The organism is Mycobacterium sp. ITM-2016-00317 (assembly GCF_002968295.1).
Taxonomy (GTDB): Bacteria; Actinomycetota; Actinomycetes; order Mycobacteriales; family Mycobacteriaceae; genus Mycobacterium.
The window spans coordinates 1478332-1536002 of sequence record NZ_CP134399.1; the positions used below are offsets into that span (position 1 = coordinate 1478332).

Annotated in this window: 48 protein-coding genes and 6 pseudogenes (2 of these 54 only partly in view); 27 read left to right on the plus strand and 27 right to left on the minus strand. The window is 65.4% G+C overall.

Features of this window, described 5'->3' with window-relative positions; all coding sequences use genetic code 11:
* The 3 genes from C6A87_RS07075 to C6A87_RS07090 form a co-directional block, all read right to left on the minus strand.
* Positions 1–1106, minus strand: the 5' portion of a protein-coding gene (locus C6A87_RS07075; protein WP_311116598.1) for a polysaccharide pyruvyl transferase family protein. Its footprint begins 31 nt before the window's first position; the window shows 1106 of its 1137 coding nt (coding positions 1–1106); the start codon lies at positions 1104–1106; the stop codon falls past the left edge of the window.
* A gap of 14 nt (positions 1107–1120) precedes the next feature.
* Positions 1121–2149 carry a nitroreductase family protein gene (locus tag C6A87_RS07080; RefSeq protein WP_311116599.1) on the minus strand — a complete coding sequence of 343 codons (1029 nt, stop codon included), beginning with the start codon at positions 2147–2149 and terminating at the stop codon, positions 1121–1123.
* A gap of 1538 nt (positions 2150–3687) precedes the next feature.
* Positions 3688–5013: a UDP-glucose/GDP-mannose dehydrogenase family protein gene (locus tag C6A87_RS07090; RefSeq protein ID WP_311117839.1), complete on the minus strand. Its 1326-nt coding sequence runs from the start codon at positions 5011–5013 to the stop codon at positions 3688–3690.
* Between the two features lie 280 nt (positions 5014–5293).
* On the opposite strand from C6A87_RS07090, the gene C6A87_RS07095 reads away from it, so the two are divergent.
* Positions 5294–6985, plus strand: coding sequence for a right-handed parallel beta-helix repeat-containing protein (locus C6A87_RS07095; protein WP_311116600.1), 1692 nt, complete (start codon positions 5294–5296; stop codon positions 6983–6985).
* Between the two features lie 587 nt (positions 6986–7572).
* Positions 7573–8109 (plus strand): class I SAM-dependent methyltransferase, encoded by a 537-nt coding sequence (locus C6A87_RS07100; protein ID WP_311116601.1) that lies wholly within the window; start codon positions 7573–7575, stop codon positions 8107–8109.
* A 248-nt stretch (positions 8110–8357) separates the two neighbouring features.
* Here the strand turns inward: C6A87_RS07100 and C6A87_RS07105 are convergent.
* The 4 genes and pseudogenes from C6A87_RS07105 to C6A87_RS07120 all read right to left on the minus strand — a co-directional run.
* A pseudogene (locus C6A87_RS07105) lies at positions 8358–8851 on the minus strand (transposase); the annotation flags it as partial.
* A gap of 207 nt (positions 8852–9058) precedes the next feature.
* The gene (locus tag C6A87_RS07110) at positions 9059–10291 is read right to left on the minus strand and encodes an IS256 family transposase (protein ID WP_311117840.1); all 1233 of its coding nucleotides are present in this window, start codon (positions 10289–10291) and stop codon (positions 9059–9061) included.
* A gap of 123 nt (positions 10292–10414) precedes the next feature.
* Positions 10415–11452 (minus strand): annotated as a pseudogene (locus C6A87_RS07115) (IS3 family transposase); the annotation flags it as partial.
* Positions 11453–11531: 79 nt separating this feature from the next.
* Positions 11532–12183 (minus strand): annotated as a pseudogene (locus C6A87_RS07120) (transposase); the annotation flags it as partial.
* 103 nt (positions 12184–12286) lie between these two features.
* On the opposite strand from C6A87_RS07120, the gene C6A87_RS07125 reads away from it, so the two are divergent.
* Positions 12287–12958, plus strand: a complete 672-nt coding sequence (locus C6A87_RS07125) for a class I SAM-dependent methyltransferase (RefSeq protein WP_311116602.1) — start codon at positions 12287–12289, stop codon at positions 12956–12958.
* Between the two features lie 79 nt (positions 12959–13037).
* On the opposite strand, the gene C6A87_RS07130 is transcribed toward C6A87_RS07125, so the two are convergent.
* Genes C6A87_RS07130 through rfbA form a run of 3 tightly spaced genes read right to left on the minus strand, consistent with a single transcriptional unit; the run spans position 13038 to position 16372 of the window.
* Complete coding sequence (locus C6A87_RS07130) at positions 13038–14486, minus strand: bifunctional dTDP-4-dehydrorhamnose 3,5-epimerase family protein/NAD(P)-dependent oxidoreductase (protein WP_311116603.1); 1449 nt, start codon at positions 14484–14486, stop codon at positions 13038–13040.
* Between the two features lie 18 nt (positions 14487–14504).
* The gene (rfbB, locus tag C6A87_RS07135; RefSeq protein ID WP_311116604.1) at positions 14505–15500 is read right to left on the minus strand and encodes a dTDP-glucose 4,6-dehydratase; all 996 of its coding nucleotides are present in this window, start codon (positions 15498–15500) and stop codon (positions 14505–14507) included.
* Between the two features lie 2 nt (positions 15501–15502).
* The gene (gene rfbA / locus C6A87_RS07140; protein WP_311116605.1) at positions 15503–16372 is read right to left on the minus strand and encodes a glucose-1-phosphate thymidylyltransferase RfbA; all 870 of its coding nucleotides are present in this window, start codon (positions 16370–16372) and stop codon (positions 15503–15505) included.
* A 214-nt stretch (positions 16373–16586) separates the two neighbouring features.
* Here rfbA and C6A87_RS07145 point away from each other — a divergent pair, with 214 nt between their 5' ends.
* The 8 genes from C6A87_RS07145 (at position 16587) to C6A87_RS07180 (ending at position 24969) form a co-directional block, all read left to right on the plus strand.
* Positions 16587–17123, plus strand: coding sequence for a low molecular weight phosphatase family protein (locus C6A87_RS07145; protein WP_311116606.1), 537 nt, complete (start codon positions 16587–16589; stop codon positions 17121–17123).
* A 282-nt stretch (positions 17124–17405) separates the two neighbouring features.
* The gene (locus tag C6A87_RS07150; RefSeq protein ID WP_311116607.1) at positions 17406–18896 is read left to right on the plus strand and encodes a sugar transferase; all 1491 of its coding nucleotides are present in this window, start codon (positions 17406–17408) and stop codon (positions 18894–18896) included.
* 110 nt (positions 18897–19006) lie between these two features.
* Positions 19007–19705 (plus strand): GAF domain-containing protein, encoded by a 699-nt coding sequence (locus tag C6A87_RS07155; RefSeq protein WP_311116608.1) that lies wholly within the window; start codon positions 19007–19009, stop codon positions 19703–19705.
* A 185-nt stretch (positions 19706–19890) separates the two neighbouring features.
* Positions 19891–21378, plus strand: a complete 1488-nt coding sequence (locus tag C6A87_RS07160) for a sugar transferase (RefSeq protein WP_396837075.1) — start codon at positions 19891–19893, stop codon at positions 21376–21378.
* Positions 21379–21549: 171 nt separating this feature from the next.
* Positions 21550–22197, plus strand: a complete 648-nt coding sequence (locus C6A87_RS07165) for an undecaprenyl diphosphate synthase family protein (protein WP_311116610.1) — start codon at positions 21550–21552, stop codon at positions 22195–22197.
* Positions 22198–22203: 6 nt separating this feature from the next.
* Positions 22204–23601, plus strand: coding sequence for an NAD(P)/FAD-dependent oxidoreductase (locus C6A87_RS07170; protein WP_311116611.1), 1398 nt, complete (start codon positions 22204–22206; stop codon positions 23599–23601).
* Between the two features lie 224 nt (positions 23602–23825).
* Entirely contained in the window at positions 23826–24344 is a 519-nt protein-coding gene (locus C6A87_RS07175; RefSeq protein WP_311116612.1) for a PH domain-containing protein, read from the plus strand.
* 61 nt (positions 24345–24405) lie between these two features.
* Positions 24406–24969: a YdcF family protein gene (locus tag C6A87_RS07180; RefSeq protein ID WP_311116613.1), complete on the plus strand. Its 564-nt coding sequence runs from the start codon at positions 24406–24408 to the stop codon at positions 24967–24969.
* Here the strand turns inward: C6A87_RS07180 and C6A87_RS07185 are convergent.
* From C6A87_RS07185 to C6A87_RS07195, 3 genes are read right to left on the minus strand one after another with little or no spacing between them, the layout of a single operon-like run.
* Positions 24966–25322: a hypothetical protein gene (locus tag C6A87_RS07185; protein ID WP_311116614.1), complete on the minus strand. Its 357-nt coding sequence runs from the start codon at positions 25320–25322 to the stop codon at positions 24966–24968. The two genes, C6A87_RS07180 and C6A87_RS07185, sit on opposite strands and share 4 nt — an antisense overlap.
* Complete coding sequence (locus C6A87_RS07190; protein ID WP_311116615.1) at positions 25319–25687, minus strand: chromosome condensation protein CrcB; 369 nt, start codon at positions 25685–25687, stop codon at positions 25319–25321. Before C6A87_RS07190 ends, C6A87_RS07185 begins: the two co-directional genes overlap by 4 nt.
* 37 nt (positions 25688–25724) lie before the next feature.
* A complete protein-coding gene (locus C6A87_RS07195; RefSeq protein ID WP_311116616.1) occupies positions 25725–26411 on the minus strand; it encodes a GtrA family protein in 687 nt (228 codons plus the stop codon).
* 130 nt (positions 26412–26541) lie between these two features.
* Here C6A87_RS07195 and C6A87_RS07200 point away from each other — a divergent pair, with 130 nt between their 5' ends.
* The 3 genes and pseudogenes from C6A87_RS07200 to C6A87_RS07210 all read left to right on the plus strand — a co-directional run bounded on the left by C6A87_RS07200 (position 26542) and on the right by C6A87_RS07210 (position 29559).
* On the plus strand, positions 26542–27702 hold the full coding sequence (locus C6A87_RS07200) for a 5-(carboxyamino)imidazole ribonucleotide synthase (RefSeq protein ID WP_396837016.1): 1161 nt from the start codon (positions 26542–26544) through the stop codon (positions 27700–27702).
* Positions 27699–28205, plus strand: a complete 507-nt coding sequence (gene purE, locus C6A87_RS07205; RefSeq protein WP_311116618.1) for a 5-(carboxyamino)imidazole ribonucleotide mutase — start codon at positions 27699–27701, stop codon at positions 28203–28205. Before C6A87_RS07200 ends, purE begins: the two co-directional genes overlap by 4 nt.
* Before the next feature lie 132 nt (positions 28206–28337).
* A pseudogene (locus C6A87_RS07210) lies at positions 28338–29559 on the plus strand (hypothetical protein).
* Between the two features lie 5 nt (positions 29560–29564).
* Here the strand turns inward: C6A87_RS07210 and C6A87_RS07215 are convergent.
* A complete protein-coding gene (locus tag C6A87_RS07215) occupies positions 29565–30068 on the minus strand; it encodes an isoprenylcysteine carboxyl methyltransferase family protein (protein WP_311116619.1) in 504 nt (167 codons plus the stop codon).
* An 8-nt stretch (positions 30069–30076) separates the two neighbouring features.
* Complete coding sequence (locus tag C6A87_RS07220) at positions 30077–31174, minus strand: 3-oxoacyl-[acyl-carrier-protein] synthase III C-terminal domain-containing protein (RefSeq protein ID WP_311116620.1); 1098 nt, start codon at positions 31172–31174, stop codon at positions 30077–30079.
* Between the two features lie 637 nt (positions 31175–31811).
* Here C6A87_RS07220 and C6A87_RS07225 point away from each other — a divergent pair.
* Positions 31812–32981 carry an acyl-CoA dehydrogenase gene (locus C6A87_RS07225; RefSeq protein WP_311116621.1) on the plus strand — a complete coding sequence of 390 codons (1170 nt, stop codon included), beginning with the start codon at positions 31812–31814 and terminating at the stop codon, positions 32979–32981.
* Positions 32982–33039: 58 nt separating this feature from the next.
* On the opposite strand, the pseudogene C6A87_RS07230 reads toward C6A87_RS07225, so the two are convergent.
* The 6 genes and pseudogenes from C6A87_RS07230 to C6A87_RS07255 all read right to left on the minus strand — a co-directional run bounded on the left by C6A87_RS07230 (position 33040) and on the right by C6A87_RS07255 (position 39188).
* A pseudogene (locus tag C6A87_RS07230) lies at positions 33040–33839 on the minus strand (biotin--[acetyl-CoA-carboxylase] ligase).
* A 34-nt stretch (positions 33840–33873) separates the two neighbouring features.
* The gene (locus C6A87_RS07235; RefSeq protein WP_311116622.1) at positions 33874–35649 is read right to left on the minus strand and encodes a PecA family PE domain-processing aspartic protease; all 1776 of its coding nucleotides are present in this window, start codon (positions 35647–35649) and stop codon (positions 33874–33876) included.
* A gap of 273 nt (positions 35650–35922) precedes the next feature.
* Positions 35923–36255, minus strand: a complete 333-nt coding sequence (locus tag C6A87_RS07240; RefSeq protein ID WP_311116623.1) for a hypothetical protein — start codon at positions 36253–36255, stop codon at positions 35923–35925.
* Between the two features lie 270 nt (positions 36256–36525).
* A complete protein-coding gene (locus C6A87_RS07245; RefSeq protein ID WP_311116624.1) occupies positions 36526–36855 on the minus strand; it encodes a hypothetical protein in 330 nt (109 codons plus the stop codon).
* A 130-nt stretch (positions 36856–36985) separates the two neighbouring features.
* Positions 36986–37708, minus strand: coding sequence for a TIGR03089 family protein (locus C6A87_RS07250; RefSeq protein ID WP_311116625.1), 723 nt, complete (start codon positions 37706–37708; stop codon positions 36986–36988).
* 1 nt (position 37709) lies between these two features.
* On the minus strand, positions 37710–39188 hold the full coding sequence (locus C6A87_RS07255; protein WP_311116626.1) for an LCP family protein: 1479 nt from the start codon (positions 39186–39188) through the stop codon (positions 37710–37712).
* A gap of 66 nt (positions 39189–39254) precedes the next feature.
* On the opposite strand from C6A87_RS07255, the gene rfbD reads away from it, so the two are divergent.
* The 4 genes from rfbD (at position 39255) to C6A87_RS07275 (ending at position 43172) form a co-directional block, all read left to right on the plus strand.
* Positions 39255–40121, plus strand: coding sequence for a dTDP-4-dehydrorhamnose reductase (rfbD, locus tag C6A87_RS07260; protein ID WP_311116627.1), 867 nt, complete (start codon positions 39255–39257; stop codon positions 40119–40121).
* Positions 40122–40155: 34 nt separating this feature from the next.
* Positions 40156–41031 carry a glycosyltransferase family 2 protein gene (locus C6A87_RS07265; RefSeq protein ID WP_311116628.1) on the plus strand — a complete coding sequence of 292 codons (876 nt, stop codon included), beginning with the start codon at positions 40156–40158 and terminating at the stop codon, positions 41029–41031.
* A 39-nt stretch (positions 41032–41070) separates the two neighbouring features.
* The gene (locus C6A87_RS07270; protein WP_311116629.1) at positions 41071–42150 is read left to right on the plus strand and encodes an NDP-sugar synthase; all 1080 of its coding nucleotides are present in this window, start codon (positions 41071–41073) and stop codon (positions 42148–42150) included.
* Positions 42151–42305: 155 nt separating this feature from the next.
* Positions 42306–43172 (plus strand): hypothetical protein, encoded by an 867-nt coding sequence (locus C6A87_RS07275; protein ID WP_311116630.1) that lies wholly within the window; start codon positions 42306–42308, stop codon positions 43170–43172.
* Here C6A87_RS07275 and C6A87_RS07280 read toward each other — a convergent pair whose 3' ends face one another.
* From C6A87_RS07280 to cofD, 3 genes are read right to left on the minus strand one after another with little or no spacing between them, the layout of a single operon-like run.
* Complete coding sequence (locus C6A87_RS07280) at positions 43173–43751, minus strand: NUDIX hydrolase (RefSeq protein ID WP_311116631.1); 579 nt, start codon at positions 43749–43751, stop codon at positions 43173–43175. It lies immediately after the preceding gene.
* Positions 43748–45088 (minus strand): coenzyme F420-0:L-glutamate ligase, encoded by a 1341-nt coding sequence (locus C6A87_RS07285; RefSeq protein WP_311116632.1) that lies wholly within the window; start codon positions 45086–45088, stop codon positions 43748–43750. Before C6A87_RS07285 ends, C6A87_RS07280 begins: the two co-directional genes overlap by 4 nt.
* Positions 45085–46083 carry a 2-phospho-L-lactate transferase gene (gene cofD, locus C6A87_RS07290; protein WP_311116633.1) on the minus strand — a complete coding sequence of 333 codons (999 nt, stop codon included), beginning with the start codon at positions 46081–46083 and terminating at the stop codon, positions 45085–45087. Before cofD ends, C6A87_RS07285 begins: the two co-directional genes overlap by 4 nt.
* A gap of 420 nt (positions 46084–46503) precedes the next feature.
* Here cofD and C6A87_RS07295 point away from each other — a divergent pair, with 420 nt between their 5' ends.
* Positions 46504–46770, plus strand: coding sequence for a WhiB family transcriptional regulator (locus tag C6A87_RS07295; RefSeq protein WP_311117841.1), 267 nt, complete (start codon positions 46504–46506; stop codon positions 46768–46770).
* A 27-nt stretch (positions 46771–46797) separates the two neighbouring features.
* Here the strand turns inward: C6A87_RS07295 and C6A87_RS07300 are convergent, their stop codons facing one another.
* Positions 46798–47220 (minus strand): metallopeptidase family protein, encoded by a 423-nt coding sequence (locus tag C6A87_RS07300; RefSeq protein ID WP_311117842.1) that lies wholly within the window; start codon positions 47218–47220, stop codon positions 46798–46800.
* Between the two features lie 124 nt (positions 47221–47344).
* On the opposite strand from C6A87_RS07300, the gene C6A87_RS07305 reads away from it, so the two are divergent.
* From C6A87_RS07305 to manA, 4 genes and pseudogenes are all read left to right on the plus strand, one after another.
* Complete coding sequence (locus C6A87_RS07305; protein ID WP_311116634.1) at positions 47345–47764, plus strand: DUF3499 domain-containing protein; 420 nt, start codon at positions 47345–47347, stop codon at positions 47762–47764.
* Between the two features lie 123 nt (positions 47765–47887).
* Positions 47888–49279, plus strand: a complete 1392-nt coding sequence (locus C6A87_RS07310; protein WP_311116635.1) for a phosphomannomutase/phosphoglucomutase — start codon at positions 47888–47890, stop codon at positions 49277–49279.
* Positions 49276–50381 (plus strand): annotated as a pseudogene (locus C6A87_RS07315) (TobH protein). The gene C6A87_RS07310 and the pseudogene C6A87_RS07315 overlap by 4 nt, the downstream one beginning before the upstream one ends.
* 5 nt (positions 50382–50386) lie before the next feature.
* Positions 50387–51613, plus strand: coding sequence for a mannose-6-phosphate isomerase, class I (manA, locus tag C6A87_RS07320; protein ID WP_311116636.1), 1227 nt, complete (start codon positions 50387–50389; stop codon positions 51611–51613).
* Here the strand turns inward: manA and C6A87_RS07325 are convergent.
* The gene (locus C6A87_RS07325; protein ID WP_311116637.1) at positions 51558–52919 is read right to left on the minus strand and encodes an oxidoreductase; all 1362 of its coding nucleotides are present in this window, start codon (positions 52917–52919) and stop codon (positions 51558–51560) included. The two genes, manA and C6A87_RS07325, sit on opposite strands and share 56 nt — an antisense overlap.
* 57 nt (positions 52920–52976) lie before the next feature.
* Here C6A87_RS07325 and C6A87_RS07330 point away from each other — a divergent pair, with 57 nt between their 5' ends.
* On the plus strand, positions 52977–54455 hold the full coding sequence (locus C6A87_RS07330; protein ID WP_311116638.1) for an amino acid permease: 1479 nt from the start codon (positions 52977–52979) through the stop codon (positions 54453–54455).
* Positions 54456–54532: 77 nt separating this feature from the next.
* Positions 54533–55393, plus strand: coding sequence for a type IV toxin-antitoxin system AbiEi family antitoxin domain-containing protein (locus tag C6A87_RS07335; RefSeq protein ID WP_311117843.1), 861 nt, complete (start codon positions 54533–54535; stop codon positions 55391–55393).
* A gap of 68 nt (positions 55394–55461) precedes the next feature.
* Here C6A87_RS07335 and C6A87_RS07340 read toward each other — a convergent pair whose 3' ends face one another.
* Positions 55462–56655 carry an IS481 family transposase gene (locus tag C6A87_RS07340; RefSeq protein ID WP_311116639.1) on the minus strand — a complete coding sequence of 398 codons (1194 nt, stop codon included), beginning with the start codon at positions 56653–56655 and terminating at the stop codon, positions 55462–55464.
* 299 nt (positions 56656–56954) lie between these two features.
* Here C6A87_RS07340 and C6A87_RS07345 point away from each other — a divergent pair, with 299 nt between their 5' ends.
* Positions 56955–57671 carry the 5' portion of an alkane 1-monooxygenase gene (locus C6A87_RS07345; RefSeq protein ID WP_311117844.1) on the plus strand. Its footprint extends 441 nt past the window's final position, so the window shows 717 of its 1158 coding nt (coding positions 1–717); it begins with the start codon at positions 56955–56957; its stop codon lies off the right edge, out of view.

Genomic DNA, 57671 nt, shown 5'->3' on the forward strand with positions numbered 1-57671 from the left:
CACATATTCACCGATCCACTGCGGTAAGAGTCAACGCAGCGTTTAAGATCGTCGACTTCAGCGCCGGCAAAGCCCTCCAGCTCCTCGATGTGGGCGGCAACCTCGTCCCTAGACAAACGAAGGAATGGATCGAGCAACCGCTTCTCATGGTGGAAATCTTCCATCAAATGCTGGTACTTGTGGCTCCACCCGTGCGCGATCAATGGTGTCGCCTGAGTGAGGCAACTGACTGCGGCGTGGAACCTGCCGACTACGGCATAGGGGGAACTCCCTAGAAGGGATTTAAGCTGCACACCGTTATAGCCGTCAACGACCTGGAAATTGCCGACTTGTTGAGCAACTTCCTTCAGAATTCGGGTATCCTTCCTGCCCTCGTGCGACAGACCATATACCTGCCGCCCGGCAGCTCGTGCAGCTAAGGCAAATTCGACGAGGTTCCGGATGTAATTTTTCGCATCTTCGGCTGTCCGCGCGCGCGCCACTATGTTGTAGTTCGGGATTACGGGTACCGCCCCTGAAAGCTGATGCCAATCACTGTCGTGACCCTTGACAAGACATGTGAAGTCGGGTGCGGACTCCACGGAAGCGGAGATATCGAACCTCTCAACCAGAGCGTTAACATGGGTAAGCGAGGTGGGGTCACGTGCAAAGACAATCTTGCCAGTCGAAAGGGCGGCTGCGGATGTCTCAGCTGTAGATTCGAACGGTCCGAAGGCTTGGGGTAGGAAAAAGATTGGAGTACCGAGTTCGCCAAATGTTTGAAGTATTTTGGATCTGCCGTCGACGAACTGCTTCCACGAATCTGAGTAAAAGAAACCAGAGGCGTCTAAGACGATATCGATGTCGCGGTAGTCGACTATATCGCCTTTCGCCCATAGACCTTTTGAGAATTCGGTGTGTGGGACACGCGCCGACATGGGCAGCATTGTGAGCGCACCAACGCGCCGCCGTTGGAGCATATTTCCGACTTTTGCGCTCAATACCGGCGTGCCCCGGAATCGCCGCGTAATTTCCTGGATGGCGGCGATCATCATCAGATATGCGCCCTGATTGCGAAAATCAGTGCCGATTATGAGAATCTTGCGGCTATCTTCGGTTATTTTCAACTGTTATGCCTGTTCTATACTTCGCTGAACGACCTGATGGCGTCAATGTTACCTTTGGCTGACAATGCAACCAATCTCTCCGGATCTGCGTACCCGAAGGCGATCAACATAATGACTCGTTCGGTATTGGCTAGATTAAGATGTTTACGGATGCGGGCGTCGCGCTCGGGAATGTCGGGCCAATTGATCATGCACGATGCGACACCTTGGACCTCCAGGCCGTAGACGAATGCCATCGCGGCCAGGGATGAGTCGATGTATATGAGGTGCCGGTCTCGTTCATGAAAGAACGCCGATAGATCCCCGATAACCACGGCTATGCCGGGGATTTGGTGAGCGTAGCCACCGGTGCCCATTGCGCACTCGGCGATTCGTTGGACGCCCGGGTGCGTGTCGATGAACTCGAACCTGTAGGGAGCGCGGTTGCAGGCGGTGGGGGATTCTGAAGCGATTTCAACTGCGCGATCGATGACCGCACGATCGACTTGGCGGTCTTCGAACCACCGCACGGACCGTCTGCCGACCGCAAGCCGACGTAAGGCTTCGATGTCAATACCGGATTTCTCAACGTCAATGGAGTGGTGATGCGGGCCTGAGTCAGATAGGTCTTGTCGGCTGACCTCTGGACCGAAGGTCTTCAAGAAGTCGGATTCTGCTGAACGGATCGCGGGGGACTCTGCCTCGCGGGTTGCCTCAAAGTAGGACGCCAAAACCGCGAGGACCCATTGGGCCTCGGCATCGCGGTGAGCGTCGCCTTCGGCGCCGTAAACACGAACCGCCGCGGCCACCGTGACTCCGATGTAGTCGGAAGCAAACTCGGAACGCCGAGGCCACGAGATCAAGCCCTTCTCGAGTCGGTGGACGTTGCGGCGTAACAGAAATCGATGATAGCCCTTCGTTTGATCTGCCTGGTATTGCTTTATTCCACTCCTGACTGCTTTCTGCTCCCTGTGTATGCCACTGCTGGCGAGCACCAGTCTCGGCCTGCGCAACATGATCTTGCGATAGGTGGCCGGGAAATCAGTTGCCAACGAACGCAGCACCCGGAACGTCCTGACCTTGCCAGACGACTCGTATGCGCCCGCGCTAAAGGTCTTTCGAACGTCGGCGGGTGGGATGTTCTCAGTCGCACTCGAAGGTCGCGGGTCCAAGCCGCTGTCCGAGCACTCCCCAATCTGTGGCTGTAAAGCCATGAAACCCCCTCCGCATGTTGTAAAGCCGTCTCGCCCCCTCGACATTCAATGCAGCGACACCGTTTCCGAGTGGGACCCGTTTCGTGCAGTGGACGTACAACGTGAGTGGCTCGTATACCGCCGCAATAGTAGCCGCAACAGGTTTGCCAGGTGCGATGGGCGGCTGCGGCCTTAGTCTGCGTATAGCAACGTTGATTAACACGGCAACCGAGGCACTTTCGCTGATTGCGCACCCCGGATACTCCAGCACAGGCTACGCGTGCTTAGTCGATCTACGGGGCGTTGCTGTGCATGCCTAATCACGTCGTATGCCCTGGGCTAGCCATTACGCGCGCACCCCGCACCGAGCCGGATGTCGGGCGTCTAGGAGCAGTAGTTGCCCGCAGTTGTAGGAGACGGCCGACCGCTGCGAACAGCGATGCCGCCCTATTGTCAATCCGCCAGTCGCTCGCAGGAATCTACGGATCAAGGGTTGGCTGTATCTGGGCATCAGGCTGGTAGCAGTCGGCTGACTAGCGGTAGTCCTTCGAGTGCGCTGTGGCGGCGTTGAGTGTTGTAGAACTCGGCCTAGGGTGCGGGCTGCGTTGGATGCGAACACCCGCCGGTGGGTAGGTTCGCTTTGCAAGCTGCGGTTATAGCGCTCGACCTTGCTGTTTTGCCATGGGCGGTGCGGTTTGATGACAGGCGCTTGGCACCCAGACGGTCGATGGCTGTCGCGACGGCCGCTGAGCGCCGTCAGCGCAGTTGGTTGTCGTGGTCTACCTTCGATGCGCGAAATGCCATGCTATTTAAGGTATGCGTGGCCTGGGCGATGAACTGGGCACGGGCGATCCCTTCTCATCAGCGTGGAATTCTGAGTGCGCCAGCCGGCTGTGGTCATAGACCATCGAGTGCACGTCGTCATACCCGATAGCGCGACCACAGACCTGTTCGCCGCACCCATGAGCACCCCACCCACCCCGTCGGCGTTACGACCGAGCTCCACCATCGACGTGAACCAGTTCGCCAGCACGATCCCGCTCGTAGCGCCGTGCGTGGCTTTGAGGCCTTGATCGCCCTCCGGTCAGCGGATCGCAGTCATGCCGGTAGGGCTCCCCGCGGTGACCCAGGATCCGACCGACGGTCCGCGCGCAATGGCGGGCTCAGGCGCCTAGCCAAACCTAGCCCTCGTCGATGCATGCGACGAGCCGCGATCCCTGGCTCTGGGCCCGCTTCCAGCCTGCTCATGGCGTTGCATAATCGGCAAACGACCATGCACATTGGAACGGGCATTGCGGTGAGATCGAGAACCTCCGGTTTGGTGATGGCTTCGACAAGCCACACGTCACTGGGAGGTTCTTCCTACATCAAGCCTAAATGCCCGCTAGCAATGTCATGTCTCAGTACACCTAGCGCCTACCCATTCCCCGATACAGCCAGCCCGCGCCTCGCCAGGAATCGGCGTCAAGACAGTTTCGGCCGTCGATAATGCGTTTGTGGCGCACTATCCCGTTTAGGTCGTGAGGGGTCAACTTTCTGAATTCCTCCCACTCCGTCAGCACCAGAGTGACGTCAGCGCCATGGCACGCTTCACGGACGTCGTTCGCATAGTCGAGGGTGGGGAACATCCGCCGAGAATTCTCGATAGCTTTAGGATCGTACACAGTCACGGCTGCGCCCTGTAACTGTATTTGACCCGCAATATTTAGCGCCGGTGAATCACGTATGTCGTCGGAGTCCGGTTTGAATGCGGCACCAAGCACAGCCACGGTCGTCCCAATGAGTGAGCCGCCTACGACCTCACGAGTAAGCTCCATCATTCTGGTGCGGCGCCTCATATTGATGCTGTCGACCTCTCGGAGGAAGGTCAGCGCTTGATTTGCTCCAAGTTCGCCCGACCGGGCCATGAACGCGCGGATGTCTTTCGGTAGACATCCTCCGCCGAATCCGATACCTGCATTGAGGAACCGACGCCCTATTCGGGCGTCGTGACCGATCGCGTCGGCCAGCATGGATACGTCGGCTCCGGCGGCTTCGCATACCTCGGCCATGGCATTGATGAACGATATTTTCGTCGCCAGAAATGCGTTCGCAGCGGTCTTGACGAGTTCGGCAGTTTCCCGATCGGTAACAAGAAAAGGGATACCTTCGTCGACTATCGCGGAGTAGACTTCTCGGGCGACTGCTTCGGCTCTCCCCGGATTGTTCACATCAATGCCCAGTACGATCCGGTCCGGATGTAATGTATCCTGAACCGCAAAACCTTCTCGCAAGAACTCTGGGTTCCATGCTAATTCGACGAGTCCCTTCGGCGCGATTTCGCTGATCAACGCGCTAAGTCGAGCGGCGGTGCCCACGGGGACGGTCGACTTCCCGAAGATTGTTGATGGCTTTGCGATCAGAGGGGCAAGGGATCGAATTACCGACTCCACGAATGACACGTCAGCAGCGAATTCGCCGCGCTTCTGCGGCGTCGCGACTCCAATAAAGTGGACGTCTGCGAAGTCGGCGGCTTCTTTGTATGACGAGGTAAAGCGCAGGCGACCAGCTTTGATGTTGGACTGGATTATCTCGTCCAAGCCGGGTTCATAAAAGGGTGCATGTCCGCTGGATAGCATTTCGAGCTTCGCGGTATCAATGTCCACGCCCACCACTTCGTGGCCTAATTCCGCCATACACGCGGCATGCGTGGCGCCCAGGTACCCGGTGCCGAACACGGCTATGCGGCAAGTCATTTCGTATCCCCCCCCGGCGCCGCAGTTCATTAGCGGTAGCCTTAGTTGTCATTGGATCGCAGTCGCCGGCCGAGGATCGGTATGATCGTCACGGCACCCAGCACGCAGCATAGGCATGCGCACGTCGTTACGACGTATCAGGGAGCCTAGCGCACAAGCGTTTTGGCGTTCGGTTTAACGCCCGTCGGGTGGCGACATAGGGCCGCCGGGTTGCCGCGCAGCTGGTTTGACACAGTTGGCGCTCCTGCTACCGACGCGCGTAGGCCACGAATGATCTAGAGTGACCGTATTGATACCGTTCCAGAGCAATCGATTCGGCGAGAAACGCAAGGGGAAGCGGTACGTGGCAGCTGTCAGCCGCCGGCTACTCCTCAGTTCAGCAGCAGTAACTGCAGCTAGTGCTGCGTGTGCGGCACCTGAACGTGAGACGTCGGGAAATCGCCAAGCATTGGGAAGTCCGATCAGAGAATCTCAGAACCCACGCGATTTTGGAGCGCTTGGTGATGGCAGGCACGACGACACAGCAGCTTTCCAGCGAGCATACGATGCGCTTGTTGCCGAAGGCGGCGGCGTCCTTGAGTTGTCGCAGGGAAATTTTTATATTCCGGGCGGTCTTGAGATTGCTGAGCCCGGCACCAGCGTCGTGGGACTCCAAGGTGCTCGTGTCGGTGGCGGCGAACTGACTATCGGCCCACGGGAATACGAAAAGGACACTGGCGGTGTCGATTTCACCGGCACCCAGATCAGCGGCATAGTTTTCGATGGTGGCAAGGAATTTGGCGCCCAGCGCTGCTTGGTATTGCGGAACGTCCGGGGTTTGGATATCCAGGGGAATGTCTTCACATCGGCGGAGAAGGGTATCGCGGTTGAAGGCAAAGATGGCAATGAGAAGTTCCATACCTCGGCAATGCTGAGAATCTCGGGTAACCGATTTGCGAAACTTGTCTTCGGTGTCTACGCGGACACCAAGGACTGGGATGTCCTATCCGACTGGTCCATCTCCGACAACTACTTCAATTACTGCTCCGACACCTCCGTGTGGATAGCTTCGTCGTCGGATGCTGGGCCAGGGGGGGTGGATGGCCTCAACTTTTCTGGCAACACCATATTCTCTTTGAGTCACAATGCGCGGCAGGCTGACTTATTTCAGCAAAAGCGATACAACTTGCGGCTGGGTCAGACTAACTGGCTTCGAATTATAAATAACAATTTCTTCGAGGCGGGCTTAGCGGCCGTGCTTCTTGATAGCCCGATCAATTTCTCGTTCGTTGGTAATCACGTCGCGTGGCCTGGCCAGAGAACACTGTCTGATGCATTGGAGATTCGCAATGGAAGACCTGTTGGAGTCATAGAGGGGAATACTTTTGCTGACTGGACTCACTCCGCGGTCGGCCTTTACGACCTAGACAGATTCGACGGAATTGAGATCGGCCAGAACTCATGGACGTGGCGAGAGTCGCCGAACTCTTGGACGGGAGACGAGGCCCTTCCCGGGTACCGTGTCTTTGCATCCGAAGGCGGCGGTACCGGCCGCCCTGTCGTTCGCGATTTCCACCCGTCAGGCTCTTACGACAGCATTCGGGGTGGGGTAGGCAGCCAATCTCGGGACATCAAAACTCCCTCTGGCGGTGTGTCCGGGGTGCTCCGGCGTGGTCTTGAAGTGAGCGACCCAGCAACAGTCTTCGTCCTCGGAGATATAGTTGATTCGCCCAATTTCGGGGGGGTTGTCTGCATAACGGCCACTGATGCTCAAGAGTCCGGCAGTATTGCGACATATCTACTGTTCCTCTCGGCCAAAGGTGAGTTCTGCAAGGTGATCGAATCTGCCGGCGATATCCAAGGGGAACAGGCTAACCATCCGAGCTTTTCTTGGGACTTGGCCGGCCCTGAGCTTCGGGCGACGCCAATAGGGTCGACCGGCGGTTCATTTAACTTCGATGCCGTGGCATTCGGCGCGGTATCCCCGAAATGAGAAATCAACATTACAGGTCTCGCTTCCAACCGGGCCGAGGCGCTTACCTCGCTCGATGCGTTTGCGCCTCGCCGACATATATGTGTTCTCGGGCGAGCATTGGGAGCTAGCCGGGGGAGGTCTTGATGCTGCTAACAGCTGGCAAGCCCTATCGAAATGAAGTTAGCAGCAACAATTAGTTGGGGACGTGGATTCGCAGTCGTAGTTACGTTACTGTGGTCTTGGCTGCAGGGGTCGATGTGGCGAGTTATGCGATGCAATATTTGGGCGGTACGGGATGTGAATGCCGCGTTCGTAGCATGCTCCAATGTCCAGAACCTTTAGCCGCGATCGTCGGTTCATTCGGTCATAAGTTAATGTGAGGGGTGCGGATACAATTGTCATCGTTGAAAGCGCGCGTGCGGAAGCAGCTGCCAACACCTATTAAGAATCGCTGGTTTATTGTTAGCGGCGTACGCAAGCTGGTTCGCAAAGAGCGGCGGGAATGCAATCTTTGCGGGTACACTGGGCGGTTCTGGCCATATGGGGATCCGCCTCGGCCGTCGGCTGTCTGCGGAAACTGTGGGTCGGTTGAACGTCACCGATTGATGCGTTTGTGGGTCGAACGGAATCCAAGTGCAATCGATAACGCGGCAGTTTTGCACTTCGCGCCCGAACCTGCTTTGACCCAGTTGTTCAGGGGGCGGTCAAGTCGATATCAATCGGCGGACCTAAATCCCGAAGTCGCCGACACGGTGCTCAATATCGAAGAGATCGCGCTTCCTGATGAGTCGGTCGACGTGATTGTTTGCTCTCACGTTCTCGAGCATGTTAATGATGCAAAGGCGCTGAGGGAGTTTCATCGTATTCTAAAGCCAGGCGGTCGCGCACTATTGATGTTTCCGATCGTCGAGGGTTGGGATACGACCTACGAAAACGAAGCCCATACGTCGAAGGCAGACCGCTTCCGGTATTTCGGGCAGGACGACCATGTGCGGTACTTCGGCAAGGACGTTCGAGATCGGATTCTGAGCGCCGGACTCAAGCTGACTGAGTTCACCGCGACTGAACCAGATGTTTCTCGCTACGGGTTGGTGCGAGGCGAGAAGGTCTTCGTCGCCCTGAAACCCGAACAGGATTCGTGACGATCTCGGTGGCCATGCGAGCGCTGTACCAATCGGGCATCAGTCCCGTACCCAACCCCTTTGACGATTGAAGTGCGCGCTGGCCCGCTGGTCCCGAGGACTCTCATGCCGATAACGAGCGGCATATCAGGCGGTGCTGTTCGTTATGGGGATGCAGCAGCGGTGACTTGTCGGATAGTGCCACTTGGGGTGGTGGACTTAGGATCGGCGTAGGTTCACGCGCAGTGATCAACGAGTCGTGGCGAATGCTAGGCGGTTTGACGGCGCTCCGCGAGGGGTTCGGCTGCTTGCTGTTTGGCGGTGATCACTTTGTGTAGTTCGGCCATGGAGATATCGGATAGGTAGCGGCGGGTGACCTGCCATTCGTCGTGGGCTTCGATGACCAGCGCGGTGGCCAGTCGTAGAACGCGGCGCGGTTGGGGAAGATCTCCACGACATCGGCGCGACGTTTGATCTCCTTATGAGCCGCACGATCGGGTTGTTCGACCAGATCTTCTGCCAGTGCGCCTGCGGGAACGCGGAGAAGGCCAGGACGTCGGTTTTGGGCTTGTCCATCATCGCGGCCACTTTTGGAGAACTTGATGAGAGCGTGGCAGCGACCTGATCCCATTGCGTGGCGACCTCATGAGGGTCGGTGTGGGCGAATCGTGCTGACCGCCGCGGTCACCGCGGGCGCGTGTTTGGCGGCCATGACTCTGTGCAGGTTGCGCATGAAATGGACTCTGCAACGCTGCCAGGATGTTTCGGCGCACTTGAGGGGGATCCATTCGGTGGTCCAGTCGCTATGAGGCTTGGGGTTGGTGGGTCGTGGTCCACTGTCGGGCGAACTCCGCTGGGTGAGTTCACCGTGGGCGGAGTGGGGCCGGTTGGCGTTGTTATCGCCGCGCCCGTGGGCTTGTCAAGATAACTGTGTAAGTAGTTGTGGCCGTTTTGGTTTGGTGGGTGCTCTTTAGAGTGGAAGTCGGTCGGGGAATTGGATGGCGAAGGCGTTGAGCGCTTCAGTCCAGCGGTAGGTTCCTGATCCTGGGTTTGATCCTCGTTTCTGGTTGATGTTGCGGATGGCTAGATACAGCAGCTTGAGCGCGGCAGCGTCGGAGGGGAACGAGCCGCGGGCTTTGGTCACTTTGCGCAGCTGGTAGTTCAGCGACTCGATGGCGTTGGTGGTGTAGATGATCTTGCGGATCTCGACCGGGAACGCCAGGAAGGGCACGAACTCGGCCCAGGCCCGGTCCCAGACCGCGACCGCTCCCGGCGATTTGGTCTTCCACTCGGCGCGGAAGTCCTCCAGGGCCAGTTTGGCGGCCTCTTCGGTGGCCGCGGTGTAGATCGGGCGCAGCGACTTAGCCATTTTTTTGCGGTCGGTGTAGGAGGCGTAGCGCATGCTGGCCCGCAGCAGATGCACCACGCAGGTCTGGATGATGGCCGCCGGCCAGACTGCGGTGATCGACTCCGGCAGCCCTGTCAGCCCGTCACAGCAGACGAACAACGCATCCCGGCAGCCCCGGTTGCGCAGCTCGGTGAGCACTCCGTGCCAGAACTTGGCGCCCTCGGTCTGCTGGATCCAGACTCCCAGGACCTGCTTGATCCCGTCGATATCGACCCCGATCACCACGTGAGCGGCCTTATTGGCCACCACGCCGCCGTCGCGGATTTTCAGGCGAATCGCGTCGATGTAGAGGATCGGATACACCGGATCGACCGGGCGCGACTGCCACGCGGCGATCTCGTCGGCCACCACGTCGGTGACCCGCGAAATCGTCGCCGGCGACACGCTCGCGCCGTAGACCTCGGCCAGGTGCTCGGTGATATCGCGGGTGCTCATGCCGCGGGCATACAGCGACAAGATCATGTCCTCGACCTGCCCCAAGCGGCGTTTGCGTTTGGGCACGATCTGCGGGTCGAAGGTGCCGTTGCGGTCGCGCGGGACCTCCAGATCGACCGGGCCGGCGGTGGTCAGCACGGTCTTGCGGCCGTGGCCGTTACGGGAGTTGCCCGAGCCGTTACCGGCCGGATCCCCGTGCTCGTAGCCGAGGTGATCAGCGATCTCGACATCAAGGGCACGTTCGAGGACGGACTTGGTGATCTGGGCCAACAGCCCATCAGGACCGTCGATGGGGGTGCCCGAGGCCTCGGCATCAGCCAACAGCGCATCCACAGCAGCCGCCGGCAGGACCTGGGCCAACTTCGCCGCCGCCTCATCGGCAGAGGATTCAGAACGAGACAAAGCGATTCACTCCTGTCCGGTGGCCAGCATGCCTGACCACCATTCAGGCCCAACCACTTACACAGTCAATGAGACACGCCCGCGCCCGTCTTCGATGATCACCCAGCTTCCAACAGTGAGCCGAAGCGCCACGAGCTGAGCAGTTCAGCACGCAGGCGGCCGTTGAACGGCGCGACCCATGCGTTCTGACACGGTGACCCAGCATCAATGAAAAGTCAACCGGCACTATTGAATCAGCACCAATCGCTCACCGCGTGCGCGACGAACTCAGGCCGGTTGTCGAAGCGCACATAATGCGGCGCCCCGTGCGCAAGGGCCAGCAGATCCAAGACATCGACGACGCCATCGGCGTCGATAGAACGATCAACCTCGATCACATGTGCTTCGCGGATGAAGTCATCGATCACGGTGAGCATCTTGAGGGTGCGACCGTTAGCGGTCGTGTCGAACTGAGAGGCCATCGCCCAGATCACGTTCGGACGAATCGGTGACATCGCCCCCACGGCCCCCCTGATACCGGTCAGCCGCTTCTTCCTGCGCCGCTGTGGTACGCGCAGCCCCTCCTCACGCCACAACCGGCGAATGCGCTTGTTGTTGGCCTTCCACCCAGCCCGACGGCCATCTTGGCCGCCCGCCGCCGGCCCCAGCGAGGACGATCGACCTAGAACCGGAAGATCAGGCCCCGCAACTCGACCTCCTCGGCGGTCACCGCCGCCCGTGTCAGGCGCATCGTCGAGCGGTGCAGACCGATGACCGCACACGCGCGGCGCTCAAACACCCCTAACCGCTCACGCAGCACCGCAACGGCACTGCGCCTACGGTTCGGGGTGAGAAGTTTCGAGCCGAAATCTCCTTTTTGAGCATGTCGATGTCGAGGGCCTGGTTGGCGACCAGCTTCTTGAGTCGCGCGTTCTCACCCTCAAGCTCCTTGAGCAATTTGGCCTCGTTGGCCTTCATGCCGACATACTGCGCCACCCAGCGGTGCCACGTCGACTCGGCGATCTCCAGATGTCGGCAGACCTCGGCCAGTTGCTGTCCGGTCCCGAGCAGCTTGTTGCCCCAATCAGCTTGCGGATGATCTGGTCCGGGGGCATGCCGCCGGTGCTTATTCGATGCCATGTCGTCGTCGGTCCTTCCTTGCCCGCAGACCGAGGCAACGAGTCGCACAACAACTGGACCACCACAACGGCCTCACCTCAAACTGTTGGGCGACAGCCGATTTCAAGCCCGCGGGCTTCGGAGGTGACCAGGTGCACTCCGGTCAGGCGGCGGGCTCTGAGTGAGGCCAAAACTCCCGCCAAAACAAGAAGGATTCGTTGTTACCGACGGCGGTGCCCAACACTTCGCGGGTGCCCTCGATGGACACCCCGGTGGCCACCACCAGCGCTCGGGAGACGACGTGAGCGTCGATGCGGACCTTGCAGAAAGTGGCATCGCAGAACACGTACGGAAACTGCGTGTGGATCTGGCTGCGGGTGCGAAACGCCTCGATCTCCTTGTCGAGGCCCGCGCATTTACGCGAGATCTCTGATTTGGAGGCTCCTCACACCCAGAGCCCCGGCGAGGTCCCGACGCTGCGGGTCGACACGCCGTCCACGTCGGCCCCATGATCACCGCACGCAACGCTTTATCGACGCGGCGGCGCCGCTCCAGCAGCCAGGGGAAGAACGGCTCGGCCCGCAGCTTGGGGGTCTGGACCTCGATATCGCCGGCAGTGGTGACACCGTTTTCGGTCGATGGCCGTTGCGGTGGGTGGCTCGCTCAACCGGCGCCGATCGCCTTGTTAGCTTCGCCTCGATCAACGCCCGCAGCCCGGCGCGGATCAATTCGGCGAACACCGCCCCGGCATCGTCAGTGAGCGGCGGCTACGGGACCCGCTGGTAAGCGACGTACACCGTTACTGCTGAGGTCCTAGGCAGTACACTCTGCCAATCACAAGGGGTGGGAGATAGTGTGTCACGGCGGAGTTCACTGGTCCGACGCGCGATTAGGCGTGCCAAGTTCGCGCTGAAGCCGTCGGCTAAGTTCGAGAATTCGGCCGACTATTGGGAGCAGCGTTACCGCAGGGGTGGCAATTCGGGCGCTGGCTCGTACAAGCGCCTAGCGCGTTTCAAAGCGGAAGTCATCAACGAGTTTGTTGGTGCACACGACATCGAGTCAGTCATCGAGTTTGGCTCTGGGGATGGCGCACAATTGGAACTCGCGCAATACCCCAAATACATCGGGGTCGATGTCTCGCTCACAGCGCTCGAGTCGACGCGCCGCAAGTTCGCCGGCGACGCGAGTAAGATCTTCCTGCACACCAGCGAGGTCAACGGCCACCGAGCCGACATCGCATTGTCTCTCGATGTGATCTATCACCTCGTCGAAGACGATGTGTTCGACAGCTACATGCGACAGCTATTCGATGCGGCCACGAAGTACGTAATTGTATACTCCAGCAACGAGGACCGGTCTGCGCCGAGCCCGCACGTTCGGCACCGCATGTTCACTCGGTGGATCCAAGAAAACGCGCCGGAATTTTGCCTAATCGATACGATCCCGAATAGGTACCCCCATTCGGACGAGAATCCCAATGGCACTAGTTTCTGTGACTTCTTTGTATTTGCTCGCAGCGACGGGTAATCCTGAGACCTACTTGGGCAAGACCGTCCCAGCAGTTACCGACACAGGTCACTCCACCGCCAGTCCGGCCATGTCCTCTTTACCCCCGAAATCCCGCCTGCCCGGGGGGCTTATCCACTTGTCGTTGGACATAGGTTGCCAGCGCTTCATTCATTGATACCGGAATAAACCCTGTGGCTCGGATCTTCCCAAGTGCTAGGGCGCCGTTCAGCGGCCTCGGCGCAACAGGTCCCCGATTTGCAGAGTAATACTGTTCAGTGGTCACGGCCGTTACGCGCGCTGGGTCATGGCCGGCGAGTAAAAAGACTTGCCGGGCAATCTCGGCCCACGTGGTTACGTCCCCACAACTCGTGACGTTATAGATCCCGTACGGAGCACGTACTTCGATAAGGTGTTGAATCGCACGGGCCAAGTCGTCGGCGAAGGTGAGCCTTCCGCGTTGATCATCGACGACCTTGGGGTTGATACCGCGTTTTGCGAGTGACAGCATTGTGCGGACGAAGTTGTTGCCCTCGCCGATGACCCATGAAGTGCGGATGACATAGCAGCGCGGTACGGCTTCCACGAGTTTCTCGCCGGCTGCCTTTGTTTGGCCGTAGACCCCTAGTGGCGATACGGGATCGTCCTCGCTGTAGTTATCCGTGCGGCGCCCGTCGAACACATAATCGCTGGATATATGTACCAAAGTGATGCCGTAGCTGGCTGCGATGCGCGCGAGACCAGCGGTGGCCGTGACGTTTGTCGACCAAGCTATACCTCGTCCTTCTGGGGTTTCAGCTTCATCGACCGCGGTATACGCCGCCGCATTGATAATTAGCCCGTAGTCCCTCCAGCTTCGTGAGGCAGTGAAGTCGGACGACGTGAGGTCGAGCTCCGCCCGGCTTACGAATTCGATATGCGGTGTGCCCGCATATCTTTGACGAAGGGCAGTTCCCAGTTGGCCGCTACCTCCAAGAACCAGTGTCTTGAGTGGAGGGATCGGGTGAACGTCCGCAAGCGGAGGATGGGCCCTGTCCTTACTTGATAACTCAGCCTCGGCGAGAGGAACTGGCCAATCTATGCCGAGGTTTTCATCGCCGAGGTTCACCGACGTATACGACGCCTCAGCTGAGTAATGGTCGTTGACAAGGTATGTGTAGGACGTATTCGGCTCCAAAGTCTGGAACGCGTTACCGACGCCTCGCGGTATGAACACGGCGCGCGACGGGTCCAGCTCGGCGGCAAATGACGCTCCAAAGGTTGGGCCCTCGCGTAAATCCACCCACGCTCCAAAGATGCGTCCGGAGCCAACCGAGACGTACTTATCCCATGGCTCGGCGTGGATACCCCGCGTGGTTCCGATGGCGTGATTGAACGATACGTTGTTTTGCACCGGTCCAAAATCGGGCAGCCCCGCCGCGATCATCTTTTCGCGCTGCCAGTTCTCCTTGAACCAGCCGCGGTTGTCGCCGTGGACCGGCAAGTCCCAGAGGGTCAGGCCAGGTATCGGGGTTGCCTCAAGGCGTAACGCTTTGCCGTAGTCAATCACAAGAGCTCGTCCTACCGCCTATTGGCCAGTTCGCGCATACAGGGCCTCGGTTGCGTCCTTTGTGGAACACCACCAAGCCTCATTCTCGCGATACCACTGGATTGTCGCTGCCAGTCCTCGTTCGAAGTCGCTGTATCTCGGCTCCCATCCGAGCTCAGTCCGTATCTTGCTGAAGTCGATGGCATATCGGAGATCATGGCCGGGGCGGTCGACGACATGGTCGTAGGCATCCGTCTGCTTCCCCATAAGTTGGAGGATGAGTTCGACTACGGATTTGTTGTCTTTTTCGCCATCTGCACCGATCAGATATGTCTCACCGATGCGTCCATCCTCCAGGATTCTGAGGACTGCGGACGAATGGTCGTCAGCATGGATCCAGTCGCGAACGTTGCGTCCCTCGCCGTACAACCTGGGACGAGTTCCGCGCAATACATTGGTTATTTGGCGAGGGATGAACTTTTCAACATGCTGGAAGGGTCCATAGTTATTCGAGCAGTTCGATATGGTGGCGAATACTCCGAAGGATCGGACCCAGGCACGCACTAGGAGGTCGCTTCCAGCCTTCGTGGCGGAGTAGGGGGACGAGGGGTTGTATGGGGTTGTCTCCGTGAACTTGTGCGGGTCGTCGAGATCCAAGTCCCCGTAAACCTCGTCCGTCGAGATGTGGTGGAACCTGACACCGTGCTTGCGCACAGCCTCTAACAGCGTGTAGGTGCCGACCACATTGGTATAGACGAATGGGTTCGGATCCTCTATCGAATTATCGTTGTGCGACTCTGCGGCGAAGTGCACTACGGCGTCGGCTGACCCGACGAGGCTGTCAACGAGCGCAACGTCTCTGATGTCGCCGCGGACGACCTTGACCCTGTCGCTCGGCAGGTCGGATATCGATGAAAGGTTGCCTGCGTAAGTGAGCTTGTCCAGGACTATCGAGTGATGGTCAGTGTTGCGGACGATGTGGTGGACGAAGTTTGACCCGATGAAACCAGCCCCACCGGTGATGAGTAGGCGCACCGTCAGAACCCTCTGTCGATGAGATCCAACAGGTACTGCCCATATCCAGATTTGACCAGTGATTCCCCCCTGGTCCGAAGTTCATCATCGGTGAGATAACCCTGGCGCCAGGCGATTTCCTCCGGGACCCCTATCTTTAGCCCGGTGCGCCGTTCCATTGTCCGCACATACTCGGCGGCGTCTGTCATCTGATCGAACGTGCCTGTATCTAGCCACGCCGTTCCCCTTGGCAGCACACGCACTTGGAGGCGTCCTTGCTCCAGGTATGCACGGTTTACGTCCGTGATCTCATACTCGCCCCGATCGCTGGGGCGAAGCCCGCGTGCGATGTCGACGACCTCGTTGTCGTAGAAGTAAAGGCCAGGGACCGCATAGTTGCTCTTAGGTACCTTGGGCTTTTCCTCTAGCGAGACGGCCAATCCGTCGGCGTCGAACTCAATGACCCCATAGGCCGATGGCTCAGCGACCCAGTAGGCGAAGATCGCCCCGCCTTCGACGCGGGCGAATGATCCCAGCTGAGTTCCGAGGCCTGGGCCGTAAAGGAGGTTATCGCCTAGTACGAGCGCAACTTTCTCATTCCCGATGAACCGTTCGCCGATTGTAAAGGCTTGTGCGAGTCCGTCCGGCGACGGCTGCTGCGCGTAGGTGATCGCTACTCCGAACTGAGAGCCGTCGCCGAGAAGGCGGTGGAAATGCGCCGCATCATGTGGGGTAGTGATGACGAGAATATCGCGTATGCCAGCCAACATCAGAGTTGACAACGGGTAGTACACCATCGGTTTGTCATAGACCGGGATCAACTGCTTCGAGACGCCAAGCGTGATCGGATGCAAACGAGTGCCGGAACCGCCGGCAAGGATTATCCCCCTCACGAGGCCATCGTTGCACACGGTCGGCAATGCGGCCTTGTCTACAACTGCCCGAGCGGTGTTTCACCCCATGGCAATTGGCCGAATATCGGCGTGTTGCTGCACTGACCGCTCAACCGTCAAGTGTCAACGGAGTAGCGTCGTAGACGTTTTCCCCTTGCGATCACCGTTGTGCGCCACTCGTATCTCGGGGATCAATCCGTCTGAAAGGCGTCAGTTGCACGTTCTGTTCGTATGCACCGGCAACATCTGCCGATCCCCTACCGCCGAACGCTTAGCGCGTGCAGGTGCAGTGCAAATGCAGATTCCAGATTTCACCGCAAGCAGCGCGGGGACGCGGGCGGTTATTGGGCATCCAATCCATCAAGAGGCCGCATCTGTCGTCGAACAGTTGGGCGGTGTGGCGGTCGACTTCGCTGCGCGACAGCTGTCGGGACGCCTTGCGTCAAGCGCTGATCTGATCCTGACCATGACAAGGGCGCACCGCGACAGCGTGCTCGAACTAGCTCCTCAGAAGCTGAACAGAACCTTCACTCTGCCCGAGGTCGCGGCGCTTTCGAGTGGTTCCGGCGCGACCTCGATCGCCGATCTCGCTGCACTCCGGTCCGGCCTGGAAATCGACGCGGACCTCGATATCGAGGATCCGATAGGCCAGAGCGCAGAGGTATTTGCGGCAGTGGGTGCCAGGATTGCAAGGCTGCTGCCGCCTGTGCTGGAGCTTTGCCGACGGTCTATCGATCCGGACGCGATGTGATGTGAATCACTACAACGTGAGGCTCCGAGTTCGGGCCCCACGGTCCGCCTCGCCGCAAAGTCCGAGCGTAGCCGCGGGCGCCTTCTAGCAGCGGTAGTCAGTCAAACCGCACGCACTATCAAACTGCGCGCGCAAACATATGGCTACGCCACCCTCGTGTGAACGAGACGCCCACTTTGTGACCTCCCTGTAAATTGCGTAGCGAACACGTTGTTCGCTTGAGATGTTCACGGGGCGTGGGATAAAGTGCCAGCACAAGGGGGACAAAGTGCGGGGGGATGCATGACGGCGGTTAATGATCGGCTGGTAACTCCAGCAAACATCGTTCCGATACCGGGCAAGATTCCGACCTGGCAACAGGGCTATGCATTGCGGCTCGTGGCGATAGATCTGGTCGGCGTCGTTCTCGCCGTCGGACTTGCGCAGTGGCTTCGTTTCGGTGGGCTGAGCGGGGAGGTGTCGGCTTACCGGTACATCGACTATCCGGCGGTGTCGGTCGCGATCGCTCTTCTTTGGATGGCCGCACTCTCCATCAACCGTTCCCGTTCACCGCGGGTGATCGGATCCGGCGCAGAAGAATACCGCCGCGTCTGGCTGGCCACGTTGTCCGTGTTCGGCGGGGTCGCGATCGTCTCGATGCTGTTCAAGCTGGAGATCGCCCGCGGCTACCTGATCATCGCCCTGCCCGCAGGCCTTCTATTCCTGGCCTTCGGCAGATGGATCGCCCGCCAGTTCGTCATCCGTGCTCGCAAGAAGAACGGCGCCTGCATCACGCGCGTTCTGGTGGTCGGCAGTCCGTCGGCCGTCCGTGACCTCACCAAATCCCTTGCCCGGGAGCCCGGTTCCGAGTACCAGGTTGTCGGGGCTTGCATTCCCGGGCCCATGCACCGCACCAAGGTGGACGTGCCCGGTGTCGGGGCAGTGCCCTCGTACGGCGACGAATCCGATGTCGTCGACGCGGTACGCATCACCGGCAGCCATGCTGTCGCGGTCACCGCGACCGAGCGCCTCGACGGCCGCGGCATCCGCGACCTGTCCTGGGAACTGGAGAAGCTCGACATCGACCTTCTTGTCTCACCCGGCGTCGTCGACATCGCCGGCCCGCGACTGCAGATGCGCCCGGTCGCCGGCCTGCCTCTGATCCACGTCGAGAAGCCGCAGTACAACGGCGCCAAGCGCTTTCAGAAGCGCCTCTTCGACCTCGTGTTCTCCAGCACCGTCCTGCTCATGGGCCTGCCGATCCTGCTGGCCGTCGCGGTCGCAGTGAAGCTGACCAGCCGCGGACCGGTGTTCTACCGCCAGGAGCGCATCGGCCTCGACGGCAAGCCCTTCGAGATGATCAAGTTCCGCACCATGGTCGAGGGCGCGGACAAGATGGTCGACAAACTTGCCGCGCTCAACGAGAGCGAAGGCGGGGTGCTGTTCAAGATTCGCGAGGACCCGCGCATCACCCGGGTCGGGCGCATCTTGCGCAAGTACAGCATCGACGAGCTGCCGCAGTTCATCAACGTGTTGAAGCGCGACATGAGCGTGGTGGGCCCGCGTCCGCCGCTGGCCCGTGAGGTTCAGGCCTACGACGAGCACGCGATGAAGCGCCTCCTCGTTCGTCCGGGCATCACCGGTCTGTGGCAGGTCAGCGGACGCTCCGACCTGTCCTGGGAGGACTCGGTCCGGCTCGACCTCTTCTATGTGGAGAACTGGTCGATGGTCTCCGACCTGCTGATCGCAATCAAGACGGTGAAAGCGATGCTCAGCCCGTCCGGCGCGTACTGACCGCTCCAGGGCAACCGGCGGCACATGCGTAAACCCCACCCGCAGTGCGGATTACCTGGCATTTACGTAGGCCACGTGTAGATCGAGCGAAATGCGGTTACCGCTAAAGAATGACCGCTCCGCTCTCACGCTTCGACGACTGGCTCAACCGCCGGCTCGATGAATGCGCGCGCGAGGCGGGCCAGGACGTCGACGCGTACGTCGCCCGTGCGGTCGCCGCCCAGATGGTCCGCGATCTCACCCGTCGGGAGAACCCTGTCGCCACTGAGATCGCAGCCCACCTACCCGGCACCGTCACCGCGGTAGATAGGGCCGCCGCGGTGCTCACCGATCCGCGCCGGCTGCGCGCCGTACACGCCACCGGCCTGCTCGATTCGCGGCCCGAACCTGCCTACGACCGGATCACCTCCTCCGCCGCCCACGCCCTCGGCGCACCGTTCGCCGCGCTCACCGTGATCGACGCCGACCGGCAGTTCTTCAAGAGCTTCACCGGCCCACCCAGTGACCTCTCTGAGAGAAGGCAGACGGCGCTGGAGTGGTCGTTGTCCAAGTGCGTAGTGGCCACCGGCGCACCGCTGGCCGTCGAAGACGCGCACAACCATCCGGTGTTCCGCGGCCACCCAGCCGTCCGCGACGGTTCCGTCGGCGCCTACCTTGGTTACCCGCTCATCGATCCCGACGGCACTGCCGTTGGCGCACTGTGTGTTTTCGACACCCAGCGCCGTAGCTGGGGCGCCGGGCACCGGCAGGTCCTCGGCGACCTCACCTCGGTGGCTATCGAACTCATCTTCGCCGCTGACACCCACTGAGCCAGACCCCGCCGCCACCCGTCCGTCCAGTGGCCCGATATTGCAGAGCAAACTTGGACGCCACGTTCTGATTCCCCTGCGTAAGCGCCCCAGCACACCTACAGTGGGGTGGAGACCGTTGGGGGAGCTCAGGGATGCAGGCCAACTTCCACGCGACGACTCATGCACCGAGTCGCCGCCCGACGATGCCGCGCATGACCGCGGCGGCGGTGCCGACCTTCGTCGACGTCCCGGCCGCGCCGCGGATCCTCGACAGCCTGCGCAACGAATCCGGCTACCGCACGCTCACCGTCGTGCTGGACATCTGGGCGGCGATCTGGGCCGTCGCATTGGCGCTGTGGTGGACCAACGGCCCGGTCGCCGAACGCGGAGTCGCGCTCTGGACCTGGGTTTTCGTCCCGATCCTGATCATCGTGCTGACCACCCGGTCGATGTACAAACGTAAACTCAGCCACCGCTTCATCGACGATTTCGAACCCGTCGAGACCTCGGTCGCGGTCTCGGCACTGGCCACTTTGGCGGTGCTGATCGCGGTGGTGCCCAAGCTCGCCGAGGATGTCGCGCCCGGTCAGTACGTGCGGCCGAGCGAGGTCGGCGTGAAGCTCTGGATCTGCGCCGCGGTGCTGGTGCCCGGGGTCCGGCTGCTGCGCTCACTGGCGCAGCGCTACCTGCGCCGCAAATTCAGGTTCGGCTCCACTGCCATCGTCGTCGGCAACGGCCCCGTCGCCCAGCAGCTGATCACCCGCATGCGGGAAACACCCGACTACGGCCTGCGGCCCGTCGGCGTCATCGACGACACTCGCCCTTCCGACACCGACCTGCTCGACGTGCCCTACCTGGGCACCACCGACAACCTGGAAACCGCCGTCCGCGCAACCAAATCGGAAGACCTGATCATCGCCCCGTCGGCGCTGCCCGACGAACAACTGGCCGTGCTGGCCCAGCGCGCCCAGAACCTCGGCATGCGGGTGCGGGTGGTCCCCCGCCTGATGGACGCGGTCGGAGTGAACGCGCGCGTCGAACACCTGGGCGGCGTCCCGCTGATGGTGCTCTACCGGGTGGACCCCAAGGGCTGGCAGTTCACCGTCAAGCACGCCTTCGACCGCAGCGTCGCCGCGCTGGGACTGCTGCTGATCTCGCCACTGTTCCTCGCGCTCACCCTCGCCGTGCGGCTGAGCTCACCGGGACCGGTGTTCTTCGGGCAAGAACGCATCGGCCGCGACGGCAATGTATTCAGCTGCTTGAAGTTCCGCAGCATGCGCCTCGCCGACCCCACCGACACCGGCTTCGCACCCCAGCACGGTGCGGCGCCCGGCGGTGTCGAGGGCGACGATCGGCGCACCCGCATCGGAAAGTTCATGCGTAAGACCTCTCTCGACGAACTGCCGCAGCTGATCAACGTGCTGCGTGGCGACATGAGCCTGGTCGGGCCCCGACCCGAGCGCCCCGAGTTCGTCGACCTGTTCGCGATGCAGATCCGGCGCTACGGGCAACGCCACCGCGTCAAGGCCGGCATGACCGGCTGGTCGCAGGTGCACGGCCTGCGCGGCCAAACCTCCATCGCCGACCGCGCCGAGTTCGACAACTACTACATTGAGAACTGGTCGCTGATCCTCGACTTCAAGATCCTGATCCTGACCGTGCTGGCCGTGCTCCGCACGAGCGAGGACTGAAGCCCTGCCACTGGCAGCATTGGTATCCGGCGTAGCCGTACGACTGCATATGGCTGACCTTCTGGCGGTCGAACTGAACGGCAGCACGGGTTTCCGCGTTTATCGCGCTCGTATTCCTAAGTTGGGTTACCTTTGCTGAGGGGATGGTCGGCAGTTGGGGGTTCAGACGCGATGAAGCCGGCTCACGTGGGCCTGATACCCGACGGCCTGCGCCGCTGGGCGCACGCCAACGGCACCTCGCTGACCGACGCCTACCGGCGCGGCGCGGACAAGGTCGTCGAGATCCTGCTCGCGCTGCAACGCAACGACGTGCAGACCGTCACGGTGTACAACCTCAGTCGCGCCAACCTGGCCCGACCCGGCCACGAACTCGACGCCGTCTACGCCGCGTCCGCACACTTCCTCTCCACGCTGATCCCCGAGCACTTCGACCCCGCCGACTGCGGCCTGCGCATCCACGGCGACCTGAGCCTGCTGCCCGACGAGATCGCCGCGACCGCCCGCGCGGCCCAGACCGCGATGGCGGGCGACGGCTTCCGGATCAACGTCCTACTGGCCTACGACGCCGCCGACGAACTGCGCGCGGCCCATCAACGGGCCCTGCGCGAGGGCTGCGACATCACCGCGGCATTCGAGATCAGCGACATCGACCTGGTCCTGCGCACCACCGCCGAACCGCTGCTGAGCGGATTCCCGCCGCTGCAGAGCCAGTACGCCCAGCTGATGTTCCTCGACACCCCGCTCAACGAGCTCACCGCCGCGCACATCGACGACCTCGTCGAGCAGTACCGGGCTTTCCCGCAGCGGCGGGGCAAGTAGCCCGCTGTGACGACACGCAAACCATTGATCATCGGCGCCGGCCCCGCCGGACTCACCGCCGCGCTGGAACTCGTGAGCAGGGGAGTGACCCCCCGACTCTACGAAGCATCGGCCCACGTCGGCGGTCTGGCCCGCACTCCCACCGACGGCGACTGGCGCATCGACCCCGGCGGGCACCGGTTCTTCACCAGAAGCGAAGAAGTTCTCGACATCTGGAAATCGCTGCTGGCCCACGACGAGTGGCACGCGGTCAGCCGCCGCTCGGCGATGCTGGTCGGCGGACACTACGTGCGATACCCGCTACTGGGCAGAGACCTGTTGAGCCAGATGGGGGTTCGGCGCGGGATGCGCGGTCTGGGCAGCCTGATGTGGGCGCGCGCCCGCCGCGGCGTGCGGCTCGTCGAGCCGGTGTCGGAGAACTTCCGGCAGTGGGGCGTGGGGGAGTTCGGGCGGCACTGGTACGAGACGTTCTTCGACGGCTACGTCCGCAAGACCTGGCTGACCGAACCCGAAGAGCTGACCAGCGACTGGGCCAACCAGCGCATCAAGCCGATCGGCTGGCGCCGCCAGCACGACTCGGATACGGCCGCGCAGGACGTGTTTCGCTACCCGCGCCGCGGTCCCGGCCAGCTCTGGGAAGCCGCCGCGACCGCGCTGACCGACCACGGCGTCGTCGCCGCGCTGAACACCCCGGTGACCGCGCTGCGCCGCATCGGCGACACCTGGGCCGTCGAGTTGGCCGGCGGCGGCACCGTCACCGGCGACGCCGTGTTCTCCAGCATGCCGCTGCGTCAGCTGGTCGACGCGCTGGAACCCGCACCGCCCAAGCACATCCGCGCTTTCGCCGATGCGCTGCGGCACCGCTCGCTGATCACCGTCGCCGTCGCGCTGGGCCGGCCCCATGACATCCCGTTCAACTGGGTTTACACGCCGGGCAAGCACTTTCACGCCGGCCGCATCCAGAACTACCGCCGATGGTCAGAGGACCTCGCCCCGGCCGACTTCGACGGCACCTTCCTGGGCTTCGAGTACTTCATCGCGCCCGACGGCGAACTGTGGCACGCCACCGACGAACACCTCACCGACCTGGTCACCCAGGATCTGCGCGCGCTCGGACTCGGCGACACCGCGATCGAGCGGGTGATGATTGTGCGCTCCCAGTACGCCTACCCGATCTACGACCCGGCCCGGGACCGCAGCGTCATCCGGATCCGGGACTACCTACGGCAGCAGCACCCGTCGCTGTATCCCATGGGCCGCAACGGGATGCACCACTACGACAACCAGGACCACGCCATGCTCAGCGCGCTGCGCAGCGTCGGCAGGTACTTCGGGGAGAACGTCGACCCCTGGCTGGTCAACACCGACCTCGGCTACCACGAGCGAGGGTTGCTGCAGAAGTAGCGCCTCAGCGCCGGAACAGTGCCGCCAGCCAGCGGCCGATCGCAGGCCGGAAACGCGGGCAGTCACACATTCCGCAGTCCGATCCGGCCCGGAAGTGCTCGTGAGCGGCACGCTCATGACCGCACCTGCAATCCACGAAGAAGAATTTACGCTGCGGTCGGCCGAACGTGGCGACGCCTCGCGAACGTGCAGCCGACTTTGCCGAACCCCAGTACAGTGCTGCCGTGGGTTACCCCGAGAACGTGCTGGCCAGAGACGAACACGTCGTGCTGCACCGCCACCCGCACTGGGGGCGGCTGATCCTCCCGGCCCTGGTCCTGATCCTCGCGTCGGCCGCCGCGGCGTTCCTGGCCGGCTACGTCAACACACTGAACTGGGAACAGACCGCCAAGAACATCGTGTTCGGCGTCATCGCCGCGATCTGGCTGATCCTGGTCGGCTGGCTGACCATCTGGCCGTTCCTGAACTGGTGGACCACCCACTTCGTCATCACCGACCGCCGCGTGATGTACCGCCACGGCCTGATCACCCGCTCGGGCATCGACATCCCGCTGGCGCGGATCAACAGCGTCGAGTTCCGGCACGGACTCGTCGACCGCATCCTGCGCACCGGCACGCTGATCATCGAATCCGCCGCGCAGGACCCGCTGGAATTCCAGGACATCCCGCGCGTCGAGCGCGTCCACTCGCTGCTCTACCACGAGGTGTTCGACACCCTCGGCACCGAAGAGGCGCCCAGCTGAATCTGCGCCCGTCCGCGGGCTCACCTAGCCTGGACGAGGTGTTCTCGGGTCGGGGGAGTGGATGATCCGGCGCCGCCACCTCCTGATTCCGGTGTGGGTGGCAGCGCTGGTGGGGGTGCTGGCCTTCAACGGCGCCAGCGGCACGTTCCTGTTCGCCCACTCCAAGGTCGACCCGCTGGACCGCGCCGACGCGATCGTCGTGCTCGGCGGCGAGCACGACGGCCGGGAGAACTACGGCCTGGAACTCGCCGAGCAGGGCTACGCCCCGACGGTGCTGCTGTCCAACCCGTACCGCTCCACCGACAAGGTGATGAAGAAGGCCTGCCGGCCACGCACCGACATCGAGGTGATGTGCCGGGCGCCGCTGCCGTCGACCACCCGCGGGGAGGCGATGATGACCCGCGAACTGGCCGAGCTGCACGGCTGGCAGAAGATCATCGTGATCAGCTGGCGCTACCACCTGCCGCGCGCCCGCCGCATCTTCGACCAGTGTCTCGCGGCGTCGCCGCGCGAGGTGATCATGCGCGACGTGCCGCGCGACTACCCGTTCTCGGTGGCGCAGTGGCAGTACACCTACCTCTACCAGTACGGGGGATGGGTGAAAGCCGAGCTGATCAGCTGCTAGCGCAGTTTCAGGTACAGCGTGGTGCCCGCCCGCAGCGCCAGATAGCCGGCCAGCGCGAACGTCGCCCCGACCGCGCAGTGCACCGCCAACCGGCGGGTGACCCGCCACACCGAGGGCAGCACCGCATCCCCGCCCAGCCACATCGGCCGGGCCATGCTCACCGCGATCATGCTCGCCGCCGTGCCGAGCACCCCGAACCCGACCAGCGCGGTCAGCGTCTCGGGGCGCGGCTGTGCGCCGAACGCCCCCAGCAACGCACACACCACCGCGGTCCCGGCCAGCGGCTTACGCGCGAACAGCAGACCCAGCGCGGTACCCGCGGCGCCGCCCAGCGTCACCAGAACCCACGTCACCGCGTCACCGCCCGGGCGGTCAGCAGACCCAGCGCGAGGCCGCCGATCGCCGCGGCCGGCGTCAGCGTCAGGAACGCGATCGACAACACCGGCGGCTGACTGACCGTCAGCACCGCCCAGGCGCTCAGACTGGCCGCGCCGGCGCACACCCCCAGCACGAAACCCGGAAGCGCCGACGTCGCGGCCCTGGTCATCAGAAAGCCGGCGATGGCGAACGCCAGCGCGACCGTCACCGTCGTCGAGATCAGCATCTGCGGAGGCTCGGGCCACGCCTGGGCAGCGGCGTACCTGATCAGCGCGCCCACCGCACCGCCGGCGACAACGGCCCACAGGTGCGGTTGCGAGCTACGGTGTCGACCCGGCACGCGTCAACGCTATGTCTGGACCGTCGCCACAGCTCGGCTACGAGGTCCGCGACACCTTCGAGTCGTCGGAATCGTCCTCACGCTGCATCCAGCGCCGGCGGCTGGGCCGCATCGGCGTGACATTGCCCGAGCTGTCGGAGTCGGTGCCGTCGGGATGGCGCAGCTCGTACTCGTCCTCCAGCGCCTCGGCGATACCGCCGCCGGTGAGCGTGGATTCCAGCGCCTTCTCCGGGTTGCGCGCGAACTCGTCGGGAAACACGAAGCGGCGGAACGCCCAGAACCGGAACGCCATCTGCAACAGGTTGCCGATGATGTAGGCCGAGACGAAGTCGGCGATGTTCTCGGTCATCAGCGACACCATCGGCGCACGCAGCATGAACACGTAACTGGACACCCACAGCGGCGCCATGCTCAACAGCACGCCCACCCCGCTGACCCCGAAGAACAACAGCGCCTCGTGATGGCGCTCACGTCCGCCCCGGTCGCGGAAGCTCCATTCGCGGTTGAGGATGTAGGACGCGATCACCGCGACGATGCCGGCGATGATCTTCGCCGTGACCGGCTTCGGCTCCAGAATCGTCAGCTTGAGCGTGAAGAAAATCGCGGAGTCGATCACGAAGGTGGTCGCACCGACGATGGCAAATTTGATCAGCTCGTGGTGCCGTTCGGCGTAAGGACGGATCGGCCGCGGCAGGCGGCGGATTGTCGCATCGGCAAAGGACACAAAGAGTCAGTTTACGTAAGCCGCTGCCGAGATGCCGCATCGCCACGTAACCGCAGGTCAATCCTGTGGCGTCGGCCATGACAACATATAGGCCGTGTCACGAACTCATGCTTCACCGCCCGTCGTAGCAATGATCGGAGGCGGTCAGCTCGCCCGGATGACCGCTCAGGCCGCAATCGCCCTCGGTCAGACTCTGCGCGTGCTGGCCGTTCGCAGCGACGAATCCGCAGCCCAGGTCACCCCCGACGTCGTTCTCGGGTCCCACACCGACCTGGCTGCGCTGCAGCGCGTGGCCGCCGGCGCGACGGCGTTCACCTTCGATCATGAGCACGTGCCGACCGAGTTGCTGGATCAGCTGGTGGCCGAAGGCGTCAACGTCCTGCCGCCGCCGTCGGCACTGGTGCACGCACAGGACAAGCTGCTGATGCGGCATCGGCTGTCGGAGCTCGGGGCCCCGGTGCCCCGCTTCTCCGCGGTGTCCACCGTTGATGACGCCGTGGCGTTCTGCGCCGAGATCGGCGGGCCCGTCGTCATCAAGACCGTGCGCGGCGGCTACGACGGCCGCGGCGTGGTGATGGCCTCCTCGGTGGACGAGGTCCGCGCGGTCGTCTCGCGGTATCTGGACGACGGGGTGCCGGTGATGATCGAGGAACGGGTGAACATGCGCCGCGAGCTCGCCGCGCTGGTCGCCCGCTCACCGTTCGGGCAGGGCGCGGCCTGGCCGGTGGTCGAGACCGTGCAGCGCGACGGCATCTGCGTCACCGTGCTGGCCCCGGCGCCCGGCCTGTCCGAGGAGCTGGGCACCGCCGCTTCGGAAATGGCGCTGTCGATCGCCTCGTCGCTGGGCGTGGTCGGGGTGCTGGCCGTCGAACTGTTCGAGACCGCCGACGGCGGCCTGATGGTCAACGAACTCGCGATGCGCCCGCACAACTCCGGGCACTGGACCATGGACGGCGCGCGCACCTCGCAGTTCGAACAGCATCTGCGTGCGGTGCTCGACTATCCGCTCGGCGACACCGCCGCGCTGGCCCCGACCGTGATGGGCAACGTGCTCGGAGCGCCCGAGACGCCGGCGATGTCGATGGACGAGCGGGTGCATCACCTGTTTGCCCGGATGCCCGACGCCAAAGTGCACCTGTACGGCAAGGAGGAGCGGCCCGGCCGCAAGATCGGGCACGTCAACATCGTCGGCGGGACCGAGCCGGTGGAGTCCCTGCGGGAGCGCGCCGAGCGGGCGGCACACTGGTTGTCGCACGCAGTCTGGACCGACGGATGGGATCCGCACGCATGAGTTCTCCACGGGTGGGCCTGATCATGGGTAGCGACAGCGACTGGCCGGTGATGTCGGAGGCCGCCACCGCGCTGGCCGAGTTCGAGGTCCCGTTCGAGGTCGGGGTGATCTCGGCGCACCGGACGCCGGCCCGCATGCTGTCGTATGCCGCTGACGCCGCGGGCCGGGGGCTCCAGGTGATCATCGCCGGGGCCGGCGGCGCGGCACACCTGCCGGGGATGGTCGCGTCGGCGACCCCGCTGCCGGTGATCGGGGTGCCGGTGCCGTTGGCGCGGCTGGACGGGATGGACTCGCTGCTGTCGATCGTGCAGATGCCGGCCGGGGTGCCGGTGGCGACCGTGTCGATCGGCGGTGCGCGCAATGCCGGGCTGCTGGCAGTGCGGATCCTCGGGGCGTCCGATGTTGCTCTGCGGGAACGGATGTCGGCGTTCCAGGCCTCGTTGGAGGAGATGGTGTTGCAGAAGGATGCTGCGCTGCGGGAGAAGCTGCTGGGTTCGGACTAGCGTTTACGCGCTGGCGGCGAGATTGCGCTGAGGGTCGTGGCTTTTCGCGCCTGGTGTTGAATGCCGGTCCCTCGGGGTGCCTGCTCTGTTACGTTGCGCTGGAGCGCTCAGCTCGCAACGGGTGGGGGCACCATGTTGAAGCATCATCTGGCACTGCTGGCAGGCGGCGCGGCCGTCCTCGGCGGAGCTGCTCTGTTGCCGTCGATGACACCGGCGCCGGACGTGCGCCTGGTCTCCACCGAGTCGTCGTTCGACGCACCCGCCGGTGAGGTGTGGTGGTGGCTCAACGGTATTGCCCCACAAGGTAAATCGGCTTACCAACGCGCCGGTGAGGTCGTCGCGGCGGCGGCCCGGCCGTCGTACTGCGGGCTGATCTGCAACGGCGTCGACGGCAGCGTGCAGAACCCGGACGGCCAACACGGCGGCCTGCTGTTCGGCAACGGCGGCAACGGCTATTTCGGCGGATCCGGCGGCAACGGCGGCTGGATCAGCGGAAACGGCGGCAATGCCGGCGAGGGTCTGCCCGGCCAGGCCGCCGGTGCCGGCGGCAACGCCGGGCTGTTCGGCAACGGTGGCGCCGGAGGCAACGGGATCTACGGCGGCGCCGGCGGAAAGGGCGGCGACGGCGGCCTGCTGACGGGCAACGGCGGGCGAGGCGGCAACGGCGGAACCGGAATCGAGGGCAACCCCGGCCTGAATCCCGCCCCGACGGGCCCTGCGCGCCGGCGGCGCTGCGGGAGTCGACGGCGGTAACGGCGGCACCGGAGGTAACGGCGGGCCCGGTCACAGCGGCGGCACCGGCGGTCGCGGTGGTGACGCGGCCGGCGACGGAACCGTCACGGCCGGATCGGGCGGCAGCGGCGGAACCGGTGGCACCGGCGCCTCAGGAGGGCAGGGCGGAGCGGGAGGCAACGCGACGTCCACCGACGGCGACGCGTACGGCGGCAATGGCGGTAACGGAGGAGATGGCGGAGCCGGGGAAGGCGGCGGCGACGGCACGAACGGTGGAGCCGGCGGCGACGGCGGTCGCGGTGGACTCCTGTACGGCACTGGCGGATCCGGCGGCCGTGGAGGTGACGGCGGTGTCGGTGGACCCGGCGCCGGCGGCGGCAACGGTGGCGCCGGCGGCACCCCGGGTGACGGAATCCCGGGGTCCGAGGGAAGCGGATCCAGCGGCGAATACGGCGCCGGCGGCAGCGGCGGCGCCGGTGGTGCGGGCGGAGACGGTGGACTCGGCGGCGCCGGTGGAACCGGCGGCAGTGGCGGCCTTCTCGGTGGCGGCAGCGGTCAGAGCGGCGACCCCGGCAATGACGGCGAATCCGGCCAGGACGGTTCGCCCGGCGCCGACGGGTGACACCGTCACGCGTAGCCGAGCGCGCGGTTCTCCGAGGTGATCCTGATACGCAGGATCGCGGCGTTGGCGAGGCTGAACACCACGGCCGTCCACCATGCCGAATGCACCAGCGGTAACGCCGCCACCTCCACGGCGACCGCCGTGTAGTTCGGATGGTGCAGAAGCCGGTACGGGCCTTTCTGCACCAGCTCGGCGTTCGGGATCACGATGAGCCGCGGATTCCAGTGCTTGCCCAGGGTCGCGACACACCACCAGCGCATGGCCGTGCTCGCCGCGACCAGCGCCACCATCGGCCAGCCCAGCCAGGGCAGGAGCGGACGATGCTGGGTGGCTACCTCGACGACGCACGAAACCAGAAGCAGCGCATGCATACTCACCATCGCCGGATAGTGACTGCGACCGAATTCCTTGCCGCCGTGGGCAAACGACCACCGGGCGTTGCGCCGGGACACCACGAGCTCGACGAGCCGTTCGACGGCGATCAGCAGGATGAACAAGTTGTAGGCCATCGTCGGTCCTACCAGCTCAGCAGCAGCAGTTCGAAGCTGAAACCCGGGCCCATGGCCACCATCACGCCGAACGAGCCGGGCGGCGGCGGTGCCTGCGTGGTCCGGTCGAGCACGTCGAGCACCGACGCCGACGAGATGTTTCCGTGCTCGCGCATCGACTCCCAGCTGTGGCGCAGCGCACCTGGCGGCAGGTCGACGACGGACTGGACCGCGTCGAGTACCTTCGGACCACCGGGATGGCACACCCACGTCGCGATGTCGTCGGTGGTCAGGCCGTGATCGTCGAGGAACCGGTGCACCTCGTCGCCGAGATAGTCCCTTGCGATTTCCGGAACCTCGCGGCCCAGCACCAGCTGGAAGCCACTCGAGCCGACGTTCCAGCCCATCACCTCGACGGTGTCGGGGAACAGCCGGCTGCGGGTGGCGACGATCCGCGGTCCCGGTTGCGGAGTCGCCGGACTGCGTTGCGCACCGACCGAAACGACCGCGGCGGCGCCGTCGCCGAACAGACACAGTCCGATCAGTGCGGGGATCGAGGTGTCGTCGGGCTGCAGTGTGAGCGAACACAGCTCGACCGACAGCAGCACCGCGACATGGTCGGGGAAGCCGCGAAGGTAGTCGTGCACCCGGGCCAGGCCGGCCGCACCGGCGACGCAGCCCAGACCGAAGATCGGGATCCGCTTGACGTCGGGCCGCAGGCCCAGCCGGGAGGCCATGCGCGCGTCGAGGGTGGGCACGGCGACCCCGGTGCTCGACACGGTGACGATCACGTCGACCTCGGCGGGGTCGAGGTGAGCCTCGACGAGGGCCGCTCGCACGGCCCGTTCGCCCAGTTCGGTCGCCACCTCCAGGTAGGCGGTGTTGGCCTCGGTGAATCCGTGCAGCGGGTAGCGGGTCAGCGGCAGCGCCAGGTTGCGGTACTCGACACCGCTGGTGCGGGCGAACCGGGTGAATGCGGGGTCGGTGAACTCAGTGAGCTCGCGGGCCACCTCGTCCTGGTCGTATCGATGCTCGGTGAAGGCCAGCGCGGTACCCGCGATGTGCGGGGCGCCGCGGAAGCGGGACGGGATCGGTTGGGTGGGGGCGAGATATGAGGTATCAGTCATGCGGGCCTCAACGGCGCGGAATCCCCGTACTAGTTCACGAAATGCGCCGTCGTGAATTTGTAGACAGAAGGTCGTAATCCGACTTTCCTGGTGGTATAAACGCAGATCAGAGCCACTTTCCTGGGAGCCCATGCAGCAATTTGCCGGCCATTTCCCAGAAACGCCGAAATTGCATTCCACGCGGGATTTCACGCGAAAAAACCCGCCGAGAGGCAATCTCGGCGGGTTTCGTTAGCTCAGCGAATATTGACGCGGTGTACCGATGGGTTGAGCGAACACGGTCCAGTGACATCGCTCACATTGCGATGTCGCGGGGTCGGTTTACGACGCCCGCAGCACCACGACGGGCTCGACGGCCTGAACCGCGGAGCCGGCTTGGACATGGCCCGTCTGTGCCGCGTGCATTCCCGCGTCGACGACCGCGGAGGCGCGCAGCCAGTGCGGAGTAGCGTGCCACCCACACTCACAATGCGCGGTACGGCGGAAGGCGGGGCCCTCGATGTACACCTGCATGTCTTGGAAAGTACCCACCGACACTGAGAGAGAACCAACCCGCGGGCTGAGCTTTGCCTGAGAGGTGGGTTCGCCATCCGGCGTGAGCGCGGTAAAGTTACTGGCGAGTAGCAAGGAGATGATGATGGCTAGTTGGGCCGGAAATCCGTCGTTCGATCTGTTCCAGTTGCCCGAGGAACACCAGGAGCTGCGGTCGGCGATCCGGGCGTTGGCGGAGAAGGAGATCGCTCCGCACGCCGCTGACGTGGACGAGAACTCCCGCTTCCCGCAAGAGGCCCTCGATGCGCTGGTCGCGTCGGGCTTCAACGCGGTGCACGTACCCGAGGAGTTCGGCGGGCAGGGCGCCGACTCGGTGGCGGCGTGCATTGTGATCGAGGAAGTGGCGCGGGTGGACGCGTCGGCGTCGCTGATCCCGGCGGTGAACAAGCTCGGCACCATGGGGCTGATCCTGCGCGGTTCGGACGAACTCAAGAAACAGGTGCTGCCCTCGATCGCCTCGGGTGAGGCGATGGCGTCGTACGCGCTGTCCGAGCGCGAAGCCGGCTCCGATGCGGCCGCCATGCGTACCCGCGCCAAGGCCGACGGCGACGGCTGGGTGCTCAACGGCACCAAGTGCTGGATCACCAACGGGGGCAAGTCGTCCTGGTACACCGTGATGGCGGTGACCGACCCGGACAAGGGCGCCAACGGCATCTCGGCATTCATGGTCCACATCGACGACGAGGGCTTCACGATCGGGCCCAAGGAGCGCAAGCTCGGCATCAAGGGTTCGCCGACCACCGAGCTGTACTTCGAGAACTGCCGCATCCCCGGCGACCGGATCATCGGCGAGCCGGGCACCGGGTTCAAGACCGCGTTGGCCACGCTGGATCACACCCGGCCGACCATCGGCGCGCAGGCCGTCGGCATCGCGCAGGGCGCGTTGGACGCCGCACTCGAATACACCAAGGACCGCAAGCAGTTCGGCAAGTCGATCAGCGATTTCCAGTCGGTGCAGTTCATGCTCGCCGACATGGCGATGAAGGTCGAAGCGGCCCGCCTCATGGTGTACTCCGCGGCGGCCCGCGCCGAGCGCGGTGAGGGAAATCTCGGGTTCATCTCGGCGGCGTCGAAGTGCCTCGCCTCCGATGTGGCCATGGAGGTGACCACCGATGCCGTGCAGCTGTTCGGCGGCGCCGGCTACACCGTCGACTTCCCGGTCGAGCGGATGATGCGCGACGCCAAGATCACCCAGATCTACGAAGGCACCAACCAGATTCAGCGCGTGGTGATGAGCCGCGCCCTGCTGAAGTGACCTGACCGCGGAATAGCGTTCCTGGCTGTGATCGCGGGCCGATCCACAGCCGGGAATGCTATCCCGCAGGCCCCTCCGCGAGGCGCAGGTGGGTGATGTCGCCTGCCGACACCGTCACCGTCGTGCCGTCGGCGTCGATCAGCAGCGGCCGGCGTCGTCGATTCCCGTTGCCACCCCGATGATTTCGGAGTCGCCGGGCAGGATCGCCCGTACCCGGGAGCCGATCGTGGTGCTGACGCCGCGGTAGTCCGCGGCCAGCGCCTCGTCGCCTGCACGCCACCGGCGTAGCTGCGTGCTCATCTCGCGCAGCACGGCGGCCGCCAGCGCGGTGCGGTCGACGGTGTGGCCGAGCATCGACAGCGACACCGCATTCGTGTCGGGCAACTCGTCGGGGGCCAGGCTGACGTTCAGCCCCAGCCCGACGACGATCACCGGCGCGGACACCTCCGCGAGGATCCCGGCCAACTTCCCGGTGTCGACCAGAATGTCGTTGGGCCACTTCACACCTGCGTTCACGCCGTAGGCCTCCCGCAGCACGCGCGCGACCGCCAACCCCGTCAGCAGTGGCAGCCAGCCCCACCGGTCCGGCGCGACGCCGGTGGCGTCCACCCCGACCGACATGGAGATCTGCGAGCGTGGCGGCGCCGACCAGGTGCGGCCGTGCCGGCCCCGTCCCGCGGCCTGGTAGTCGGCCAGCAGCACCGCGCCCGCGATGTCCTCGCCGGCCGCCGCGCGCGCGATCAGATCGGCGTTCGTCGACCCGGTCTCCTCGACCACGTCCACCCGCTGCCACTCGGTGCCCGACAGGGCGGCGCGGAGGTCGTCGACGACTACTGCTGAACGGTGAGGTGCGGACACGGCGTCAGGTTATCGCCGTGCCCGCACCGCGTGGTCACCGGTAGTTGAAGCTCGTTGTGCCGTTTCCGAGGAACGTGACGTAGATGGCGTCCTGCGAGAACGGAACGAAGCCCGTATTGAACAGCGAATCCTCGCTGATGTCAGGCCGATTGGCCCTCGTTGTCCGGTAGGAGTAGATCAAGGTTTCGCCGTCGACGGTGTAGACCTCGATGAGCGTGCCCGGTGGAATCGTCTCATCCGGCCACAGGAAGTCGGGCACTTCGCCGCGAATGCCGCCTGAGTCGAAGGATCCGTCCACGCGTTGCGCCGCCCGGCCGCCGATCTTCACCACCAACGGCATATCAGGTGAGGCATCGAGCGTCAGTCGCGCGGGATACGGGTTCGGCCCCAGGATGACCCGGCGGCGGCGCTCGTCGATCATGATGCCCTCGTTGAGCCGGCCCGGGAGATCGAGCAGCGGGTTGGTGTCCCACCAGTCGGTGGAGGTATTCGCGCCGACGCCGAGGACGCCGACGTAGCCGCCGGCCTTGTTGTACTCGGCGAAGGCGGCCGCGGAGTACAACGCCACGACCTTGACGTCGGTCTCGTCGATGACAAGCCCGTCACCGAAGTCGATGGATGTGCGGTACACGTTGAAGTCGTACTTGAACGACTCGCCGTAGCCGCCCTCGTGAGTTTCCCCGGGCGTGCCGAGGTCCTCCAGCCCGATGTACCGGGGATCGATGACCAGACCGACAGATCCCGTGTCGAGAAGGATCGGAACCCGAGGCCCGCCGTTGACAGACAGATAGATGACGGGTTCTGTCTTGACACTGTTGCCGTGGTACCACATCTGGAGCGGAAGGATGCTGTATACCGCGCCGTTGTCACCGGCCGATTTCACGAGGGCGGCGATATCGCGGGTCGCCGTCCGCGGACCGAACCACCCGACGACAGCGATCAATTTCTCCGCGGAATCCATTGCGTCGCCTGCCCGGATGGGCAGGCGAATGCTGTTCTCCAGCCGAATCCGGGCAATGGCATGGGCGAACGGCCGATCGACGGTCGCTGCGAACTCGTCCTGCAGGCGGGCGTGGTTGGCCATCCAGCGCTCGAGGTTGGTCTGGGCTCCGCCAAGCATCATCTGCGGGACAATTGCTGCCAGACCGGCCAGGATGTTGCCGTCACCCCACGTGGCGTTGTAGAGGTCCCGGCGGGCTTCGGCCAGCTGGTCGAGCGCCAACTGGACGGTGTCGGTATTGGTGTCGTCCCCGTCTTCGTCGGAGTCCTCGTCCTCGTTGGCGTCCTCGTCGTCCTCGTCGACGGTGTCGTCCTCGTTGTCGTCCCCGTCTTCGTCGGAGTCCTCGTCCTCGTTGGCGTCCTCGTCTTCGTCGGAGTCCTCGTCGCTTTCGTCGACGGTGTCGTCCTCGTCGTCCTCGTCGACGGCGACCGAAACCAACGCCCCGGCGTCGAACTCCCGGACGCTGGACGGCACGTGGTGCGGGCCGGACACCGACGTGTCGTCGACGTCCGTGTCGTCGTCCTCCGGCTCGTCGACGGCTTCTTCGGTATCCCCGTCGTCGGCACTGTCGTCGCTGTCGCTGTCGCTGTCGTTGGGACCGTCGTCGTCGCGCTCGGCGCCGTCGTCGTCGGCCTGCGGCTCAGAACGTGATGACGCAACGTCGGTCGACGTGTCGGCGGTGGAGCTCTCGGTGCTGCTCGATCCGGCGTCGTCGGGTGCCGCTTGCGCGACGGCCGGTGCGACGAGCAGGATTCCGGCAGCGATTGCGGGGGAGGCGACGACGGTAGCGGCCCAGCTACTGAAATTCACTGGGGAAGTAGAACATGCGCGGTTTTCCCAGTGTTGACGTCCGCGCAATTTTCGGCGATATCAACCGACAAATCGCGCTAGTGGGAGAGATCGTCCTGCCTGTCAGAGCCATAGTAGGAAAATATCTGCATATGTACCGACATTTGTCCTATCGGCAAACCAACTCAACCGCGGTCGACGTGCGGCAGGGCGTAAACCGGCAAATCGGGACCGGCGGTGTCGCGGTTGGCTTCTCGGTTTGCCACCAGGCGCCGCGCCGTGCGGTTTGGGCCGCTACGGCCGCGGAAGCGTCGCCGTCGTCGGATCGACGGTCTCCAGCGCTTGCGACCGCGCGGCGTGGCCGACCGTCGCCGCGTTGAGCGCATCGAAGCCCCTCACGAACGCGACCATCGCGGCCAGCGCCCACAGGTTGCCGACCGCCCATTCCCACGTTGTCGCTGCCGGCGCCGTAACCAGCCAGTATGCGGCGATGGTGACCAACAGATAGCCGCTGACAATCGCGCACCTGCCCGCAGCGCTGGCCAGCCACCCGGGGTGCCGACGATTGCGCACGTGCCACACCGACAGCACGACGACGATAGCCAGTGCAGTGATGGTCGACCCCACGGGCTGCTCCTTGCCGACGGTGCCCGCGTGGTTCTACACGAGCAGCGATACAAATTTGCCAGATCTGGGGCGGCCGACGCATAGCGAGGGGGCGTGCGAAAGTCGAGAACAGCCTGGTGACCACAAACCCTATGGTCAGCGTTTCCTGCTCGTCAAGAAGGCGTAATAATTGCGACCTTGATACGGGTCGCTCGAGTGCTTCGCTGGATCGTCAACTCTGGGTCGTTATTAGGCTACTGAGGCAGATGTTGCCTTAAGGGACTATCGGGGTCAGTGGCGAATGCGGTTGGTGGCCGGGTCGATGGTCTCGATCCGCGCCGCGGCCCGAGCGTGCTCGGCAGTGACCGCGTTCAGCGCGTTGAAGCCGACGACAAACGACATCACGGCGGCCAGGGCCCACGCATTACCCACGACCCACTCCCAGGTGGTGGCCGCCGGCGCGGTGGTCAGCCAGTATGTGGCCACGGCGACAAGCGGATATCCACAGCAGATGAAGAACCGGCCGTCCGCACTGGCCTGCCAGCCGGCGTGGCGCCGGTTGTACAGATGCCAGACGCTCAACACCACGACGACCGCGACAGCGGCGATGATCGACAACATCGGCAGCCCTCCTAGCGCGAGGCTCCTCTGCTGGCTGAAAGGGCCCGAATTCGCCAAAACCGTCCGGTCCGGTAAGTGAAATTATCCGTGCGGAATCTGTGAACGGGGTGAGGCTACGGAAACAAAATGGTCACAGACTGCTGCGCGTCAGCTTCTCGCTTTGGCGCCGACGCTCGACCTGCGTGGCATCCGGGTTTGCTACTAACACCAGTGACGCGCCCACCGCATACAACGCGAGCAGTTGTTCGATCACGTCGTCGGCCGTTTCCCACCGGGCCGCCGACAACACCCGGTCGGATCCGGTCACGCCCGCAGCGGTAGCCGACGCCCGCGCGGCGGCCAACACGTCGTCCGCCGACCGGCCGTTCAGCGCCGCACCGGGCTGCCGTTCCGGCACGATCTGATCTCCGTGCACGCGCACCGCGGTCGCGTAGTCGGTCAGCCCGACCGGCAGATCGGGCACCGGCTTGCCGAACGGGTCCAGCGACAACACCGCGATCTCACCGGTGCCGACCGCCGCGTCCGCGTCGTCGATCCGGTCCGCCGTGCACAACGCGATGTCCGCCGGCTCGTCGGGCGCCCCGCCGAACACCGCCTCGGCGCCGATCCACCAGATCCCGAACAACACCGCCACGGTCTGCCAGTGCGCCGGCAGCAGCACCGCCACCCGGGTGCCCGGCGTCGCCCCGAGCTCGTCACGCAGCAAATTGCCGGTCTTGGCCGCCCAGTTGGCCAGCGTCGCCGTCGACAGCTCGATGCGCTCGCCGGTGGCGTCGTCGTAGTACGTGATGCGCGGACCGGCCGGGTTCGCAGCCATCAACGGGTCCAGGATCGCCGAACTCAGATTCGGCATATCAGTTGACGCACGCCGGGTCGCTTGAACCCGCGGTCAGGATCGGTGGCGGGGCCGGCACCGCCTCGCCCGCGCCGGTCAGCAATCCCGTGCTCGGGTCGCCGCTCAGCAGCGTCACGTCGCTGCCGTCCAGACCCGCCCCGGGACCGGTGTAATCGGCCGACAGCACCACCCGCACCGTGCCCTGCGGCACGTCCGGGGTCTCGACCACCCGCAACCCGCCCAGCTCCTTGGCCACCGTCTGCGCGCCCAGATCGTCGGTCTGGGCGACCTGCACCTGACTGTCGGTGACCTTGGCGCCGTCGTTGTTGCCGACGCGTCCCTCCTGGAACCCCTTGCCGGACAACACATGTGCGACCGCAGCGGCCAGACCGTTGATGTCGGAGTCGTTGAACACCTCGACCGTGGTCTTGTCGTTGCTGTAGCTCAGCTCCTCGGTCTTGCCCTGCTCCTGCTCGTGCAGCAGGCTCGTCACGAAATCCTTGACCGCCGACGGATCGACGCGCACCACGCTCTGCATGCCGTCGTCGCTCCAGCCCGCCTCTTCGATGATCGGGATGGTGGCGAACGCGACGTTGCCGGCGGCCAGCTTCTGCAGCTGCTCGACGAAATCCATGATGTCCCAACCGTCGGACAGCACCACCGAGCGCTGCACCGCGCTCTGCAGATCGTTCAGCGTGGTCGGGCTCGACAGCGTCTTGCTGGAGATCACCTCGTGCGCCATCGACGCCATCACCGCCTGCTGACGCGCCACCCGGTCCAGGTCGCCGCGCGGCAGGTCGTGGCGCTGACGCACGAAGCTCAGCGCCTGCGTCCCGTTCAGCTTCTGCCAGCCAGCCGGGAAGTCTGCACCCGAAAGCGGTTCGTAGACAGGGTTGTTCAGGCAGACATTGACGCCGCCCAGCGCATCGGTGATCAGCGCGAAGCCGAGCAGGCCGATCTCGGCGTAGTGGTCGACGGTGACGCCGGTCAGATTCGCCACCGTCTTGATCAGCTCCTCGCGGCCGGCCGCGGTGGCCTCGGGCTCGGCCACGGCCGGGTCCTCGCCCTGCTGCTCGACGAGCTGCTTCATCTTCTCCAGATGCACCGAGCCGTAGACACCGTTGATCTTCATCTTCCCGATGCCCGGCGCCTCGACGTAGGAGTCGCGGGGGATCGAGATCGCCGTCGCGGACTCCCCGTTGTTCGGGATGCGGATCAGGATGATCGTGTCGGTGTTGGTCGACACCTCGTTGCCGGCGCGCAGCATCGCGCGCTCCTCGTCGCTCAGCGGGTTGCCGTGCGCGTCGGTGCGGCTGTCGGAGCCGACCAGCAGGATGTCGATCGCGCCGTCGTCGCCGCCCTCACCGAGCGCGATCGGATTGATGTGGTTGATGCCGGCCTCGAACGAGCGGATCTTGCCCCACGCGACACCGGTGCCGAGGACGACAATGACTGCCACGGCCACGGAAATGGCACGGACCAGGTGAGCAGCAGGCATTTGTCCAGGCTACTGGCGAGCAGGCCGCATTCCTTGCAGCCGGAACCGGCGTGCCAAACTCGTGACGTGAGCGGCCGAATCGTCATTTCCGGAGCAGGTGGCCTGGTGGGGCGCGTGTTGGCAGGTCAAGCGCGTGAGTCCGGCCGCGACGTGGTGACCCTCACATCCGCGCAGTGGGACATCACCGACCCCGAACGCACCGGCCAGATCGCCGAGACCGTCCTGCGCGCCGGTGACGTCGTCGTCAACTGCGCCGCATTCACCCAGGTCGACGCCGCCGAAGCCGAACCCGAGCGGGCGCACGCGGTCAACGCCACCGGCGCCGGGAACGTCGCCCGGGCCTGCGCGCGGGCCTGCGCGTCGCTGATCCACCTGTCCACCGACTACGTGTTCAGCGGCACCTTCGACGGCGATCCGCGCCCCTACGACGTCGACGACCCGACCGGCCCGCTGTCGGTCTACGGGCGCACCAAACTCGCCGGTGAGCAGGCGGTTCTCGCCGCGCTGCCCGACGCCCACGTCGTGCGCACCGCGTGGATCTACGAAGGCCGCGACGGCTCCGACTTCGCCGCGGTGATGCGCCGGGCCGCCCTCGGTGACGGAACCGTCGATGTGGTCGCCGACCAGATCGGGTCACCCACCTACGTCGGTGACCTGTGCCAGGCGCTGCTGCAGCTCGCCGCCGGCGGGATCCACGCACCGGTGCTGCACGCCGCCAACGCCGGCGCGGCCAGCCGCTTCGACCAGGCCCAGGCCGTCTTCGCCCTGCTCGGCCAGGACCCGGCCCGGGTGCGGCCGGTCGGCAGTGACCAACATCCCCGCCCGGCTCCGCGACCGGCATATTCGGCGCTGGCCTCGGCGAAGTCGACCGCTGCAGGGCTGACGCCACTGCGCCCGTGGCGTGACGCGTTGGCCGAGGCGCTGGCCCGGTAGTTACTCTCTACGCCGTGGAACCGGTGGTGCATGCGTGAGCGACGAACTGTTTGTCGTGACGGTGACGTACTCGCCCGGTCCGCACCTGGACCGGTTCCTGGCCACCCTGACGCACGCGACCGAGCGTCCGGTGACCGTGATCATCTCGGACAACGGGTCCACCGACGGCGCGCCTGAGGACGCCGTCGAGCGCTACCCGAACGTCAAGCTGTACCGGACCGGCGCCAACGTCGGCTACGGCACCGCGGTCAACCGCGCCGTCGCCGAGTACGGACTGACCTCCGGCTCGGATTTCTTCATCGTCGCCAACCCCGACGTCCAGTGGGGCCCGAACAGCATCGACCTGATGCTCGAGGCGGCGACGCGCTGGCCGCAGGCCGGGTCGCTGGGCCCGCTGATCCGCGACCCCGACGGCACGGTGTACCCGTCGGCGCGGCACCTGCCGTCGGTGATCCGGGGCGGCATGCACGCCGTCGTCGGACCGGTGTGGAAGTCGAACCCGTGGACCGCGGCCTACCGTCAGGACCGCGCCGAACCCAGTGAACGCCCGGTGGGCTGGCTGTCGGGCTCGTGCCTGCTGATGCGCAGCGCGGCCTACGCCGAGATCGCCGGATTCGACGAGCGCTACTTCATGTATATGGAAGACGTCGACCTCGGTGACCGGCTCGGCCGGGCCGGCTGGCAGAACGTGTACGTGCCCTCGGCGGAGGTGCTGCACGCCAAGGGTCACGCCACCGGCCGGGACCCGGCGCGAAATCTCGCCGCCCACCACGTCAGCACCTACACTTTTCTCGCAGATAGGTATCCGAAGTGGTGGCAGGCGCCGCTACGCTGGGCCTTTCGGGGGGCTCTTGGGGCGCGGGCACGTCTGGTCGTGCGCAATTCTCGTCGGAAGACTCGTGGCACGTAGTGGGACACACGGTGGGGAACACGCGAAAGGGCGGCGCTGATGGTCAATCCAGCTGAGGTCGATGCGGTTGTGTTGGTCGGCGGGATGGGCACCCGCCTGCGTCCGCTGACCCTGTCGGCGCCCAAGCCGATGCTGCCGACAGCGGGCCTGCCGTTCCTGACTCATCTCCTGTCGCGGATCGCCGACGCCGGCATCGAACACGTCGTGATGGGCACCTCGTACAAGGCGGGGGTGTTCGAGTCCGAGTTCGGTGACGGCTCCAAGTTCGGGCTGCAGATCGACTACGTCGTCGAGGACGAACCACTGGGCACCGGCGGCGGCATCGCCAACGTCGCCTCCAAGCTGCGCCACGACACCGCCGTGGTGTTCAACGGCGATGTGCTGTCGGGCTGTGACCTCGGCGCGCTGCTGGATTCGCACGCCGCCCGCGACGCCGATGTCACGCTGCATCTGGTGCGTGTCGGCGACCCCCGCGCATTCGGTTGTGTGCCAACCGATCCCGACGGTGTGGTGACCGCGTTCCTGGAGAAGACCCAGGATCCGCCGACCGATCAGATCAACGCCGGCTGCTATGTGTTCAAGCGTTCGGTGATCGACGCGATCCCGAAAGGCCGTCCGCTGTCGGTGGAACGGGAGGTCTTCCCGGGACTGCTGGCCGACGGACTGCGGGTGTGCGGCTACGTCGACGCCACCTACTGGCGTGACATGGGCACGCCGGAGGATTTCGTGCGCGGCTCGGCGGACCTGGTGCGCGGCATCGCGCCGTCGCCCGCGCTGAAGGGCCATCGCGGGGAAAGCCTTGTGCACGACGGGGCTTCGGTCGCGCCGGGCGCACTGCTGATCGGCGGCACGGTCGTCGGGCGGGGCGCCGAGGTCGCAGGCGGAGCCCGGCTCGACGGTGCGGTGATCTTCGACGGGGTGAAAGTCGGTGCCGGAGCGGTGATCGAGCGCTCGATCATCGGGTTCGGCGCGCACGTCGGGCCCAGGGCGCTGATCCGTGACGGCGTGATCGGCGACGGCGCCGACATCGGTGCCCGCTGCGAGCTGTTGCGTGGCGCACGCGTGTGGCCGGGCATCTCGATTCCCGACGGCGGCATCCGCTTCTCGACCGACATCTAGGCGTGCCCGCGGAATAGTTGCCGGCCGCGAACGTGCATTCCCGGTAGTGATTCGAACTTTCGGACTACCGTGAGTGCACGCTCGCGGATCCGGAGCTGTGGATAACTGTGCCGAGGGGCCTTCGTGTTGTCGGAGGGCCGTCACAAGCTTCGCGCATGGGCACAGTGATCCTGGGCAGGGAAGCGATCGCAGACGGTCTCGTCACGCCGGGCCGACTCCGATACGCATACCGCCGGCTGTACCCCAACGTGTATGTGCCACGCGAGCAACCACTGTCGCTGCGGGACAACGCCTACGGCGCGTGGCTGTGGTCGGGGCGGCGGGCGGTGATCACCGGCCGGGCCGCCGCATCGCTGCACGGGGCGCGATGGGTCAGCGACAAGGCTCCGGTCGAGCTGAACCACGACTGCAGGCGCCCGCCGAAGGGGATCGTCTGCCGCAACGAGCGCATTGGGGGAGACGAAACGACCCGGAGGGGTGAGCTCCCGATCGCCACAGTGCCGCGCACCGCGTTCGACCTGGGCAGGTATCTTCCGCTGAACAGTGCGGTCATGCATCTGGATGCTCTCGCCAATGCCACGGGACTCACACGTGAGCAGGTGTGGCCCCTCATAGGGGAGTACCGGGGAGCGCGCGGGATGAAGACCCTGCGTACCGCCCTCGATCTGATGGACGGCGGCGCGCAGTCGCCCCAGGAGACCTGGCTTCGGCTTCACCTGATGAAGTCCTTTCCCCGCCCTGCGACGCAGATCCCGCTGTTCAACAGCCGCGGCGTGGCGTTCGCCCATCTCGACCTCGGATGGGAAGACATGAAGATCGCGGTCGAGTACGACGGCGAACACCATCAGAGGAACAGGGAGCAGTATGTCTGGGACGAGCAGCGGCTGCGCCTAATCCGGGCACGGGGTTGGCTGCACATCAAGGTCATCAAGGAAGACGACCCGGCTGAAGTCACCGCACGGGTCAAACGGGCATGGTTACTCCGCGAGAGTGCACTGCGCGTCGCTGAACGTGCCTCGTGACTACCGTGGGCGCACGTTCGCGGCAGCGTTCGCGGCAGACGCGGCAGACGCGGCGGCGGCGGCGGCCAGCTGGGTGAGGCCGAAATCGCAGTCCTGCGGAAGCTCGTCGAGCGGCCACCAGCGTAGGTCCAGCGACTCGTCGCTGCGCACCGGCTGCGCACCCTCGGGCGCCCGGACCACGAACTGCACGTCCAGATGACGGGTCGGCACCCCCAGCGAGCAGGTCACCGGATGCACATGCAGCGCAGCGGGTTCCGGCGCGATCGTCAACCCGTCGATGCCCGACTCCTCGGTTGCCTCGCGCAGCGCCGCCGCGACGATGGTCTCGTCCTCGGGCTCACAGTGACCGCCGAGCTGCAACCAGCGCCCGATCCGCGGGTGCAGGGTCAGCAATGCGTGACGCCCACTGTGGTCGAGCACCAGCGCCGACGCGGTGAGATGGCCGGGCACGCACTCGCGCAGACACGCATCCGGGCGGGCGGCCAGGAACGCCAACAGCGCATGCCGCAGCGAATCCTGCGCGGGATCGGGCGGGTTCCACGCGGTGAGCACCTCGACCGCCGACTCGTGCAGACTCACCGGCGCACCAGCAGCGAGTCGGTGGGCACCGGTGGGCGTGGCGTCAGCGGTTCGACGGGGTGCCCGATCGCGATGGCTCCCAACGGCTGCCAGTCCTCGGGCACGTCCAACTCGGCGCGCACCAGATCCGGCGCGAAGATCGTCGAGCCGATCCAGCAACTGCCCACCGACCGCACGGCCAGCGCGACCAGCAAACCCTGAACCGCGGCACCGGCCGCGACCGTGAACATTGTGTGCTCGGCCGCGGTCCGCTGCGCATCCGGATACGAGTGTGCGCCGTCGGGAACCATGAACGGGATCACCAACTCCGGCGCGTCGTACAGAATCTGGCCGCGGCTGACCCGGCGCTCCACGGACTCGGGGTCGCGGCCGTCGCCGCTGAGGTCGGCCCGCCAACGGTCTTTCATCGCGTCCAGCAGCCGGATCCGCACCGTGTGGTCGCGCACCCACACGAAGCGCACCGGCCGCGTGTGATGCGGCGCCGGGGCGGTCAGCGCCTCACCGACGGCCGCCTCGATCAGTTCCTCGGCCACCGGTTCGGCGCTGAACGCGCGTACCGAGCGGCGCAGCAGTTGCGCCTGGGAACGCCCCAACGCCAGCGCCTCTTCGGTGCCCAGCCAGAACAGGTCCTCCTCACCGGCCCGTACCAGATTGCGTGCCGAGGAGCCGTCGTCGCGCAGTGTCAGCCCCCGCACGACGGCCACCGGTACCGCGGTCAGCTTGCCCTTGACCAGATCGGCGGCCGCGGCGATCTCGTCGGCGACGGCGATCTCGGTGACGATGAGCTCGTTGCCGTGCTGGTCGTGTTCGCCGGCGTAGGCGTGCAGCACCGTCAGCCCCGCCGCGCCGATCGCGACGTCGGTCTGGCCCGTGCGCCACGCCCGGCCCATGGTGTCGGTGACGACGACACCGACGCGCACCCCGAGCCGCTCCCGCAGCGCCGCGACCAACGCGGCCGCGCTGCCGTCGGGATCCACGGGCAGCAGCGCCAATTCGTTGGAGTCGACGTTCGAGCCGTCCACGCCGGCCGCGGCCTGCACCAGCCCGAGCGCGTTCTCGGTGATCAAGGTGCGGCCCTTGCGCGCCAGCACCCGCACCGCCTCGGCGTCGATCAGCTTGCGGCGCAGCGCATCCCGCTCGTCGGGGTCTGCCGGGGCGGGCACCATGCGGCCCTCGGTCTTGGACAGCACCTTGCTGGTGACCACGAGGACGTCGTCGTCACGCAGCCACGGCGCGGCGTCGGCGATGGCCGCGGCCAGATCGTCGCCCGGCCGGAACTCGGGGAGCCCGGCCACCGGCAGCAGTTCGACCCGCGCCGACGTGCCGTGGTCGTTCACGGGCTCACCCCGGCCAGTTCCATTCCGGCGCGGACCATCTCGGCTGTCGCTGCCGGATCGGTCATCAGCAGCGGCACCGAGCGCACCTGCACGCCGTCGATCGAGGCGTGGTCCCCGGAGTCCACCAGCCAGCCGTCGAGAATCCCCGTCGCCGACCGCGCCCCGAAGTGATTGCCTACGGCCTCGGAGGTGCTCGGTACCCCGATCACGCTGAGGCAGGTGTCGGCCATGCCGCGCAACGGCTTCCCCGCGACGATGGGGGAGTAGCCGATCACCGGCGCGCTGGTCGAGCGCAGCGCGCCGCGGATACCGCCGACGGCGAGGATGGCGCCGATGCTGACCACCGGGTTGGACGGCGCGATCAACACGATGTCGGCGTTCTCGATCGCGTCGGTGACACCGGGTGCCGCAGTGGCCTTGTCGGCGCCGACGAATGCGAAGCTCTCCGTGGGTATTTGAGCGCGGTAACGCACCCACCATTCCTGGAAATGGATCGCGCGCTTTTCGCCTGCCGATTCGCCGGGGCCGGGATCGGTGACCACAACATGGGTTTCGCAACGGTCATCGCTGGCGGGCAACAGTAGCGCACCGGGTGACCACCGCCGGCACAGGGCCCGGGTGACGTCGGAGAGCGGATAGCCCGCGCGCAGCATCTGACTGCGCACCAGATGGGTGGCCAGGTCGCGGTCGCCGAGGCCGAACCAGTCCGGCTGCACCCCGTAGGCGGCGAGTTCCTCCTTGGCGTTCCAGGTTTCGTTCTTGTGACCCCAACCACGGTCAGGGTCGATGCCGCCGCCCAGGGTGTACATGCATGTGTCCAGGTCAGGGCAGATTCGGACGCCGAACATCCAGGCGTCATCACCCACATTCACCACGGCTGTCACTTCGTGCTCATTGGTATCGTCTGTACCGAACTGCCCCAAGCCCAAAAGATGTTGGACACCGAGCAAGAACCGCGCACCACCTACACCACCGACCAGAACCGTGACCTTCACAGGAATCGAGACTAGGCCGTCAGAGTCGCCCAGGGCGCCTCGGGCGGGAAGTGACAGACACGCCACAACGCGACGCGCCGTAATCAAGTCACGGAATGGTATGAATTCCTGTTCTAGCGCTTGACCAGGACAGCTAACGCGTGTGTAATCACACCAGTGTCATTTCGCGGTTCTCCGGCCGGTTCCGGTGTCGCAGACCGAGATTCGATCACTTGTTCGAATTGGGTGGCCGCACGTTGGATTGTGGGGCTGGCATATACGGATCTACGAGACCTGGAGGAGGGGAACATGACATTTGAACAGGCCGATTTCGGCGACTCGATTCGGTTCGACAACAGGCTCCTCGGCTCGGTGGGAAGTGCGCCGCACATCCAGACCGGACCGACACCAAGCGGAGTCAACGGGCGTCCCCAGCTGAGTCTGGTGCCCGACCACGCCGACTACTTCAGCGAAGGCGCCGAGCTCGACGAGGATCAGTGGCAGGAGCGCGCGCTGTGCGCCCAGACCGATCCCGAGGCCTTCTTCCCGGAGAAGGGCGGCTCCACCCGCGAAGCCAAGCGCATCTGCCAGGGCTGTGAGGTCAAGGACGCGTGCCTGGAGTACGCACTGGCCAACGACGAGCGCTTCGGCATCTGGGGCGGACTGTCCGAGCGGGAGCGTCGGCGCCTCAAGCGCGGCATCATCTGAGCCGCGCCGGCGCGGCTCAGATGCCGGCTAGTCCTCGTCCAGGGTCGGGTCGATGACAGACGGTTCCACACCCAGATAGGTGGCGACCTGCGCCACCAGCAATTCATGCAGCAGCTCGGTCAGCTCGTCGGTGTCTTTAGCCCGACGCTCGATCGGCTTGCGGAACAACACAATTCGAGCGCGAGTGGAGTTACCTCGCACGTCCACCCCCGCGGGGATCAGCCGGGCCAGCGCGATCGGGCCGTCGGCCACCACCTCCGGGGGCCACTGCACACTTTCGGGATCCTTCGGCGCGATGCGCGGAATCTCGTCGACCGCCACATCGAGCGTCGACACCCGGTCATGCCAGCGCCGCTCGATCGGCTCATAGGCTTCCAGCACCGCCATGTCGAAACGTTCGGCGCGGGTGCGCCACCCCGGAACCGTCGGTGGCAACAGCGTCCCGCGCATCTCCCGCCGCGGACCGCGAACGTGGCGCCTCGTCACGGACAGATCGTAACGGTTGGGCTTCGGGCCGGTCCCGGCTGCGCGTGTCCGGCGCAACCGCAACGATCCCGCACGATAGCCTTCGGCTGTGAATGTTCCCCGTCGCTGCTGCCGGCCAGGGTGCCCGCACTATGCGGTCGCGACGCTCACCTTCGTCTACTCGGACTCGACCGCTGTCGTCGGCCCGCTGGCCACCGTGTCCGAGCCGCACTCGTGGGACCTGTGCGTCCTGCACGCCGGCCGGATCACCGCGCCCCGCGGCTGGGAGCTGGTCCGGCACGCCGGCCCGCTGCCCTCGCACCCCGACGACGACGATCTGGTGGCGTTGGCTGACGCGGTCCGAGAAGGCCGGGAGGCGGCCGCGCCCGCCGCCGGTTTCACCCCCGGCTTCAGCGACCCGGTCACCGGTGCGCACGGCGGCGCGTTGATGGCCCCGCCGGCCCGCCGCCCCGAGACCAACGGACGCCGCCGCGGACACCTGCGCGTGCTGCCCGACCCGACGGACTGACCGGCCCGCGCTCTTCCAGCTCCGACACCCGGTGGACGACCCGACCGGCAGATGAGTCGCCATGCGCACAGCCGGTGACGGCTAGGCTGACCATCACACAGTCTCTTCGTCCCAAGGAGCTTCATGTCTCGTCCCGCCGAGGCGGTACAACGCGTCATCAAGGCCTATGACGTGCGTGGACTCGTCGGCGAGGAGATCGACGAGAGTTTCGTGCGCGACGTCGGCGCCGCGTTCGCCCGCCTGGTCCGCGACGCGGCCGCGCCCGCCAGCCAGATCGTCGTCGGGTACGACATGCGGGCCAGTTCGCCGGGACTGGCCGACGCCTTCGCCGACGGCGTCACCGCCCAGGGCCTCGACGTCGTCCGCATCGGGCTGGCCTCCACCGACCAGCTCTACTTCGCCTCCGGCCTGCTGGACTGCCCCGGCGCGATGTTCACCGCCAGCCACAACCCGGCCGCCTACAACGGCATCAAACTGTGCCGGGCCGGGGCCAAGCCCGTCGGCAAGGACACCGGGCTGACCACCATCAGCGACGAGGTCATCGCCGGGGTGCCGGAGTTCGACGGCCCCCGCGGCACCGTCACCGACCGCGACGTGCTCGACGAGTACGGCGAGTTCCTGCGCTCGCTGGTCGACATCGCGGCGGCCCGGCCGCTGCACGTCGCCGTCGACGCCGGCAACGGGATGGCCGGCCACACCGCTCCCGCGGTGCTCGGCCCGATCGCGTCGATCAAACTCTCGCCGCTGTACTTCGAACTCGACGGCAACTTCCCCAACCACGAGGCCAACCCGCTCGACCCGGCCAACCTCGTCGACCTGCAGAACTTCGTGCGCGAGACCGGTGCCGACATCGGGCTGGCCTTCGACGGCGACGCCGACCGCTGCTTCGTCGTCGACGAGACCGGCCACGCCGTGTCGCCGTCGGCGGTGACCGCGCTGGTCGCCGCACGCGAACTGAAGCGCGAAATCGGCGCGACGATCATCCACAACCTGATCACCTCCCGTGCAGTGCCCGAGCTGGTGGCCGAACGCGGCGGCACGCCGGTGCGCTCGCGCGTCGGCCACTCCTACATCAAGGGTTTGATGGCCGAGACCGGCGCGATCTTCGGTGGCGAACACTCCGCGCACTACTACTTCCGGGACTTCTGGGGCGCCGACTCCGGCATGCTGGCCGCGCTGCACGTGCTCGCCGCGCTCGGCGAACAGGACCGCCCGCTGTCGGAGATGATGGCCGACTACCAGCGCTACGAAGCCTCCGGCGAGATCAACTACACCGTCACCGACGCGCCCGCGGTCGTCGACGCCGTGCTGCAGACCTTCGGCAATCGCGTCCACGCCCTCGACCACCTCGACGGGGTCACCGTCGACCTCGGCGACGGCCGCTGGTTCAACCTGCGGATGTCCAACACCGAGCCGCTGCTGCGACTCAACGTCGAGGCCCGTAGCGCCGAAGAGGTCGAAGAGTTGGTCGACGAGATCGCGGGCGTCGTGTCCGGCGCCGAGGATTCGACATGAGCCCGCTCTCGGCCGCCGGTGCCGACCTCGACGACACCGAAGCGCTGCTCGACGCGGACCGGATGGGTCTGCTGCGGGCGGCGTCGATGGCCGGCGCGCAGGTGCGGGCCACCGCCGCAGCGCTCGACGAAGGCGACCTCGACGCGGTCCGCTCGGACTCGCCGCCCCGCACACTCGTGTGGGTGGCCAATGCCGGCAACGCCGAGACCGCGGGAGCCATGCTCGCCGCGCAGCTCGGCGGCTCGATCGGCGCGCCACTGGTCCTGGCCTCCGAGGCACCGCCGTGGATCGGCGCCCTCGACGTGGTGGTCATTGCCGGGGACGACCCCGGCGACCCGGCCCTGACGTCGGCGGCCGCGACCGCCGTGCGCCGCGGCAGCCGGGTGATCGTCGCAGCGCCCTACGAGGGGCCGCTGCGCGACGCGACCGCTGGACGCGCGGTCACGCTGCCGCCCCGGCTTCCGATACCTGACGAGGTCAACTTCGCCCGGTACCTGGCCGCGGGGCTCGCTGCGGTGCAGGCGGTCATCCCCGGCTACTCGCTCGACCTCGGCGCGATGGCCGACGCGCTGGACGCCGAGGCATTCCGAAACAGCGCCTCGCGTGAGGTTTTCACCAATCCGGCCAAGGGCCTCACCCAGCGCATGCGCGACCGCGAAGTCGTGCTCGCCGGCGACTCCGCCGCCACGCTCGCGCTGGCCCGCCACGCCGTCGCGGTGATGCTGCGCGTCGGACATCAGAGCGTGGCCGCGGTGGAGTTGAACGATGCGCTGGGCGCCATCGGATCCGGCTGGGGCCGGACCGCCGGCAGGGCGGCGTCGATCTTCCACGACGAGGAGATCGACGGGCCGCTGCCCAACCGCACATGTACTCTCGTGCTGACCACAGACGCCGAGCGGCCAGCCATGTCCGCCCGGCTGAGGGGGTTCGACGACGTCCACGTCGTCAACGCCGACGACGTCCCCGACGTCGCGGCGACCGGGGGGATAGTGAGTCGGGCTCAGCAACGATGCCCGGATCCACACGTCCCGAACAACAATTGGCGCTGTTGGCGGTCCGTCTCGAGATGGCGGCGGTCTACCAGCGGCTGGTTCGAGGTTGAGACGAGTGCACCTGCTGAAAGGCGCGGTCCGGACCTACGCATGGGGTTCGCGAACCGCGATCGCCGAATTCGTCGGCGCTCCGAGTCCCACCCCGCACCCCGAGGCCGAACTCTGGTTCGGGGCGCACCCGGGGGACCCGGCGTATCTCCTGACCGACGACGGAGAACGGTCCCTGCTCGACGCGCTGCGCACCGACCCGGAAGGTGAGCTCGGCGCCGCGGTCCGCGCGCGCTTCGGCGACACCCTGCCGTTTCTGGTCAAGGTGCTCGCCGCCGACGAGCCGTTGTCGCTGCAGGCGCACCCCAGCATGGAGCAGGCCGTCGAGGGATTCAGCCGCGAGGACCGGATGGGCATCCCGGTCTCGGCGCCCAACCGCAACTACCGCGACCGCAGCCACAAACCCGAGATCATCGTCGCGCTGAGCCAGTTCGAGGCGCTGGCCGGATTCCGCAGTGCCGCCCGGTCGGTCGAGTTGATGCAGGCGCTCGGCGTGCCCGAGTTGGACCCGTTCATCAACCTGCTGCACGGGCAGCGCGACGAGGACGGTCTGCGCGCGCTGTTCACCACCTGGATCACCTTCCCCCAGCCCGACCTCGACGCGCTGGTACCCGCGGTGATCGACGGCGCCATCAACTACGTCCGGTCTGGGGAAAAGGAATTCGCCCGCGAAGCCAAGACGGTGCTGGAACTCGGCGAGCGTTATCCCGGTGATGCGGGCGTGCTGGCCTCCATGCTGCTGAACCGGCTGTCGCTGGCGCCGGGGGAGGCCCTGTACCTGCCGGCCGGCAACCTGCACGCCTACCTGCACGGCATCGGGGTAGAGGTGATGGCCAACTCCGACAACGTCCTTCGCGGCGGGCTGACCCCCAAGCACGTCGACGTGCCCGAGCTGCTGCGGGTGCTGGACTTCACCCCGGCCGAGGACATCCTGGTCACCCCCGAAAGTCACCGCGACGGGGCGGAGATCATCTACCCGACGCCCGCGCCGGAGTTCTCGGTGTCGGTGCTCGGTATCGACAGCGACCAGGTGGGCCACGAGATCGACACCCCTGCCCGCCGCGAAGGCCCGCAGATCCTGCTGTGCACCGAGGGGGCGGCGACGGTGCACGCCAAGGCGAACACGGTGGTGCTGGAAAAAGGTGCCGCAGCGTGGGTTTCGGCAGACGACGACCCGATCAGGCTGGTCGCGCACGAGCCGTTCCGGATGTTCCGGGTGACCGTAGGGATCTAGTCCACAACGTCAAGTTGTGCCGGACCGCGCGGCCGACCAACCGTGGTGACGGCACCATGTAGAGGCTGTCGAGCAGACTGAACCGGCGCAGGAACCACTCCGCCAGAACGGGATCGGTCTCCGCCGCGCCGAGGAACTGGTCGAACAACCCGCCGACGGGCCGGTACCACCACGGCATCTCGCCGTGCGCGCCGTGCAACGTCAGATCGCCGATCGCGTTCATCGTCCACACCGGATAGGTGGTCTTGGCGGTGGCCCGGAAGAACTCCGTCCGTGGGTCGGGCGATTGCAGCGCCCGGCGCAGATGGCCGGCCTGCAGCGACGTCATCGTCATCCCCTGACCGAACGTCGGGTTGAAGCTGGCCACCGCGTCGCCGAACGGCAGAATGCCCTCCGGGAACCGCTCCAGTTTGTCGTAACGCCGCCACCGGCTCGTCGGATACTTGTGCAGCGCAACCTCACCCAGCGGCATGCCACAGCGCACCGCGGCGCTGAGATGGCCGGGCAGCACCTCGTCGGCCAGCGCGCACATGCCGTCGAAATCCGCCGGCGGGGCGACCTTGCCGACCCCGAACGTCGTCAGCCCCCAGGTGCCGTCCTCGTAATACAGCATGCCCAGCCCGCGTGGCTGGGCGCGGGACGCCCCCGCCACCACCACCTTCTCGGCGATCAGCCCGTCGGGAATGCGCAGCTGATGTGTGGCGTAACCGATCCCTACCTCGACGGTCTGCTCGTCGGGGCGCTGAAAACCCCACTGCGCCAACCACGCCGGCAGTCGGGTGCCGCGACCGGTGGCATCGATCACCAGATCGGCGGGCACCGTCGCGCCGTCGGAGGTCCGCACCCCGGTGACCCGACCGTCCTGCAGCACCGGCTCGTCGACCCCGACGTCGAACAGCGTCACGTTGGGCAACTGCGCAGTGCGGCGCCGGATCTGCCACTCCAGATGCGTGCGGCTCGGCACGTAGGCGGTGAACTCGTCCTGCAGCCGGTGATGCGTGCCCAGCACATGGCCGGCCGCGCCGAAATGAATGCAATCAGGCCGGTTCTCCAGAATCGGCACACCCGCGGCCACCATGTCGGCGAGCAGCCCGGGGTACAGCGATTCGAACTCCTGCGCGCCGCGCGCCATCAACAGATGCACATGCTTGCTCTGCGGCACCGCGGGCCGGTGCGCCGGAACATCGGGCAGCTGATCGCGGTCGAACACCGTGACACGGTCACAGACCTCGGAGAGCACCCGCGCCGCACACAGCCCGCCGAGGCTCGCCCCGATGACGATCGCGTGTTTGGCGGTCCGAGTCATTGGAGTCAACGGTAATGGGTAGATTCCGCTGAGGCGATGACGAAAAGAGGACGGTCGATGGCGCAGGAGCCGGGTTCGCAGACGGTCAACCGACGGCGGACCAAGTCGGTGGAGCAGTCGATCGCCGACACCGACGATCCCGACACCCGGCTCCGCAAAGATCTGAACTGGTGGGACCTGACCGTCTTCGGGGTCTCGGTGGTGATCGGCGCCGGCATCTTCACCATCACCGCGTCCACCGCCGCCAACCTCACCGGCCCGGCGATCTCGGTGTCCTTCATCTTCGCCGCGATCGCCTGCGCGCTGGCCGCGCTGTGCTACGCGGAGTTCGCCTCCACCGTGCCGGTTGCGGGTAGCGCGTACACGTTCGCGTACGCGACGTTCGGGGAGTTCGTCGCCTGGATCATCGGCTGGGACCTGATTCTCGAGTTCGCGGTCGCGGCGGCCGTCGTGGCCAAAGGCTGGTCCAGCTACCTCGGCACCGTCTTCAACTTCGCCGGCGGCACCACGGAAGTGGCGGGCTTCGAACTGGATTGGGGCGCGCTGGTGATCATCGCGCTGGTCACCGTGATCCTGGCGCTGGGCACCAAGTTGTCGGCCGGCATCAGCCTGGCCATCACCGCGGTGAAGGTGTCGGTGGTGCTGCTGGTGGTCATCGTCGGCGCGTTCTACATCAAGACGGAGAACTTCACGCCGTTCGTGCCGTCACCGGAAACCGGCCGGGGCGGGACGGGCACCGAGCAATCGCTGTTCTCGCTGCTGACCGGCGCCGAGGGCAGCCACTACGGCTGGTACGGCGTGCTGGCCGGCGCGTCGATCGTGTTCTTCGCGTTCATCGGGTTCGACATCGTCGCGACCACCGCCGAAGAGACCAAGAACCCGCAGCGCGACGTCCCCCGCGGCATCCTCACCTCGCTCGGCATCGTCACCGTGCTCTACGTCGCCGTCGCGGTCGTGCTCACCGGCATGGTCAGCTACACCGAACTGCGCGAAGCCGAAACCCAGAACCTGGCCACCGCGTTCTCGCTGAACGGCGTGGACTGGGCCGCCAAGGTGATCTCGATCGGCGCGCTCGCCGGCTTGACCACCGTGGTGATCGTGCTGGTGCTCGGGCAGACGCGGGTGCTGTTCGCGATGTCGCGCGACGGGCTGCTGCCGCGGCAACTGGCCAAGACCGGTCAGCGCGGCACGCCGGTGCGGATCACGCTGATCGTCGGCTTCGTCGTCGCCGTGACCGCGACGGTCTTCCCGATCGGCAAGCTCGAAGAGATGGTGAACATCGGCACGCTGTTCGCGTTCGTGCTGGTGTCGGCCGGGGTGATCGTGCTGCGGCGGTCGCGGCCGGACCTCAAGCGCGGCTTCCGCACGCCGCTGGTGCCGCTGCTGCCGATCGTGTCGATCATCGCGTGCGTGTGGCTGATGCTGAACCTGACCGGGCTCACCTGGATCCGCTTCCTGGTCTGGATGGGCATCGGCGTGATCGTGTACTTCGCCTACGGCCGCCGCCACTCGATGGTGGCGAATCGGGCGCGCTGAAGCACCCTCGCTGTCGCATAGCGCGCCGGATTCACCGGTGAGGGAACCGGATCGTCGGCTGTCGCGTCCGAATGGACATGCTCAGCGATTACCTGCGGCGCCACGACGGCGTGATCACCTACGGCCAGGCGCGTGCGGCCGGGCTCAGTAGACGAACAGTCCAACGACGCGTGCAGTCCGGCCTGTGGCGGCGGTGCGGCCGCGGGGTGTACTTCGTCGACGACCGGCCCTTCTCCGACGCGGCCCGCATCCGCGCCGCGGTCTGGAGCCACGGGGAGCGTGCCGCCGCGAGTGGATTGACCGCGGCCTGGTGGCACGGCCTGAGCCATTTCGCCCCGGCCGTCGCCGAAGTCACGGTGCCGCGGGACAGTCACGGGCGCCGCCATGACGGCACGCGGGTCCGGCGACGAGACCTGGATCCGGCCGATGTCGTCGAACTCAACGGCCTGCAGGTGACGTCGCTGCCCCTGACCGTGGTGGAGGCGTCGGCGCAACGCGGTGGCGGCGCCAAGCTGATGGACAACGCGCTGCAACGGCACGTCGACCTCACGAGCCTGTGGCGAACCCACCTGCGCAACAAGGGACGCACCGGCGCCCCACGGTCACGGCTGCTGCTGCAGGCGGCCGAGGGCGGGGCCCGCTCGCCGGCGGAGAGACTGCTGCACTCGTTGCTACGCGGCGCGGGCCTCGAGGGGTGGATCCCGAATTACCGGGTCGGCGGCTACCGCGTCGACGTCGGCGTCCCCGTGCACAAGGTCGCCATCGAGGTGGACGGGTTCGCCTTCCACAGCGGGGCCGACGAGTTCCAGATCGACCGTGAGCGCCAGAACGACCTCGTGCTGGCCAGGTGGCAGGTGCTGCGATTCACCTGGCTGGACCTCACCGAATACCCGGAGCGCGTCGTCGCGTCGATCCGCCGGGCGATTTCGGCGCGCTGAAGCACCCTCAGGGTCGTGTGGTGTCTCGGGACATCGTTGACACTTATGTCGCGGGACATCGCTGACAGTTATGGTGCCGGTCGGGGTTCACGGGTGCGATAGGTACGGGTGGATTTGTCGCCGCGCTGGTAGCTGCGCGTGGGGTCGGCGGTGAAGGATCGGACCAGCTTCGTGCCGCTGAGGATGGTGATGTGTGTGCCGTCGCGGATGACGTCGCAATCATGGCCGGCCCAGCGCACACCGACGTTGACCTTGTAGGGCGCAACGAACACGTATCCCGATGTCTGGCCGACGGTGTGGCGGCTGACCACCACCGGTGCCGGCACCGGGCGCTCGGCGGGGCGGGCCTTGGCGGTGGCGCCGAACACCTCGGCCGGAGTGGCCCCGCGCAATGCGCGGTGGGGCCGCTGGTGGTTGTAGAAGCTGCGGAACCGCTCGAGTTGGGCGTTGAGTTCATTGGCGGTGGCGGCAGGGTCGCGGGCGGCCAGCCAGTTCTTCAGCGTCTGCCAGAACCGCTCGATCTTGCCGCAGGTCTGCGGATGAAACGGTGCCGAATTGATGGTCCGCACGCCCAGGGCGCGCAGGTTGATCTCGAACGCCGATTCATGCGCGTGGAATCTCCCGGTGTAAACGATCCCGTTGTCCGACAATGACATCGACGGGATCCCGCATTCGTCGATACCCGCCAGGATCACCTCCCAGACGAGCGCGGCGTCGGCGTCACCTGCACACGCACGTAACCCCACCACGTAGCGGGAGTGGTCATCAATGCTGCCCGCGATGCCCGCCAGGGTGCCGTCGGCCAGCGCCCACCCGGTCCAGTCGGATTGCCAACACTCGTTGGGCCGATCGAAGACAAACCGCCTGGTGGCCGACTTCGGACGTTTCCGCGGCTGCGCGATGATCGCCCCGCGCCGGGTCAGGATCTGCCACACCGTCGACACCGACGGCACCACGACACCCTCGCGCTGCAATGACCACACGATCGACTGTGCGCCGTGATCAAGACCGTCCTCGATCAACTGCTTGCGCCGCGACACGATCAGGTCTTCTACCTCGACCGGAGTCTGCCCCGGACAACTCAGCGGACGCCGTGACAGCTCCTGCAGCCCCTCGATACCGCCCTCACGGAACCGCCGACGATACTTGTAGAACGTCTCCCGACTGATCTGGTTGTCGCGGCAGAACTGGGCCACGTTCTCGATCTGCCCGGCCAACGCCGCAGCCATGCGAATGTCCATCGCCGTCACCTTCTGGGCCATGAACCATCCTGGTCGTGGCCCCTAATCAGGTGTCAGCGATGTCCCGCGACATACACGTGTCAGCGATGTCCCCGAACAGAACAGCACCCTCAGGGTCGCATTGCGCGCCCGATTCGCAATGACTGGTTTACAAAGAGCGGGGTTGTGTCTAGACAACGGACAAATTGCCTTCTATAGTCAACCGCAGTTAGGTGACCGCACTCACAGCAAGGAGGCATCGGGTGACCGCACCAGAGATTTCCGGGGTATTCGAAGCAGACGCCGACCAGTGGCGCGACAAGAAGCGCTACCTGTGGCTGATGGGCTTGATCGCCCCGACAGCGTTGTTCGTGATGCTGCCGCTGATCTGGGCCCTGAACCAGGCGGGCTGGCACGCCGCGGCGCAGGTGCCGCTGTGGATCGGCCCGATCCTGCTCTACATCGTGCTGCCCACGCTGGACCGGCTGTTCGGCCCCGACGGCCAGAACCCGCCCGACGAGGTGATGGAGCGCCTGGAGAACGACAAGTACTACCGCTACTGCACCTACGTCTACATCCCGTTCCAATACGCCAGCGTGATCCTGGGCGCCTACCTGTTCACCGCGTCGGACCTGGGTTGGCTGGGCTTCGACGGCGGGCTGAGCTGGGCGGCCAAGATCGGCCTGGCGCTGTCGGTCGGCATGCTCGGCGGGGTCGGCATCAACACCGCCCACGAGATGGGACACAAGAAGGACTCGCTGGAGCGGTGGCTGGCCAAGATCACCCTGGCCCAGACGTGCTACGGCCACTTCTACATCGAGCACAACCGCGGCCACCACGTCCGCGTCGCCACCCCGGAAGACCCGGCATCGGCCCGGTTCGGTGAGACGTTCTGGGAGTTCTTGCCGCGCAGCGTGTTCGGCAGCCTGAAGTCGGCCTGGGAGTTGGAGGCCAAGCGTCTGGAGCGGGCCGGCAAGAGCAAGTGGCACTGGTCCAACGACGTGCTCAACGCGTGGGCGATGTCGGCGGTGTTCTACGGCGTGCTGATCGCGGTGTTC

What these genes read in the sequence shown, in the direction of transcription:
- C6A87_RS07090 (WP_311117839.1), bottom strand. Translation starts at nt 5,013, where the DNA reads ATGACTTGCCGCATAGCCGTGTTCGGCACCGGGTACCTGGGCGCCACG.
- C6A87_RS07100 (WP_311116601.1), top strand. Translation starts at nt 7,573, where the DNA reads ATGCGTTTGTGGGTCGAACGGAATCCAAGTGCAATCGATAACGCGGCA.
- C6A87_RS07150 (WP_311116607.1), top strand. Translation starts at nt 17,406, where the DNA reads ATGACGGCGGTTAATGATCGGCTGGTAACTCCAGCAAACATCGTTCCG.
- C6A87_RS07155 (WP_311116608.1), top strand. Translation starts at nt 19,007, where the DNA reads ATGACCGCTCCGCTCTCACGCTTCGACGACTGGCTCAACCGCCGGCTC.
- C6A87_RS07160 (WP_396837075.1), top strand. Translation starts at nt 19,891, where the DNA reads ATGCCGCGCATGACCGCGGCGGCGGTGCCGACCTTCGTCGACGTCCCG.
- C6A87_RS07165 (WP_311116610.1), top strand. Translation starts at nt 21,550, where the DNA reads ATGAAGCCGGCTCACGTGGGCCTGATACCCGACGGCCTGCGCCGCTGG.
- C6A87_RS07180 (WP_311116613.1), top strand. Translation starts at nt 24,406, where the DNA reads ATGATCCGGCGCCGCCACCTCCTGATTCCGGTGTGGGTGGCAGCGCTG.
- C6A87_RS07200 (WP_396837016.1), top strand. Translation starts at nt 26,542, where the DNA reads ATGATCGGAGGCGGTCAGCTCGCCCGGATGACCGCTCAGGCCGCAATC.
- purE (WP_311116618.1), top strand. Translation starts at nt 27,699, where the DNA reads ATGAGTTCTCCACGGGTGGGCCTGATCATGGGTAGCGACAGCGACTGG.
- C6A87_RS07215 (WP_311116619.1), bottom strand. Translation starts at nt 30,068, where the DNA reads ATGGCCTACAACTTGTTCATCCTGCTGATCGCCGTCGAACGGCTCGTC.
- C6A87_RS07220 (WP_311116620.1), bottom strand. Translation starts at nt 31,174, where the DNA reads ATGACTGATACCTCATATCTCGCCCCCACCCAACCGATCCCGTCCCGC.
- C6A87_RS07225 (WP_311116621.1), top strand. Translation starts at nt 31,812, where the DNA reads ATGGCTAGTTGGGCCGGAAATCCGTCGTTCGATCTGTTCCAGTTGCCC.
- C6A87_RS07245 (WP_311116624.1), bottom strand. Translation starts at nt 36,855, where the DNA reads ATGTTGTCGATCATCGCCGCTGTCGCGGTCGTCGTGGTGTTGAGCGTC.
- C6A87_RS07250 (WP_311116625.1), bottom strand. Translation starts at nt 37,708, where the DNA reads ATGCCGAATCTGAGTTCGGCGATCCTGGACCCGTTGATGGCTGCGAAC.
- C6A87_RS07255 (WP_311116626.1), bottom strand. Translation starts at nt 39,188, where the DNA reads ATGCCTGCTGCTCACCTGGTCCGTGCCATTTCCGTGGCCGTGGCAGTC.
- C6A87_RS07270 (WP_311116629.1), top strand. Translation starts at nt 41,071, where the DNA reads ATGGTCAATCCAGCTGAGGTCGATGCGGTTGTGTTGGTCGGCGGGATG.
- C6A87_RS07275 (WP_311116630.1), top strand. Translation starts at nt 42,306, where the DNA reads ATGGGCACAGTGATCCTGGGCAGGGAAGCGATCGCAGACGGTCTCGTC.
- C6A87_RS07300 (WP_311117842.1), bottom strand. Translation starts at nt 47,220, where the DNA reads ATGCGCGGGACGCTGTTGCCACCGACGGTTCCGGGGTGGCGCACCCGC.
- C6A87_RS07310 (WP_311116635.1), top strand. Translation starts at nt 47,888, where the DNA reads ATGTCTCGTCCCGCCGAGGCGGTACAACGCGTCATCAAGGCCTATGAC.
- C6A87_RS07325 (WP_311116637.1), bottom strand. Translation starts at nt 52,919, where the DNA reads ATGACTCGGACCGCCAAACACGCGATCGTCATCGGGGCGAGCCTCGGC.
- C6A87_RS07330 (WP_311116638.1), top strand. Translation starts at nt 52,977, where the DNA reads ATGGCGCAGGAGCCGGGTTCGCAGACGGTCAACCGACGGCGGACCAAG.
- C6A87_RS07335 (WP_311117843.1), top strand. Translation starts at nt 54,533, where the DNA reads ATGCTCAGCGATTACCTGCGGCGCCACGACGGCGTGATCACCTACGGC.
- C6A87_RS07340 (WP_311116639.1), bottom strand. Translation starts at nt 56,655, where the DNA reads ATGGCCCAGAAGGTGACGGCGATGGACATTCGCATGGCTGCGGCGTTG.